The 57,671-nt window shown below is 72.3% G+C and carries 45 protein-coding genes, 1 other RNA gene and 1 pseudogene (1 of these 47 only partly in view); 11 read left to right on the forward strand and 36 right to left on the reverse strand.

Going from position 1 to position 57,671, the window contains the following annotated elements; genetic code table 11:
• Positions 1-6,287: the 3' portion of a hypothetical protein gene (locus ABD999_RS18330; RefSeq protein WP_345482805.1), read on the forward strand. It extends 172 nt beyond the left edge of the window; the window shows 6,287 of its 6,459 coding nt (coding positions 173-6,459); the start codon falls outside the window, past its left edge; it ends in the stop codon at positions 6,285-6,287.
• Between the two features lie 43 nt (positions 6,288-6,330).
• Here ABD999_RS18330 and ABD999_RS18335 read toward each other — a convergent pair whose 3' ends face one another.
• The 5 genes from ABD999_RS18335 to ABD999_RS18355 are packed head-to-tail and all read right to left on the reverse strand — an operon-like array spanning position 6,331 to position 12,539.
• The gene (locus tag ABD999_RS18335; RefSeq protein ID WP_148034146.1) at positions 6,331-7,917 is read right to left on the reverse strand and encodes an acyl-CoA synthetase; all 1,587 of its coding nucleotides are present in this window, start codon (positions 7,915-7,917) and stop codon (positions 6,331-6,333) included.
• Complete coding sequence (locus tag ABD999_RS18340; protein WP_271278243.1) at positions 7,917-9,065, reverse strand: thiolase domain-containing protein; 1,149 nt, start codon at positions 9,063-9,065, stop codon at positions 7,917-7,919. The genes ABD999_RS18335 and ABD999_RS18340 overlap by 1 nt, the downstream gene beginning before the upstream one ends.
• Positions 9,065-10,084, reverse strand: coding sequence for a thiolase domain-containing protein (locus tag ABD999_RS18345; RefSeq protein WP_271278242.1), 1,020 nt, complete (start codon positions 10,082-10,084; stop codon positions 9,065-9,067). Before ABD999_RS18345 ends, ABD999_RS18340 begins: the two co-directional genes overlap by 1 nt.
• A complete protein-coding gene (locus ABD999_RS18350) occupies positions 10,085-10,978 on the reverse strand; it encodes a Zn-ribbon domain-containing OB-fold protein (RefSeq protein ID WP_271278241.1) in 894 nt (297 codons plus the stop codon).
• Positions 10,979-10,994: 16 nt separating this feature from the next.
• Positions 10,995-12,539 (reverse strand): acyl-CoA synthetase, encoded by a 1,545-nt coding sequence (locus ABD999_RS18355; RefSeq protein WP_271278240.1) that lies wholly within the window; start codon positions 12,537-12,539, stop codon positions 10,995-10,997.
• Positions 12,540-12,663: 124 nt separating this feature from the next.
• Between ABD999_RS18355 and ABD999_RS18360 the strand changes: the two genes are divergently transcribed.
• Positions 12,664-13,473, forward strand: coding sequence for a crotonase/enoyl-CoA hydratase family protein (locus ABD999_RS18360; protein WP_271278239.1), 810 nt, complete (start codon positions 12,664-12,666; stop codon positions 13,471-13,473).
• Here ABD999_RS18360 and ABD999_RS18365 read toward each other — a convergent pair.
• Positions 13,470-14,576 (reverse strand): NAD(P)H-dependent flavin oxidoreductase, encoded by a 1,107-nt coding sequence (locus ABD999_RS18365; protein WP_219543520.1) that lies wholly within the window; start codon positions 14,574-14,576, stop codon positions 13,470-13,472. The two genes, ABD999_RS18360 and ABD999_RS18365, sit on opposite strands and share 4 nt — an antisense overlap.
• Positions 14,577-14,744: 168 nt before the next feature.
• Positions 14,745-15,659 (reverse strand): cell envelope lipid trafficking protein PgfA, encoded by a 915-nt coding sequence (gene pgfA / locus ABD999_RS18370; RefSeq protein WP_148034153.1) that lies wholly within the window; start codon positions 15,657-15,659, stop codon positions 14,745-14,747.
• 119 nt (positions 15,660-15,778) lie between these two features.
• Here pgfA and ABD999_RS18375 point away from each other — a divergent pair, with 119 nt between their 5' ends.
• Entirely contained in the window at positions 15,779-16,969 is a 1,191-nt protein-coding gene (locus ABD999_RS18375; protein WP_187281373.1) for an acyltransferase family protein, read from the forward strand.
• Here ABD999_RS18375 and ABD999_RS18380 read toward each other — a convergent pair.
• From ABD999_RS18380 to ABD999_RS18400, 5 genes are all read right to left on the reverse strand, one after another.
• Positions 16,890-20,954: an alpha-(1->3)-arabinofuranosyltransferase domain-containing protein gene (locus tag ABD999_RS18380; protein WP_271278238.1), complete on the reverse strand. Its 4,065-nt coding sequence runs from the start codon at positions 20,952-20,954 to the stop codon at positions 16,890-16,892. The genes ABD999_RS18375 and ABD999_RS18380 overlap by 80 nt on opposite strands.
• A complete protein-coding gene (locus tag ABD999_RS18385) occupies positions 20,951-22,072 on the reverse strand; it encodes a glycosyltransferase family 4 protein (protein WP_271278237.1) in 1,122 nt (373 codons plus the stop codon). The genes ABD999_RS18380 and ABD999_RS18385 overlap by 4 nt, the downstream gene beginning before the upstream one ends.
• A 7-nt stretch (positions 22,073-22,079) precedes the next feature.
• Complete coding sequence (locus ABD999_RS18390) at positions 22,080-22,874, reverse strand: glycosyltransferase (RefSeq protein WP_148034157.1); 795 nt, start codon at positions 22,872-22,874, stop codon at positions 22,080-22,082.
• 12 nt (positions 22,875-22,886) lie between these two features.
• The gene (locus tag ABD999_RS18395; RefSeq protein ID WP_261808826.1) at positions 22,887-23,021 is read right to left on the reverse strand and encodes a hypothetical protein; all 135 of its coding nucleotides are present in this window, start codon (positions 23,019-23,021) and stop codon (positions 22,887-22,889) included.
• Between the two features lie 113 nt (positions 23,022-23,134).
• Positions 23,135-24,754: an MmpA family trehalose lipid delivery protein gene (locus tag ABD999_RS18400; protein WP_271278236.1), complete on the reverse strand. Its 1,620-nt coding sequence runs from the start codon at positions 24,752-24,754 to the stop codon at positions 23,135-23,137.
• A 68-nt stretch (positions 24,755-24,822) separates the two neighbouring features.
• Here ABD999_RS18400 and ABD999_RS18405 point away from each other — a divergent pair, with 68 nt between their 5' ends.
• Complete coding sequence (locus tag ABD999_RS18405; RefSeq protein WP_271278235.1) at positions 24,823-26,679, forward strand: hypothetical protein; 1,857 nt, start codon at positions 24,823-24,825, stop codon at positions 26,677-26,679.
• A gap of 18 nt (positions 26,680-26,697) precedes the next feature.
• Here ABD999_RS18405 and ABD999_RS18410 read toward each other — a convergent pair whose 3' ends face one another.
• Positions 26,698-28,875, reverse strand: a complete 2,178-nt coding sequence (locus ABD999_RS18410; RefSeq protein WP_271278234.1) for an acyl-CoA dehydrogenase family protein — start codon at positions 28,873-28,875, stop codon at positions 26,698-26,700.
• A gap of 60 nt (positions 28,876-28,935) precedes the next feature.
• Positions 28,936-29,694 carry a hypothetical protein gene (locus ABD999_RS18415; RefSeq protein ID WP_271278233.1) on the reverse strand — a complete coding sequence of 253 codons (759 nt, stop codon included), beginning with the start codon at positions 29,692-29,694 and terminating at the stop codon, positions 28,936-28,938.
• A 919-nt stretch (positions 29,695-30,613) separates the two neighbouring features.
• Between ABD999_RS18415 and ABD999_RS18420 the strand changes: the two genes are divergently transcribed.
• Positions 30,614-31,690, forward strand: coding sequence for a S1C family serine protease (locus ABD999_RS18420; protein WP_271278232.1), 1,077 nt, complete (start codon positions 30,614-30,616; stop codon positions 31,688-31,690).
• Between the two features lie 17 nt (positions 31,691-31,707).
• Here ABD999_RS18420 and ABD999_RS18425 read toward each other — a convergent pair whose 3' ends face one another.
• From ABD999_RS18425 to ABD999_RS18440, 4 genes are all read right to left on the reverse strand, one after another.
• Positions 31,708-32,244, reverse strand: a complete 537-nt coding sequence (locus ABD999_RS18425; RefSeq protein ID WP_148034164.1) for an OmpA family protein — start codon at positions 32,242-32,244, stop codon at positions 31,708-31,710.
• A complete protein-coding gene (locus ABD999_RS18430; RefSeq protein ID WP_271278231.1) occupies positions 32,228-32,824 on the reverse strand; it encodes a lipoprotein in 597 nt (198 codons plus the stop codon). Before ABD999_RS18430 ends, ABD999_RS18425 begins: the two co-directional genes overlap by 17 nt.
• 79 nt (positions 32,825-32,903) lie before the next feature.
• Positions 32,904-35,783: an AfsR/SARP family transcriptional regulator gene (locus ABD999_RS18435; RefSeq protein ID WP_271278230.1), complete on the reverse strand. Its 2,880-nt coding sequence runs from the start codon at positions 35,781-35,783 to the stop codon at positions 32,904-32,906.
• A gap of 12 nt (positions 35,784-35,795) precedes the next feature.
• Entirely contained in the window at positions 35,796-38,156 is a 2,361-nt protein-coding gene (locus tag ABD999_RS18440) for a serine/threonine-protein kinase (protein ID WP_345482807.1), read from the reverse strand.
• A 137-nt stretch (positions 38,157-38,293) separates the two neighbouring features.
• Here ABD999_RS18440 and ABD999_RS18445 point away from each other — a divergent pair, with 137 nt between their 5' ends.
• Positions 38,294-38,704, forward strand: a complete 411-nt coding sequence (locus ABD999_RS18445; RefSeq protein ID WP_271279103.1) for a hypothetical protein — start codon at positions 38,294-38,296, stop codon at positions 38,702-38,704.
• Here the strand turns inward: ABD999_RS18445 and ABD999_RS18450 are convergent.
• The 3 genes and pseudogenes from ABD999_RS18450 to ABD999_RS43940 all read right to left on the reverse strand — a co-directional run.
• Positions 38,661-39,809: an ARPP-2 domain-containing protein gene (locus ABD999_RS18450; protein ID WP_271279102.1), complete on the reverse strand. Its 1,149-nt coding sequence runs from the start codon at positions 39,807-39,809 to the stop codon at positions 38,661-38,663. The genes ABD999_RS18445 and ABD999_RS18450 overlap by 44 nt on opposite strands.
• Positions 39,806-41,170: a hypothetical protein gene (locus ABD999_RS18455; protein ID WP_271279101.1), complete on the reverse strand. Its 1,365-nt coding sequence runs from the start codon at positions 41,168-41,170 to the stop codon at positions 39,806-39,808. The genes ABD999_RS18450 and ABD999_RS18455 overlap by 4 nt, the downstream gene beginning before the upstream one ends.
• Positions 41,171-41,395: 225 nt before the next feature.
• A pseudogene (locus ABD999_RS43940) lies at positions 41,396-41,509 on the reverse strand (hypothetical protein); the annotation flags it as partial.
• 86 nt (positions 41,510-41,595) lie between these two features.
• Between ABD999_RS43940 and ABD999_RS18460 the strand changes: the two are divergent.
• From ABD999_RS18460 to ABD999_RS18470, 3 genes are read left to right on the forward strand one after another with little or no spacing between them, the layout of a single operon-like run.
• Positions 41,596-42,015 carry a S8 family serine peptidase gene (locus ABD999_RS18460; RefSeq protein WP_271279100.1) on the forward strand — a complete coding sequence of 140 codons (420 nt, stop codon included), beginning with the start codon at positions 41,596-41,598 and terminating at the stop codon, positions 42,013-42,015.
• Positions 42,016-42,023: 8 nt separating this feature from the next.
• Positions 42,024-43,871: a RiPP maturation radical SAM C-methyltransferase gene (locus ABD999_RS18465; protein WP_271279099.1), complete on the forward strand. Its 1,848-nt coding sequence runs from the start codon at positions 42,024-42,026 to the stop codon at positions 43,869-43,871.
• A 53-nt stretch (positions 43,872-43,924) separates the two neighbouring features.
• Positions 43,925-45,499 carry a long-chain-fatty-acid--CoA ligase gene (locus ABD999_RS18470; protein WP_271279098.1) on the forward strand — a complete coding sequence of 525 codons (1,575 nt, stop codon included), beginning with the start codon at positions 43,925-43,927 and terminating at the stop codon, positions 45,497-45,499.
• Between the two features lie 52 nt (positions 45,500-45,551).
• Here ABD999_RS18470 and ssrA read toward each other — a convergent pair.
• From ssrA to ftsE, 5 genes are all read right to left on the reverse strand, one after another.
• Positions 45,552-45,935: a transfer-messenger RNA gene (gene ssrA / locus ABD999_RS18475) on the reverse strand.
• Positions 45,936-46,231: 296 nt separating this feature from the next.
• Positions 46,232-48,088 carry a penicillin-binding transpeptidase domain-containing protein gene (locus ABD999_RS18480; protein WP_148034180.1) on the reverse strand — a complete coding sequence of 619 codons (1,857 nt, stop codon included), beginning with the start codon at positions 48,086-48,088 and terminating at the stop codon, positions 46,232-46,234.
• On the reverse strand, positions 48,085-48,552 hold the full coding sequence (gene smpB / locus ABD999_RS18485; protein WP_148034181.1) for an SsrA-binding protein SmpB: 468 nt from the start codon (positions 48,550-48,552) through the stop codon (positions 48,085-48,087). Before smpB ends, ABD999_RS18480 begins: the two co-directional genes overlap by 4 nt.
• A gap of 23 nt (positions 48,553-48,575) precedes the next feature.
• A complete protein-coding gene (ftsX, locus tag ABD999_RS18490) occupies positions 48,576-49,484 on the reverse strand; it encodes a permease-like cell division protein FtsX (protein ID WP_148034182.1) in 909 nt (302 codons plus the stop codon).
• Between the two features lie 21 nt (positions 49,485-49,505).
• Positions 49,506-50,195 carry a cell division ATP-binding protein FtsE gene (gene ftsE, locus ABD999_RS18495; protein ID WP_091079803.1) on the reverse strand — a complete coding sequence of 230 codons (690 nt, stop codon included), beginning with the start codon at positions 50,193-50,195 and terminating at the stop codon, positions 49,506-49,508.
• A gap of 203 nt (positions 50,196-50,398) precedes the next feature.
• Between ftsE and ABD999_RS18500 the strand changes: the two genes are divergently transcribed.
• Entirely contained in the window at positions 50,399-50,590 is a 192-nt protein-coding gene (locus ABD999_RS18500) for a hypothetical protein (RefSeq protein ID WP_219543539.1), read from the forward strand.
• Here ABD999_RS18500 and prfB read toward each other — a convergent pair.
• A complete protein-coding gene (gene prfB, locus ABD999_RS18505) occupies positions 50,576-51,691 on the reverse strand; it encodes a peptide chain release factor 2 (protein ID WP_271279097.1) in 1,116 nt (371 codons plus the stop codon). The genes ABD999_RS18500 and prfB overlap by 15 nt on opposite strands.
• A 48-nt stretch (positions 51,692-51,739) precedes the next feature.
• Here prfB and ABD999_RS18510 point away from each other — a divergent pair, with 48 nt between their 5' ends.
• Positions 51,740-52,747 carry a DUF8094 domain-containing protein gene (locus ABD999_RS18510; RefSeq protein ID WP_271279096.1) on the forward strand — a complete coding sequence of 336 codons (1,008 nt, stop codon included), beginning with the start codon at positions 51,740-51,742 and terminating at the stop codon, positions 52,745-52,747.
• Between the two features lie 6 nt (positions 52,748-52,753).
• Here the strand turns inward: ABD999_RS18510 and ABD999_RS18515 are convergent, their stop codons facing one another.
• From ABD999_RS18515 to ABD999_RS18555, 9 genes are read right to left on the reverse strand one after another with little or no spacing between them, the layout of a single operon-like run.
• Positions 52,754-53,065, reverse strand: coding sequence for a gas vesicle protein K (locus tag ABD999_RS18515; protein WP_271279095.1), 312 nt, complete (start codon positions 53,063-53,065; stop codon positions 52,754-52,756).
• Positions 53,049-53,288: a gas vesicle protein GvpJ gene (gvpJ, locus tag ABD999_RS18520; RefSeq protein WP_148034187.1), complete on the reverse strand. Its 240-nt coding sequence runs from the start codon at positions 53,286-53,288 to the stop codon at positions 53,049-53,051. The genes ABD999_RS18515 and gvpJ (ABD999_RS18520) overlap by 17 nt, the downstream gene beginning before the upstream one ends.
• The gene (locus ABD999_RS18525) at positions 53,275-54,057 is read right to left on the reverse strand and encodes a GvpL/GvpF family gas vesicle protein (RefSeq protein ID WP_271279094.1); all 783 of its coding nucleotides are present in this window, start codon (positions 54,055-54,057) and stop codon (positions 53,275-53,277) included. The genes gvpJ (ABD999_RS18520) and ABD999_RS18525 overlap by 14 nt, the downstream gene beginning before the upstream one ends.
• Positions 54,047-54,427: a gas vesicle protein gene (locus ABD999_RS18530; RefSeq protein WP_378525242.1), complete on the reverse strand. Its 381-nt coding sequence runs from the start codon at positions 54,425-54,427 to the stop codon at positions 54,047-54,049. Before ABD999_RS18530 ends, ABD999_RS18525 begins: the two co-directional genes overlap by 11 nt.
• Entirely contained in the window at positions 54,424-54,786 is a 363-nt protein-coding gene (locus tag ABD999_RS18535; protein ID WP_271279093.1) for a gas vesicle protein GvpO, read from the reverse strand. Before ABD999_RS18535 ends, ABD999_RS18530 begins: the two co-directional genes overlap by 4 nt.
• A gap of 36 nt (positions 54,787-54,822) precedes the next feature.
• Positions 54,823-55,047 carry a gas vesicle protein GvpG gene (locus ABD999_RS18540; RefSeq protein ID WP_148034189.1) on the reverse strand — a complete coding sequence of 75 codons (225 nt, stop codon included), beginning with the start codon at positions 55,045-55,047 and terminating at the stop codon, positions 54,823-54,825.
• Between the two features lie 34 nt (positions 55,048-55,081).
• Positions 55,082-55,876, reverse strand: a complete 795-nt coding sequence (locus ABD999_RS18545) for a GvpL/GvpF family gas vesicle protein (RefSeq protein WP_271279092.1) — start codon at positions 55,874-55,876, stop codon at positions 55,082-55,084.
• Between the two features lies 1 nt (position 55,877).
• On the reverse strand, positions 55,878-56,261 hold the full coding sequence (gvpJ, locus tag ABD999_RS43945; protein WP_271279091.1) for a gas vesicle protein GvpJ: 384 nt from the start codon (positions 56,259-56,261) through the stop codon (positions 55,878-55,880).
• Positions 56,262-56,302: 41 nt separating this feature from the next.
• Positions 56,303-57,637 (reverse strand): SRPBCC family protein, encoded by a 1,335-nt coding sequence (locus ABD999_RS18555; protein WP_271279090.1) that lies wholly within the window; start codon positions 57,635-57,637, stop codon positions 56,303-56,305.
• Between the last annotated feature and the right edge of the window lie 34 nt (positions 57,638-57,671).

Consider the following 57,671-nt stretch of genomic DNA (forward strand, 5'->3'; position numbering starts at 1 on the left):
ACGACACCTTTCGCGCGTGGGTGGAAGGTGACGCCCTTCCCGCGTCGGGGCTGCTGGAGGACGTGTCCGGGGACGAGCGGGTCGTCCTGCTCCCCGACCTGCTGGAACCGGCCACGGGAGAGCCTCCGGAGAACTGCCCGGACTGGTCGTTGCCGGTGGCGCGGCACGCGGTGGTGCCGTTCGTCGGCAGGAAGGCGGAACTGACGGCGCTGCGGAACTGGGCCGCCGGGCCCGAGCCGCTGTCGGCCGCGCTGATCACCGGGCCGGGCGGGTCCGGGAAGAGCAGGCTGGCGGTGGAGCTGTGCGCGGAGCTGTCGGCGGCCGGGTGGGACGCCGGGCTCCTGCCGGCGACGGCACTCGTGGGACCGCTGTCGGATCCCGCCGTCCGGCTCGACGCGTCGCGGCCCACCCTGCTCGTGCTCGACTTCCCCGAGCCGTCGGCCGCCCTGGTGGCCGAGCTGGTGCGCGGCCTGGCCGCCCACCGGCACAACCCGCGTATCCGTCTCCTGCTGGTGGCCCGTACCTCCGTGGGCGCCGCCCCGCCTCCGGCCGCCTGGTGGCGTCGGCTGGACACCGCCGCCGGCGGCCGTCTCAAGCGCCTGATCCGCGCGACCGTCCGCCTGGAGGACCACCCCCTCACCCTTCCGGAGCGCGCCGGACACGCCGCCGCCGCCATCCGCGCCTTCGCCACGCGCCCCGGGGCAGGTGATGGACTCGACCGGATCCGCCCGTTTCCGCTCGACGACCCCTTGTACGCGGTTCCGCTGCGGGTCCATCTGGCGGCCCTCATGCGGGTACGCGGCCATGAGGCGGGGCCCGGCAACGAGCTGGTCCACCGCTTCCTGAACCGCGAACGCGAGCGGTGGTCGGCGTCGCCGGGAGCGCCGGACGACGGCGTGGCGGGCGCGGCGATGGCGGTGGCCCTGCTGTTCGCGCCGTCACCGAGGGAACTGCGGGCCCTGCTGTCCGTCGTACCCGGCCTGGAGGAGGACCGGAGGGCCGAGGTCGCGGCGTGGGTCGCGGGGCTGTTCCCGCCGGACTTACGGGGTGGGCGGCCCTCCGAACAGCGGGTTCCCGCCGTACAGGGCGGGTGGCCCCCCGAGCAACAGGCCTCCGCCGTACAGAACGAGCGGCGCTCCGAACAGCAGGTTCCCGCCGTACAGAGCGAGCGGCTCGCCCAGCAGCAGACCCCTGACGCGCAGGGCAGCCGGGTCCCCGACGTGCGGGGTGGGTGGTTCTCCAGCCGGCGGCTTGCCTCTGATGGGCAGGGGCTGTCCGGCGGGCTGGTGATCGATGTGCCTGACGTGGTGGTCGGGCAGGTGCTGGAGGAGACGGCGGGGCTGGAGTCGCTGGTGACCGCCGTACACGATCATCCGGGGCGGACGGCGGCGCACCTGGCGCGGATGCTCGATGTGCTGCGGGTCTGCGCGGATCACGGGCGGGTACGGGTCGCGCTGGGGTCGCTGGTCGTGCACCGGCTGGACAGGATGCTGTGCGAGGCCGCCATGGGGCCGGGCGAGCAGCTCGGCGACCGGCTCAACGCGGTGCTCCAACTGTTGCGGGATGAGCCGGAGGTGGCCGGGGCGGTGGCGGCGCTGCCGCCGTGGCAGGCGGGGCATCCCGGGGTGCGGGCGCTGAGGGTGACGCTGGCCGAGATGCTGGTGGAGCGGCTCAGGGGCGGGAAGCGGGCCGACGTCGCCACGGCGCTGTCCACGGCGTCGGCGTGGCTGGCGGCGGCGGGGAGGCTGCCTGAGGCGGTGGCCGCGGCGGGTGAGGCGGCCGAGATCTTCGCGGCGGCTCCCCCGTACGAGCAGGCGGAGGGGCAGGCGGAGGCGCTGTTCAACCAGACGGCGTGCCTGCTGCTATCGGGGGTGCCGGAGCTCGCGGTCAGGCCCGCGCGGGAGGCTGCGGCGCGGTTCAGGATCCTGGTGGAGGAGGATCCGCGGTACGCGGCGCACGCGGAGCGGGCCCAGTACAACCTGGCCTGCGCGCTGGCTGGGACGGGGCGGCTGCGGGAGGCGGTGTCGGCGTTCCTGGCCGCGGGCGGGGATGTGCTGCTGGCCGGGGACATGGAAGCGGTCCTCTCCGTGCTGCCCGACCCGGCCGGGGTCTCTCCCGGCCTTTCCTACGAAACCCCGTCGTACGGAGAAGCTGCGGGGGTGCATCAAGGCGTCCCATCGACCGGTCCCTCGCCATACGACAGAGCTCCTGGGGTGCGTGAGGGTGCCTCACCGAGTGGCCCTCCGCCGTACGGGAGGGCTGCGGGGGTGTATCTGGACGATGGCGCACCGTACGTGAGTGCTCGAAGGGCTGGTGTGCCGTTGGGTGTGGGGGATGATGCACGGCCCGTGGGTGGGGAGGGCTTGTCGGGTGGTTCCTCGCCGTATGGAGGGGTGCGTCCGGGGGGTGACGGGTCGTTGGGGGGTTCCGCGCCTGGCTCTCGTGAGGGGTGGGCGTTGGTGGGGGGTGGGGTTCTGGGGCCGCTGGATGAGTTGGACGAGGAGCGGCTGGTCGGGCTGGGGGCCGGGCTGGCGGTGGAGGTCGTCAAGGCCGTGCGGGAGGTGGCGGTCACCGATCTGGAGGTGTGCCGGCGGCTCGACCGGCTGGGGTCGCGGCTGGACCGGCAAGGGCGGGGAGAGGCGGCCGTGGTGGTCGCCGGTGAGGCGGTCGTGCGGCTGCGCGGGATCGCGGCGGAGGAGCCGGGGTTGCGTGCGGTGCTGGCCGGGGCGGCCGGGCTGGTGTCGCGGGTGCACGGGGAACGGGGGGATCTCCAGGCAGCGGTGCGGAGTGCCGGGGAGGCGGTGGAGAACCTGCGGGCGCTGGCCGTCCTGGAACCGGGGCGGCACGGGCGGGAGCTGGCCGAGCGGCTGCGGGACCTGGGCGAGGACCTGCTGCTCCGCCGGTTGCCTCAGGAGGCGCTGGACTCGCTGCGGGAGGCCGTGTGGGTGGCCGACGAGCTCGGTGACGGCCATGACCGGTTGTTGGCCGGATGCCGGCGGCTGCTCGGGATGTGCCTGGTGGAGCTGGATCGGCCCGCCGACGGGCTGGCGCAGTTCGAGTCGGCGGCCGGGTTGCTGCGGGAACTGGGCGACGAGGATCGCCTGCGGCGGGATGTGGCGGGATGGGTCCGCCGCTCGCGCGCGCTCCTGGGCCGTGCCCTGCCACCCGCCGAATCTGTGCTTCCGGACGAGGAATTCCCCACAGACTCCGTACGGACGCGTCACCGGGCGATCGCCGACGACGGGCAGGCATCGGCGGCGGACTCCTCGCAGGCACCGTACGGAGCAGCCGAGGACGGACGGGCGAGAAACAGGCCACCTGCGGAGGACTTCCGACAAGCACGACACGCGACACCTGCAGAGGACTTCGGGCCGACACTTCGCGGAACACCCGCCGAAAACCCCAAACCAATACCTCACGGGACACCCGCCGAAAACCTCAAACCAACACCCCGCGAGACACCCGCCGATAAACCCAGACCAACACCTCACGAGACACCCGCCCATAACCCCAAACCAACACCTCACGAGACACCCGCCGATAACTCCGAACCAACACCTCACGAGACGCCCGCTGAGGGCTTTGGATTTGCACTTCGCGGGGCCTATGACAGGCGCTTCGTGGAGGGGTTGTCGCTGGTTGGGGTGGCGGTGCGGGGTGGGGAGAGTGTGGAGCGGGCCGAGGAGGCGTTGGCGGTTCTCGTGGCGGGAGGGGGGACGGACGTCGGCGCGCTCGCCGAGGCTCAGGCGCATCTGGCGTGGGTGTGGGCGGGAGCCGGGCGGGCGCGGGACGCGGTGGTGCTCGCCTCGCGGGCTGCGGGGTTGCTGCTCGGGCACCGGGGGAACGGCGCCCGGCCGCAGGGTGACCGCGCGCGTCCGGGACAGCTGTGGGAGGAAGGCCTCCGCGCGCGAGGAGAGGACGAGGATCGCCGGCGGCGCGGGGATGACGTGCGGTTGTGGGGGAAGGTCGAGGCGGCTCTGGGGCGGGGGTTGCTGGGGGCGGGGCGGTTCGAGGAGGCATTGCCGCACCTGGTGGCGGCGGTGGACGCGGACGAGGGGGCGGCGGAGCGGGTGCTGCTGGTCGCCTGTGCGTGGACCGGGCTGGAGCGGTGGGAGGAGGCGGAGGAGGCGGCCGGGCGGGCGGCGGAGCTGGTGCGGGAGCCGCTGGGGCGCGCTGTCGCGTTGCGACTGCTGGCCGGGGCGCGGTTCGCGCGGGGGGACTTCGGCGGGGCGCTGGAGGCCGCCGGCGGGGCGGTCGAGGCGTTGCCGGAGGAGGCGACGGTGCCCAGGCGGTTGCTGGCCGGGACGTGCCTGCAGCTGCGGGGGCTGTGCCGGGTGCGGTTGGACGACGACGAGCGGGCGGGGCTGGACCTGGTGCGGGGTACCACGCTGATCGCCGGGCTGCTGGACGACCACGGGCCGCTCGCGCCGGAGCCGGCCGCCACGCACCTGCTCGCTCTGCTGGCGCTCGGTGAGCTGCAGCAGGATCCGGCGCCGTTCCTGGCGCGGGCGCTGGAGGTCAGGCCGTTGCCGCCCCCGGATGCGCTGCGGGTTCTGCTGGACGATCTCGCCGACCATCTGGACGGGGCGGGCGAGGTGGATCTGCTGGGGCCGATGACCGCGTTCACCGAGGCGTTCACGCGCGAGGTGCCGGTCCGCGCCCGCCCGGAGCTGCACGAGTCGCTCGGCGACTGCCTGGCACGGTACGCGGCGCTGACCGGCGAGGCGGCGGCGGCCGAGGCTGCGGTGCGGGTGTTCCAGGGGCTGGCGGCGGCCGATGCCCGCCACCGGGCGCGGCTGGGGGTCGCGCTCGCCGCGCTGGCCGGGATCGAGCACGAGCTGGCCCGCCCGGTGCTCGCCACCCTGGAGCAGGCCGCCCACCTGCTGGCCGGTACGCCGGAGAAGGCGGCGCTGGCCAGGACGCTGACGCTCTACGGTGACGCGCTGCTGGGCGCGCGCCGTCCGGTGGAGGCGCTGGCCCATCTGGAGCGGGCCGCCGACCTGTGCGACGAGCTGGACGAGCCCGGCGTCGCCGCCATGGCGTACTGCTGTCTGGGTGCGGCGCTGGCCGCGCTGGACCGGCCGCAGGCCGCGCTGGAGGCGGTCGCCTGGTCGGTGGCCGAGCAGGAGCGGCTGCCGGAGGGCCACCCGGCGGCGCGGGCCAGGGCGGACGAGGTGCGCGGGCTGGTGCTGCGCCGGATGGGCAGGAAGCGGGAGTCGCTCGCCCATCTCGTGGAGGCGGTCAACCAGTACCGGCGGCTGCCCCGTACCGCTGCCCGGCGGCTGGCGGAGGCCGAGGTGGCGGTGGTGATCGTGGACGACATGCTGGCGGACGGGCGGGCCGGCGAGGCGGTGGAGTACGCGGCGCTCGCCGTCGACGGGTACGCCGGATCCCCGGCCGCCAGGCTCAAGCAGGCGCTGGCCAAGCAGCGGCTGGTCCGCTGCCACCTGATGCGCGGCGCGCTGGGCGAGGCGGCTCCGCTGGTGGAGGAGCTGATCGTGGACGCCAGGCGGGCTCCTGGCGATCTCACGTACCGGGCGGTGCTCGCGGACTCGCTCGCGCAGAGCGCGGAGCTGCTCACCATGCTGCACCTGGACGACGGGCCGCGGGCGGAGGCCAGGGCTCGGGAGGCGATCAGGCTGTACGACGGGCTGATCGCGGCGGGGGTGGGCGCCGAGAGCGTGCACGCCGGGCGGGCGGGCGCCAACCTGTCGCTGGCGGCGGCGCTGTCGTCGCAGGAGCGGTACGAGGACGAGGTGGCGCCGTTGCGTGAGGCGGTGACGGCGCTGGAGCGGTACGCGCCGGGCAACCCTGTGCTGGGCGGCCATCTGGCCAGGGCGATGCTCATGCTGGGCGACGCGCTGCTGGCGGCGGGCCGGGCGCCGGAGGCGAGCGCGGTGCTGCACCGGGGGACGCGGGTGATCCGGGACGGCTACCTGAGCGCGGTCGCCTACTACCAGCTCGGCCTGTGCGAACTGCGGCTGGGGCGCGACGAGGCCGCCGACGCGGCACTGCGCTCCGCGGACGCGCGACTGCGCGAGCTGCTCGACGCCGAAGGCGACGGCGGTGACGGCGGTGACGGCGGCGACGGCGGCGACGGCGGCGACGACGACGACCGCGACGGTGGCTACAGGTACGGGGACGGCGGGTACGACGAGGAATTGGTCGAGATGCATCGGGACGTGCTGCGGGCGCGGCTGGGGTTGAACGAGCGGGCCGGGCGGGCCGGGGAGGTCGCGCTGGTGGAGCACGACCTCATCAGCCTTCGGTGGTTCCGGCCCCGCTGACCGGTGGTTGACCAGCACAGGGCCCGCGCCGGCCCTGCGCTGGTCAAGATTGCGCGGCCAGCACCGTGTCCCTGGCCCACCGGTAGTCGGCCTTGCCCGACGGCGAGCGCTCCATGCGCGGCACGAACGCGTACGAGCGCGGCACCTTGTAGCCCGATAACTGCTTCCGGCAGTGGGCGTCGAGCTCCTCGGCGGTGACGGCGGCGCCGGGACGCGGCTCGACCACGGCGGCCACCCGGTTGCCCCACCGCTCGTCCGGCACCCCGGTGACGACCGCGTCGAAGACGGCCGGGTGCCCCTTGAGCACGGCCTCCACCTCTTCGGGGAACACCTTCTCGCCGCCGGTGTTGACGCACTGCGAGCCGCGCCCGTACACGGTGATGGTGCCGTCCTCCTCGACGGTGGCCAGGTCGCCGGTGAGCAGCCAGCGGGTGCCGTCCTCGGTGGTGACGAAGGTGCGGGCGGTCTTGTCCGGGTCGTTGTAGTAGCCGAACGCGATGCGGCCGGCCTTGGCGACGGTGCCCAGGTCGCCGGAGCCGGGCCTGACGGGGTGCAGCCGGTCGTCGAGCACGACCAGCCTGGCATGCGGGTTGGGCCGGTAGCGCAGGCCCGTCTCGGGGGTGGCCCCGTCGATCCCGTCGGCGGTGTAGCCGGCCTCGGTGGAGCCGAAGTTGTCGCGGATCAGCACGTTGGGCAGGAGCTCCTGGAGCCGGTCGCGTACGGTGCCGCTCAGGATCGCGCCGGTCGAGCTGAGCACGAACAGCGACGACACGTCGTAGGAGCCCCGCTCCAGCGCCTCGGCGAGCGGCCTGGCCATGGCGTCGCCGGTGATGTTCATCGTGAGCACCTTCTCCCGCTCGACGGCCCGCCACACCTCGTCGGGGTCGAACGTGCGCACGTACACCATGGTCGCGCCCATCCAGAAGGCGATGAAGGTGCCCATCTGGGCGGCGCCGTGCATGAGCGGCGCGGCGGCCATCATCGCGATCGGGCTCGCCTTGACGGCCTCGTCGACCACCTCCTGCGGGGTGGCGCGCGGCTCGCCGGTCGGGTTGCCGCCGCCGAAGGCCATGAACAGGTCCTCGACGTGCCACATCGCGCCCTTGGGCATGCCGGTGGTGCCGCCGGTGTAGATGATGTAGACGTCCTGCCCGGACCGCGGCCCGAAGCCGCGCCCCGGGTCGCCGCTCCGCAGGGCTTCCTCGTACGAGATCGCGCCGGGGATGCCGGGCGGGCCGTTGACCGCGATGAGATGGCCCAGCCGGGGCGCCTGGCCGGCGACGGCGGCCACGCGGGGCTCGAACTCGACGTCGTACAGCAGGGCCCGGATGTCGGAGTCGCGGTAGAGGTAGAGCAGCTCGGCCTCGACGTACCGGTAGTTGACGTTGACCGGGACGGCGCGGAGCTTCAGGGTGGCCAGGAGGCCGGCCACGTACTCGATGTCGTTGCAGAGGTGGATCCCCACGTGGTCGCCGGGCCCGATGCCGCGGTCCTGGAGGTGGTGGGCGAGCCGGTTGGCCTCGGCGTCCAGCTCGGCGTAGGTGCGGCGGTCCGGCCCGCAGACCACCGCCGTGCGGTCCCCGATCGCGTCGGCCACCCCTTCGAACAAGTCAGCGTGGTTGAACTCCATCACGGCTTCTCCCGTCCGACGATCCACATGGCGAAGAACTGCGCTCCTCCCCCGTACGCGTGCCCGAGCGCCAGGCGTGCCCCGTCGACCTGGTGCTCTCCGGCCATGCCGCGCACCTGCAGCGCGGCCTCGGCGAACCTGATCAGCCCGGACGCCCCGATGGGGTTGCTGGACAGCACGCCGCCGGAGGGGTTCCACGGGATGTCCCCGTCGAGCGCGGTGGCGCCGGACTCGGTGACCTTCCAGCCCTCGCCCTCGGCGGCGAAGCCGAGGTTCTCCAGCCACATCGGCTCGTACCAGGAGAACGGCACGTACACCTCGGCCACGTCGATCTGGCGGCGCGGGTCGGTGACGCCGGCCTGCCGGTAGACGTCGGCGGCGCAGTCCTTGCCGGCCTGAGGGCTCACGGTGTCGCGGCCGGCCCTGGAGAGCGGCTCGGAGCGCATGGCGGTGCCGTGCACCCAGGCCGGGGTGCCGGTGGCGGCTTGTTCGGACGAGAGCACGATCGCGCAGGCGCCGTCGCTGGACGGGCACGACTCCAGGTAGCGGATCGGCTCCCACAGCATGGGCGTGGACTCGACCATCGCCCGGTCGATGCCGGGGATGCGCAGGTGGGCGTACGGGTTCTTGAGCGCGTTGAGCCGGTCCTTGACGGCCACGAGCGCGCCGACGTGGCCGGGGGCGCCGCTCCTGCGCATGTACTCCCTGATGTGCGGGGCGAAGTAGCCGCCCGCGCCGACCACCAGCGACGAGCTGAACGGCAGGTGGGTGGAGAGCGCCCAGGTGGCGTTGGACTCCGACTGCTTCTCGAAGCCGACGACCAGCACCCGTTCGTGCACGCCGGACTGGATCAGGCCCGCGCCGACGAGCGCGGTGGAGCCGCCGACGCTGCCCGCGGTGTGCACGCGCAGCATCGGCTTGCCCGCGGCGCCGAGCGCGTCGGCCAGGTACGACTCGGGCATCATGACGCCTTCGAACAGGTCGGGCGCCTTGCCGATGACGACGGCGTCGATGTCCTTGAACGTCAGCCCGGCGTCCTCCAGCGCCCGCAGCGCCGCCTCGCGCACCAGCCCGGCGATCGACACGTCCCTGCGCTTGGTCGTGTAGCGCGTCTGCCCGACGCCGATCACGGCGCAGCGCTCAGCCATCAGGCCTCCAGTACGGTGACGAGGTTGTGCTGCAGGCAGGGGCCGCTCGCCGCGTGGCCGACGGTGCGGCGGGCGGATCCGTCGTGGATGCGGCGGGCCGCCTCGCCGAGGCGGATCAGGCCGGCGGCCATGACGGGGTTCGCGGCCAGCGGGCCGCCGGACGGGTTGATCACGGTGTCGTCGGGCAGGTCGAGCGCCCGGCGCAGGATCGGTTCCTCGTGCGCGAACTGGGCGTGCAGCTCCGCCACGTCGACCGGTCCCTTGCCGACGCCCGCCGCGCGTCCCGCGTCGGCCGCCGAGGGCGACCGGCTGAGGTCGCGCAGGCCGAGGTAGTGCGGCTCGATGCGGTGCGCGATGCCGGTGATCCAGGCGGGGGTGGCGCACAGCTCGCGGGCCCGGTCCCCGGCGGCGAGCACCACGGCCGCCGCGCCGTCGGTGATCGGCGCGACGTCCGACGCCTTCAGCGGCTCGACCGCGTACCCGTCGGGCAGCTCTTCCGGCAGGTCCAGCGCGTACGGGTTGCGCCTGCCGTCGGCGCGGCTGCGGCGCGCGATCGCGTCCAGCTCGGCCCGTCCGGCGCCGAGCGCCGACGCCTGCAGCGCCGCGTACGAGAGCTGGTCCAGGCCGAGCGGCGCCAGGTAGTACGGGTCGAGCTGCAAGGTCATGATGGCCCGCAGGTCGCCCTGGCTGGACTTGCCGAACCCGTACACCAGGGCGGTGTCCACGTCGCCGTGCTGGAGCCGCACCCACGCCTCGTACAGGGCCCAGGCGCCGTCCATCTCCACGTGGCTCTCCGAGATGGGCGGCCAGGCGCCGACCGCGTCCAGCGCGGAGACGAACGAGAACGGCGCCCCGGCCAGGTAGTCGCAGCTCCCCGAGCAGGTGAAGCCGAACCGTTTCTGCCCGGTCAGCGCCTTGACCTCCTCGATCACGGGCAGGATCAGCTCGGGCTCGGACAGCCCGGTGTCGTGGGCGGTGTGCCGGGTCTGCGCGAAGGCGACGATCGCGACCTGTCTCATTCACAGCTCCACATCGGGTTCGCCGGTGGGCGCGAACCACCGGATGTTCGCCATGGACGCGGTCCGCTCGCTCTCGGGCACCCACTCGGCCTTGACCCGCATGCCCTGCCGCACCTCGTGCGCGGGGATGCCGCCGACGAGCGCGATCACGGGCACGTCGGACCGGTCGAGGAGCACGTACGCGGAGACGAAGGGCACCTCGGGGGCGCGCGGGTCGGGCAGGTTGTTGATCGCGAACGTGGTGACCGTGCCGGTGTCGGGCAGCTCGACCTGCTCGCCGATCGCGATCCCGCACTCGGGGCAGGACAGCCGGTAGGGCACGTACACCTTCCCGCAGCTCGCGCACCTCCCGCCGACGAAGACGCCGCGCCTGATCCCCTCCAGGAAGACGCGGAGCGCCCCGCCGGCCTGGAGCGTGTACGGGACGCGGACCGGCGAGACGATCCTGGTGACCTCGGGGGCGAAGCAGGCGAGATCGGTGATGTGGCCCGAGCGTTCGCCGCGCCACACCGGCCACACCCGGGTGCCGGGCGTGACCGCCTTCGGGTTGCCCGCGTCGACGGCGTGCACGAGCGCGGTGTCGGCGCCGTCCAGCTTGATCATGGCCCAGGCGAAGGGCCGGTCCAGCGGGTGCCCGGGGCGCGGCTCGGCCACCCAGGCCGACGCGGTGACGGTCCCGGCCGGGCCGACCTCGACGTACTCGCCGGTCACCGCGTCGCCGGTGGCGGGGTCGTACTCCAGCGCGGGGACGAGCACCCGTCCGTCGGCGGTGCGCACCCCGACGATCCGTCCGGCGCGCAGCTCGGTCAGGAACCGGCCGATCACCGGCCCCGTCGAGCGGGTGTAGCCGCCGGGGAACTCCAGCACGTGCTCCGCGGTCAGCGGATCGGACATGCACCCTCCCGGGTGGTCAGATGGCTCGGTCGCGGCCCTCCCAGTACGGGGCGCGCAGCTTGCGTTTGAGCAGCTTGCCGTTGGGCTCTCGGGGCATCTCGTCGATGAAGTCGACGGTTCTCGGCCACTTCATCCTGGCCAGGCGGCCCTCCAGCGAGGCGAGGATCTCCGCGGCCAGCTCCGGGCCCGGCGCCGCGCCGGGCGCGGGCTCGACGACGGCCTTGATCTGCTCGCCCCACTCCTCGTCGGGGATGCCGAACACCGCCACGTCGGCGACCTTCGGGTGGACCATGATCTCGTTCTCGATCTCGGCCGGGTAGATGTTCGCGCCGCCGGAGATGATCATGTCGGCCTTGCGGTCGCACAGGAACAGGAAGCCGTCCTCGTCCAGGTAGCCGATGTCGCCGACGGTGAAGAAGTCCTTGAGCCGGTTCGCCTCGGTCTTGGCCGGGTCGCCCTTGTACTCGAAGGAGGCGCCCATCATCTTCATGTAGATCGTGCCGGGGGTGCCGGCGGGCACCGGCTCGCCCGAGTCGTCGGCGATGAGCAGCTCGGTGATGGGCCAGGCGTTGCCGACCGTGCCGGGGTGCGCCTTCCAGTCGCCGGGCGTGGCCAGGGTGCCGCCGCCCTCGGTGGCCGCGTAGTACTCGTACACGACGTCGCCCCACCACCGGAGCATGTCCTGCTTCACCGGCACGGGACAGGGGGCGGCGGCGTGGATCATCCACTTCAGCGAGGACAGGTCGTACTTCCCCCGCACCTCTTCGGGGAGGGCGAGCAGGCGCTTGAAGTGGGTGGGCACCAGGTGGGAGCTGGTGACCCGGTGGCGCTCGCAGAGCCTGAGCATCTCCTCGGCGTCCCACCGGTCCATGTAGACGAGCGTGTGGCCCATGTGCAGGGCGGTGCCGCCGAACTGGCTGACAGCGGTGTGGTAGCTGGGCGAGGTGACCAGGTGGGCGTTGGGCCGCCCGGGGGTGACGCCGAACAGGGCGAGCAGGAACGTCATCAGCTCTGCCCCGTCGTCGGGGTCGAGGCCGGTCAGCGGGCGGCGCACGCCCTTGGGCCTGCCGGTGGTGCCGGAGGTGTAGTGCATGGTGGCGCCGGCCGTGCGGTCGGCGGGCATGGTGTCCGGCTGCCCCTCGGTCAGCTCGTCCAGCGGCCGGAACCCGGGCAGGTCCGCCACGGCGAAGCGCCGCTCGGGGGCGACGGCCTCCGCCGCCCGCGTCGCCTCGGCCGCGTACCGGGGGTGGGTGACGAACGCCTTGGCCTCGCTGTCGGCCAGGATGTACGCGATCTCCGGCCCGGTCAGGTGCCAGTTGATCGGCGTGTAGTACCAGCCTGCCTGGAGGGCCGCCAGGTAGAGCACGAGCCCGTCGGAGCCGTTGGGCACCAGCCCGCAGAGGCCGTCGCCGGCCCGCAGGCCGAGCGCGCGCAGCCCGTGGGTGAGGCGGTTCGCGCGGGCGAGGAGGTCACCGGCCCGGTGCTCGGTGCCGTCGGGGTCCACGGCCGCGATCCAGCCGGGGTCCGCCTGCGCCAGCCGCCAGAAACCGAGCGTGCCCATCGGTACTCCTCACCAGGTCGTACGAGGCCCCCGAACCGGCGAAATAAGAACAGGTTCTCATTTCTTTCGGGCAGCGTAACCCGCGGCTATGGTGTGAGCAAGCGCTTGATTTCAGGAGGAGTGAGTGGAGCTTCTGCCGATCAGCACCCCCCACTGCCGCGTGGAACGTGACCACCACGTGGTGATCGTCACCATGAACCGCCCCGAGGCCCGCAACGCGCTCTCCTCCGACATGCTCATCGGCATGGCGAGCGCCTGGGCCTACGTGTCGGCCGAGCCGGACGTCAGGGTGGCGATCCTGACGGGCGCGGAGGGCACGTTCTGCTCCGGCGCCGACCTCAAGGCGATGTCCGCTCCCCCGTCGGACCCCGAGGTCTTGGCGCGTGGCGAGAAGATCGCCAACTACCACTGGAAGGGCCTGCTCCGCGAGGACCTGCCCGCCAAGCCGGTCATCAGCGCCGTCGAGGGCTACGCGGTGGCGGGCGGCACCGAGCTGCTCGTCGGCACCGACCTGCGGGTGGTGGCGGAGTCGGCCACCCTCGGCCTGTTCGAGGCCAGGCGCGCGCTCTTCCCGATGGGCGGCAGCGCGGTCCGCCTGCCACGCCAGATCCCGTACTGCCACGCGATGGACCTCCTCCTCACGGGCCGTTCCGTCACCGCCGCCGAGGCGCTGGCGATGGGCCTGGTCAACCGGGTCGTCCCCGACGGCGAGGCGCTGGCCGCCGCCCGCGAGCTGGCCGCGAGCGTGGCGGCGGCCGGGCCGCTGGCCGTCCAGGCGATCCTGCGCACCTACCGCGACACCCAGGGCCTCGCGGAGGCGGAGGCGCTCAAGGTGTCGGACGAGCTGGGCTGGCCGGTGATCGGGTCGGAGGACGCCAAGGAGGGCACCCGCGCCTTCCGCGAGAAGCGCCCCCCGACCTACCGGGGCCGTTAGTCGCGGGTGATGCGGCCGAGGCGTTCGAGGGCTTCGGCGAACTCCTCGACCAGGGAGTAGACCACGTCCTTGGTCGAGCGGACCTGGTTGGTGATGCCGATGATCTGGCCCGCGGGGAAGGTCGCCAGCTCGGCGGCGTCGGAGCGGCCGATGCGCCGCAGCGCGTCCGAGACCAGCATGAACTGCAGCGGCATCGGCAGCGTGCCCGGCGACTCCTGCGCCTCCCAGGCGTCGGTCCACTCGTTCTTGAGCAGCCGGGCGGGCTTGCCCGTCCAGCTGCGGGAGCGGACCGTGTCGCGGGAGGTGGCGGCGAGGATGCGCTGCCTGGCCATCTCGGGGGTGTCGGCCTCCTCGACGGTCAGCCAGAGCGAGCCGGTCCAGACGCCCTCCGCGCCCAGCGCCATGCCCGCGGCCATCTGGCGGCCGTTGCCGATGCCGCCCGCCGCCAGCACCGGCACGTCCACGGCGTCCACGACCTGCGGGATGAGCACCATCGTGGAGATCTCGCCGGTGTGGCCGCCCGCCTCGGTGCCCTGCGCCACGACCACGTCCACGCCCACCTCGACCTGCTTGAGCGCGTGGCGCGGGGTGGAGGCGAGGGCGGCGACCTTGACGCCGTGGGCGTGCGCCTGCTCCACCACGTCGGCGGGCGGCGGGCCGAGGGCGTTGGCCAGCAGCGCGATCGGGTGCCTGAGCGCGACCTCCACCTGCGGCCGGGCGGTGGCGTCCGTCCAGCCGAGCAGCACCCGGCCGGCGTCGGCGTCCTGCGACAGCGGCGGCACGCCGTGGCTGGACAGCAGGTTCTCGACGAACTGCCGGTGCCCCTCGGGGATCATCCCCTGCAGGCGGCCGACGAGCTCCTCCGCCGGGAACTCGGCGCCCTCGTAGGAGGCCGGCATGACGACGTCCACCCCGTACGGCTTGCCGTCCACGTGGTCGTCGATCCAGGCGAGCTCCCGTTCGAGCTCTTCGGGGGTGAAGTAGAGGGCGCCGAGCACGCCCATTCCGCCTGCCTTGCTGACGGCGGCCACCACGTCGCGGCAGTGGCTGAACGCGAAGATCGGGAGGTCGATTCCGAACATGTCCGTCACACGGGTCCGCATGTCCCGACGATACGACCGGGAAGACCGAACTGCAACACGTTCTACTGCTAGATGTTTCGCTCGTACCGGCGAGTAACTTTTTATTGGAACACGTTTCAATTTCCGTTGTAACGGTCCCGGAAAAAGTAAAAGGGCCCGCACGCGGCGGGCCCCGGGGTCGGAAAAGGATCAGGCGGTGCGGCGGCGGCCGAGCACCACGCCGGCGAGGATCAGCGCGACGCCCACGACGAGCAGGACGAGGGGGATGGTGTTGCGCAGCAGGTTGATCTGGCTCTTGCCGTCCTGGGCGTTGCTCACCAGGCCGTTCACCGTCTCCTCGGTCATCTGGGCGGTGGCGACGAAGGCCGCGGCGCGCTCCACGCCGTCCTGCGTCTTCAGCACCTCGTGCCGCTGGACCTCCTGCTTGACCGGGGAGCCGGTGACGGGCTCGATCCAGTAGGTGGTCTTGCCGTCGTACCAGCGGTCGATCTGCACGTCACCGGTCACGTCGGTGATGCCGACGATGTTGGCGGGGATCGTCTGCGTGGAGGTCTTGGTGGCCGGCACCAGCTGCTCGAACACGTACGTGTCGAGGCCGTTGACCTTCTCCTCGCGCACGAACGTCGCGTCGAAGGCCTGCTTGGCGGTGGAGTTGAAGACCTTGTACGTCTTCTTCTCCACGTCGAACGGCCACTTGTAGATCTGGCCCTCCAGCGTGACCGGGGCCTTGGCGATGTTCACGCCGCAGCAGTTCACGGCCTCGCCGGTGTACTTGTTGAAGGCGCTGCGCCGGTCGGAGATGTCCACTGACCTGCGGTTGTTGGTCACGTCGTTGACCACCGTGGCCTCGTCCCAGACGACCCGGTCGCCGGTGGCGTCCTTCACGTCACCACGGGTGGTGACGATGATCTCGAGGTCGGCGTTCAGCACCTTGAGATCCTGGCGGGAGAAGTACTGGGCGCCCTTCGCCTCCAGGGTGGAGATGCCGAACTGGTTCGCCGGCGCGGAGATCAGCTGGTCCGCCGCCCAGAATTTCAGGAGCGGGGCGAGCGCGATGAAAAACGCGCCGAGCCCGATGAGGACGAGCGTTGAAATACGACCCATCGAGACCTCCGCAAAATTAGAACGTGTTGTCGTCGGGATTGTATGACCTGGATCAAAGTATGACAGTGCGTGATCGGCGTCACCCGCCGACCACGAGCCGCAACCAAATCGATAGAAACATGTTCTATCGTGGTTTCGCCGACGAGACCCCGGGGGTGAGAGCACTGAAGAGAGACGCCGCTCTCGACGGCATCCGCGCCCTGGCCGCACTCGGCGTGTGGCTGCTGCACGTGGCCAGCAACACCGGCGTGATGTACGGCGAGGGCATGTACGCCTGGCTGCTGTCCCGCCTCGGGATGGCCGTGCCGGTGTTCTTCCTGCTGTCGGGCCTGCTGCTCTACCGGCCGTGGGCCAAGGCCGCCATCGAGGGCGCACCGCGCCCCGCCGCCGGGCTCTACCTGTGGCGGCGGGCGCTGCGTGTGCTGCCGGTCTACTGGCTGGTCGCCTCGCTGGCGCTGTGGGCTTGGACGCCGCTCGACTGGACCGGCTGGGTGGTCTGGCTGCTCCTGCTGCAGAACTACGTCCCCGGCCTGCACAGCGCCGAGGGCCTCTACCAGATGTGGACGCTGCCCATCGAGATGGCCTTCTACCTGGTGCTGCCGCTGCTCGGCTGGGCGCTGCACCGGTGGGCGGCCCGGGGCGGCAACGTGCCGGCGCGGCTGCTCTGGGGCATCGCGGTGCTGCCGGTGGTCTCGGTGGCCACCGTGGTGGCCGCACGGGTCCTGGAGGTGCCGGATCTCGCGCTCTGGCTCCCGTACCACCTGGTGTTCTTCGCCTGCGGCATGGCGATGGCGGTGCTGTCGGTCTGGCTCGGCGGCAGCCGGGTGATCGGCTCGCTCGCCCCCCAGCTGCTGGTGCTCGCCTTCCTGCTGTACGCGGTGCTGTCGACGCCGCTGGCCGGGCCGCGCACGCTCACCCTGCCGACCCTCGGGGAGTCCATGGTCAGGATGACCCTGGAGGCGGCCGTGGCCGTTCTGCTGGTGGCGCCGTTCGCGCTCGCGCCCGACCCCGGCTCGCTGCGCCACCGGCTGCTCGGCAACCCGGTCGCCGCCTACCTGGGCCGCATCTCCTACAGCTTCTTCCTGTGGCACGCGCCGGTCATCACGCTGCACCGGCAGATCACCGGCGACCCGCCGTTCACCGGCGACTTCACCAGCCTGGCCGTGGTGTCGTTCATCGTGTCGCTGCTGCTCAGCATCGCGAGCTATCACCTGATCGAACATGTCGCCCTCACGCTCGGCCGGCGCCGGTCAGCACCTGCTCGGCCACCGGAAGCTCCGGCTCCGCAGCCGGTGGCTCCCGCCGCGTGACGAGCCGCCCGAACAGCGCGCCCATGGCCGCGCACGCGACGAGCTGCGGCACGTGGTCCATCAGCATCCCGGCCTCGATCCCGTACGAGCGCAGCGTGAGCGCGACGGCCTGGGCGCCCGCCGCCGCGCAGAACAGTCCGGCCGGCAGCCAGTACGCGCCCCGCGTGCGGCCGTCCAGCCACAGCGCCGGCGCCCCGGCGGCGACCAGGGCGAGCATGCCGGGCGTGCCCGCGATCCAGTAGCCGAACGCCAGCCCCGCCACCGCCGCGTACGGCGCCCGCCAGCTCGACAGCCGCGAGAGGGCGGCCGGCGCGGTCGCGCGCACGTGCTCGGGGCGCGGCCCGAGCGGTATCAGGGAGAGCAGCGCCAGCAGCGCGATCCCGCCCAGCCCGGCGGCGAGCGCGAACCAGTAGGGCCGGTCCGGCGTGTACTCCATCCGCACGACGCCCGACGTGCCGGCGGGCAGCTCCCAGGCCTGCTTCCAGCCGTCGATCCGGACCGGCCGGAGCGTCCGGTCGCCGATCTTGGCCCGCCAGCCGGCGTTGAAGTTCTCGCCGACCACCAGGAAGGCGTCGTCGGGCGCGCTCACGTGCACCTCGCGCGCGGACTGCGTCCAGGTGCCCGGCACCGCGGCGGCCTCCACCTGGCGCGGCGTCTCCGGCAGGGCGCCCACGACCAGGTTCTCCACCTGGAACGGCTCCCAACCGGCCACCTTGACCCGGTTGTCGCCCGCCAGCAGCTCCGCCTTCTCGCACCCGGTGATCCGCACCGGCCGCTGCTCCAGCAGGTCGCGGTGGCTGCCTGCGACGCGGGTTTCGACGACCTGGCCGTTCACCTCGATCCGCGGGCCGGTGCCGCAGTCGAGCCGGAGCGGGATGTCGCCGGGGGTGCTCGCCTTGGCCACCCCCGGGATGGCCAGCTCGGTGACCTGCACCCGCTGCGTGAGCGGGTAGAAGCGGATCTTGAGCTGGGTGGTGGTGATCGGGTCGAAGCTGACGTGGCCCCGCTCGTCCACCCGGCCGCCGCGGGAGACGCCGCCGTCGCCGGTGACCACCACGTCGAGCGACTGGGTGTCGCTGCCCGGCCTGCCGACCTGGATGCGGGAGATCTTCTTCTTGCCCTTCCAGGCGACGGTGAGCGCGGGCTCGCGGTCGCCGTCGGCCGGGACCCAGGTGGTGGTCAGGTCGCCGTCGAACGCCGACCGGGGCGAGACCACCGCGTCCTCGCTGAGCTGCGAGGTGCCCGACACCCGCGTCACGCCGCCGCTGACCCGGGTGAACCGGTCGACGAGCGCGCTGTCGCGCAGCACGGCCGACCCGCGCACGGTGACGGCCCGCTCCGCGTCCGCGGTGAACGTGCGGTCCAGGCCGGTGCTCTCCTCCCCGGTACGGGCGAGCCGCGCGGGATTGCACACCCACCGGTTCAAACTGCGCACGCACCCGGGCCGGGCGTCCAGGCCGCGGTCCATGACGAACACGTCGCCGCCGGAGCCGGGCAGCCTGATCGTCCTGCCGGGGGTCACCCCGGGCACGCTGAGCTCGACGATCCCGGCGCGCTGCCCGTAGGTCCAGTCACCGGGCCGGACGGACAGGATCGTGACCCGGATCCACGAGGTCGGCCCCTCGGGCAGGGTCAGCCACTGCGGGTCCGTGGTCTGCTCGACGTCCTGCTCCCGGCGGCCCGCCTCGGTCTCGACCGCCACCCGGTCCACCGTCTGGCCGAGCAGGAGCTCGGCGGCGAACATCGCCCGTACGCGGGAGACCTCCCGGCGCGCGGGCAGGTCGACCTGGAGCCACTCGCCCTCGGGCGTGCGCGCGCCGTCGGTCTCCCAGCCGGTGCGCACGTCGCCGTCCATCGCCGACCAGGGGCCGCGCGAGGGGTCGCTGGTCCCGGCGGGCGCGCCGGCGTCGGCGGCCGAGGAGGAGGCCGAGACGCCGGCGATGCCGTCGTACTCGGCGGTGGCGGTGTTCTCCAGCCAGCCCTTCTCCATCAGGTCCAGGGCCAGCACGCCGCTGAAGTCCGCCCGCCGGTCCTCGGTGAGTGTCGGGCTGATGTTGGAGCGCAGCTCGCCGAAGTGCCGCTCGCGCAGCCGCAGCGCGTCGCTCACCACGGCCGGCGCCTCGACCCCGGCCGCGTCGTCGTTCACCAGGACCGGCCCGTCGCCGAGCAGGCCGAGGTCACCCATGCTCAGCAGCGAGTCGGGGCCGCCGCGCACCCGCAGCGCGTCCGCCGCCGGGCGTACGGTGACCAGGTCCGACGGCTCCGACACCTCGTACAGGTCGAGCGCGGGGAAGGCGGCGTCGAGCGAGTCGACGGCGTCGTCGCCGAACACGTCGCCGACCGGCTCGCCGAAGGAACGCACCTTGGTGACGCCGGGCGACTCGCTCATCGCCTCGTGGATCCTGGCCGGCCAGGCGCCCGCGAGCTGCTCCCTGAGCAGGTCGTTCCTGGCGAGCACGTAACGGACGCCCATGCGGCGCAGCACCTCGGTCAGCCCGGCCGAGCCGTGGCCGGACGTCAGCCGCTGGTCGACGGCGTCCAGCAGCCTGCTCAGCCCCACCGAGCCCGGCGGGGTGATCTGACGTGCCGTCCACCGGACGCTGGACAGGGGCTGGAGCGGCTCGTCCATCGGCCGGCCCCACACGTACTCGCCGAACGAGGCGCCGGGCACGACCAGCACGCCCTCGTCACCGGCGTTCTCGTCGAGCCAGGCGGCGGCCTGCCGCCAGTGGTCCGGCACCTGCTGGAAGACCCCGGGGTACGCCAGGCCCTGGTTGAAGACCGGCAGGACCAGCGCGGCGAACGCGCCCGCCGCCACCGCCCGCAGCGGCAGCCTGGCCCGGCCGAGCACGCTCGCCAGCAGGTGGGCCAGCCCGAACGCGAGCGCGAGCCGGATGAGCGGGTCGAACTTGCGCAGGTTGCGCAGCGGCGCGAGCGGGCCGTCCAGCAGCCACCGGATCGGCTCGGCCACGGCGGGCTCCAGCGCGCTGATGTGCCCGGCCGTCACCGCCGCCGTCCCCACCAGGAAGAGCCCGATGAGGAAGCCCCTGGCGGGCAGGTCGCGGCGGGCCAGCCCGGCCAGGCCGAGCGCGGCGATGACGCCGGTGACCGCCACCATCGCGCCTGAGGTCGCGATCGCGTACCCGGGCGGCTGCTCGAACACGCCGCTGAGCGGCAGGAAGCGCACCCAGTCGGAGGCGCCGCGCAGCACGTTCGTCAGCGACGTGACCTGCGTGGTCGCCGCCGAGGTCTCGGTGTAGGGCAGGAACGAGAACGCGTACCGGCCCACCAGCAGCAGCGGCAGCGACCAGAAGAGGGTGGCCACCGCGACGGCGGCCGTCCACCAGCCGAGCATCCGCCAGCGCGGCACCGGGCGCGGCCGGGTGAGGATGTAGACGACGGGGGCGACCAGCACGGCCAGCACGGCGACGGCGTTCACCCCGCCGCACAGCGCCACGGCCAGTCCCGACCGGACCGCCGCCCTGGCCCGCTGCCCCGTCTCGGCGGCGGTGAGCAGCGGGATCAGGATCCACGGCAGCATCGCGGCGGGCAGCCACTCGATCGAGATCTCGCCGACGATCGACAGCGCGCGCGGGGCCAGCGCGTACGCCAGCGCGCCCGCGATCCTGGTGCCCGGCGTGCCGACGCCGAGCTTGGCGGCCAGCCGCTCGGCGCCCAGGAACGCGACGCAGAACAGCAGCGTCAGCCAGAGCCGCTGGGTGATCCACGGCTCGACGCCGGCCAGCTCGCCGAGGGCGAAGAAGGGGCCCATCGGGAACAGGTAGCCGGCCGCCTGGTTCTGGAGCTGGCCGAAGTGTTGCAGATCCCACAGGTGGGTGGCGCGCTCCAGCCAGCCGAGCGGGTTCAGCGCCAGGTCGAGCTTGGTGTCGGGGATGAGGTGGCCGGGCTTGGTGGTGAACGCCAGGATCGCGAAGCCGGCACAGCACAACACCAGCCAGAAGCGGTGCCGGGCCTTCTCGGTCACCGCTCCTCCACGTCCGCACCGGTGATCAACGCCATGAGGCGGTCGGCGCTGGCGTCCCAGGAGAACCGTCCAGCCCATTTCCGACATTTCATGTTATAGGTGTCCGGACCCCGGTCAGTCAGCTCGCCCGCGACCTCGTCCAGCGCCGCGCCGAGGCCTTTGGCCAGGTCAGCGGCCGGTGTGCCGCCCTCGGGCACCAGCCAGCCCGTCTCGCCGTCCCGTACCGCGTCCCGGAGCCCTTCCACGTCGAAGGCGACGGTCGGCACGCCGAGCGCGGCGGCCTCCACCACGCACAGCCCCCAGCCCTCGCCCTGCGAGGCGGTGACGTGCACCCAGGCGGCGGCGATCAGGCGCGCCTTCTCCTCCTCCGGCAGGTAGCCGTGGAGCGTGACGCCCCCGGGGAGCCGCGCGCGCAGCGCGGCCTCCTCCGGGCCGCGGCCGACGACGTCGACGACCAGGTCAGGCCGCTGCTCCCGCAGCTCCGCCACCGCGTCCAGCAGCAGGCCGACGCGCTTGTGCGCGACGAGCCTGCCGACGCAGACGACGCGCGGCACCGGGCTCTTGGGGACGTCGTTCTCGGGCGGGCCCGTGCTCACCCCGTTGTGCACCAGGTGGATCGGGCCGATCCAGCGCAGCCGCTCCCGCATGGCGCGCACGGTGGACGGCGACACGGCCACGCCGGTGTGCCGCCGGTAGGTCCAGCGCGACACCGGCCCCTCCAGGAACCGCCCCACCGCGGCCAGCCACCACGGCAGGTGCAGGCCGAACTGCCGGTCGTGCACGTGGTGCACGACGCACAGGATCCGGGTACGGCGCGGCAGCACCCACGGCGTGAAGAACGGGATGCCGTTCTGGCAGTCGAGCACCGCGTCGAACCTGGTGCGCCGGACCAGCAGCCAGAGCAGCACCAGCGGGTAGACGGTGAACACCCCGCCCATCCGGCGCACCCGTACGCCGTCGCGGGTCTCCGCCCGCGACTGGCCGGGCGCCCGCGCGGTGACGAACGAGACCGCGTGGCCCGCGCGGGCCATCCGGCACGCCAGCTCCCAGGCGTAGGTCTCGGCGCCGCCGGAGGCGGGGTGCCAAGGGTCGCGCCAGTTGACGACGGCGACGTTCATGGGTCGTTCACGGATATCCGACGGGGTCGAGCGGGGGTTCCCAGACGGGCGCGGGCGGTGTGGCGCGCAGCCTCAGCCAGATCCTGCCCAGCTCCAGCATGATGCCGAAGCTGTGCCGGGCCGGGGAGAACCTGGAGCCTGGCATGTCGTGCCAGCGGACCGGGATCTCCAGCACCCGCGAGCCGCGGCCGGCGCAGCGCGCCAGCAGCTCCACGTCGAACGCGAACCCGGGCGTGCGCAGCTCGGCGGCCACCTCGCGGGCGAGCGGGCCGTCGAAGAACTTGAACCCGCACTGGGTGTCGCTCACCCCGTGCACCAGCGCCCTGGCCAGCGCGCGGAAGCCGACGGCGCCGATCTCGCGGATCCGGCTGTGCCGGTTCTCGACACTCGAGTACGCGTGCGCCCGCGAGCCGATCACCACCCGCTCCCCGGACAGGAGCAGGCCGAAGGCGACGTCGACGGCGGCCAGGTCGGTGGCCATGTCGGCATCGCAGAAGCCCACGAAGGGGGCACGGGTCTCGATCAGCCCCGCACGGACCGCGGCTCCCTTGCCGGGCACCGGGCAGCTCACCAGCCGGACCGGGACCTCGCCCTCGGGCCAGGTGCGGACGATCTCGGCGGTGCCGTCCGTGCTGTTGTTGTCGACGACGATGACCGCGGTCGGGAACGGCATGCGGGCAAGCTTCGCGCACAGCTGCAGGAGCCCCCCGGGAAGCCGTCGTTCCTCGTTGTGCGCGGGAACGACGATCTCAAGCAGTGGTCGCCGGCTCGCCCCCGAGTTCCCTGAGGAGGAGGGCGGCATGGCGGCGCTCTGTTACCGCGTGCCGTAGTTGTAGAGCGGCTGGTTGACAGGCGTGGCGGTGGAACCGGTCAGGGAGACCGTGGTGATCGTCGTCACTAGTGCGGCCACGGCTACGCCGATGATCGCTGCTAACAGGATCTTGATCACGGGGGTTCCTCCTGGTGCGGCAGGGGTCCGGGGTATGTGGACAAACCTAGAACCAATTACTGCTACTCGCTAGTAGCTAGACCCAAATTTTACAAAACCCCTGATGAGGTACCTTATCGGGTCGTAAGCGGCGGCTCCAACCTGTACAGACGCAGCTCCGCAGAGTTGACCGGCACCTCGGCGTCACCGAGCCAGCCGGCGAACCGGTTCTTCTCCTCAACCGTCCCCGCATCAACAATCACGTACCGGAACCCCAGTCGGGCGAGGTCAGGTGAACCGCCTTCTAGTACGCGTTCTACCTCCGCGGCCCGGGGGTCCTCGCTTCCGACGACCAGCTCGCCCACCCGCACCACGTCGTTGGTCACCACCCGCCGCCCCGGCACCGCGAAGAACCGCTGCGCCGGATCCAGCACCGCCCTGTGCCCGTTCCAGTCGAATCTCCGGTACGACTCGAACGGCAGCACCAGCACGTCACCGGGAGCCGGGTCGTCACGCAGCGTGTCCCTCGCCTCGTACCACGACCGCGGATACGAGACGGCGTCCAGCGCCCCCAGAGCCCCCCACGCCATCGTCGGCAGCACGGCCACGGGCACCACGACCAGCACGCCGACCAGCCACCGTCCAGGCCGCCCACCCGCCGTCGCCGACTGTCCGCCCGGCGCCGCGGACCCGCTCGCCCCGGCCGGGCTCTCCCGTACGACGGCCGCCGCCAGCAGCCCGAGCCCCACGGCCGCCAGCAACGCGACCGGCGCCACGTACTGCTGCGCGTCCCGGAACACCGCGAACCCGCCCCACACCCCGACCAGCCACTTCAGCACGGACCGCCCGGCCTCGGTTACCCCCGCGGACGCGATGGCGAACCCGACGACGGCGGCCACCACGAGCCCGTTCCGGTACGGCAACCGGCGGCCCAGCCACCAGAACCCGGCGATCCCCGCGACCACGAGCACCAGCCGCGCCACCGCCCCGACGATCCCGTCGTACCCGGCGGGCACGGCGTTCGCGTTCCAGATCCCGCCGAGGGACAGCAGGCTCCCCACCGTCCCGAACGGCGTGTCGGCCCGCGAGGCGAACGCCTCCACCCCCACCGGGTCCCCTTCGAGACCGTCGGGCCGCAGCACCGCCGGCACCAGCCACGGCAGGCAGAAGGCGCCCAGCACCAGCCCCACCTGGAGCACCCTCCCCCACCGGCGGCCGGACGAGGCGGCCACGGGGAGGGCGGTGACGACGGTGACCAGCATCGCCGCGAAGCCGCCCGTCGCCGCCGGCAGGACGGAGACGGCCAGGCGGCGACCGCGGTCGAGCGCGTGGACCACCCAGGGCAGCCCCGCGTACCCCAGGAGGAGCGCCCACTGCCCGATCAGGAGACGCTCTGCCACGAACGGGTTCCAGACGTAGAAGGCCGCCGCCGCGAGGCGGGGGGCCAGTCCGGGGGAAGGGACGAGGACGGCGACGCCCGAGGCGCCCAGCACGAAGATCGACAGCAGGACGAGCTTCTGCACCAGCTCCCCCGGCAGGAGCTGGGACAGGAAGGTGACCACCGCGTCGCTGGGCACCACCCGGGGCGCGCCGCCCGCCAGGCCGAAGGTGAAGAGGGAGAACGCCGGGTCGGGGACGAACACCATGTCCTGCAGCAGCACGAACCCCCAGCCCAGAGCGGGACCGAGGGCGAGGGCTCCGAGGGTGAGGCCGAGGGCGGCGCCGGCCAGGGCGGCTCTGGCCTGGTGTGGCATCCAGCTATGACATCACACCTCTATGACTGCTTTTCCCAGCATGTCGCCAGTTGAGGGACGTTTCCGGCATGCTGTCGCGTGGGGGGATCGCGGGCAGGAAGGACGACGGGGTGGCGAGGGCCGGCCAGGCGGTGCGCGGCGATGTGGTGCTCGCCGCGGGCTTGCTGATGGTGGCCGCCCAGCTGGTGTGGAAGTTCGAGCTGGTCCGCCGCACGTACTTCCGCCAGGACGACTTCATGTTCATCGCCAGGGGCCTGGAACAGAGCCTGACCTGGGACTACCTGATGCGGGTGGACTACGGGCACATGGCTCCCGGCCCGTTCGCGATCCAGTGGCTGATGGGACGGCTCGGCGGCTACAACGACGCGCTGGCCCACGGCGTCACGATGTGCCTGCTGGCCGCGGCGGGGCTGGCGCTGCTGCGGCTGCTGACGGTGCTGTTCGGGTCGCGGCCGGCGATCCTGGTGCCGCTGGGGTTCTTCCTGCTGACCCCGATGACGATCCCCTCGCTGTCATGGTGGTCCGTGGTTCTGGGGGCGCTGCCCTTCCAGGTGGCGGTGCCCATGGCGCTCGCGTCACACGTCCTCTACACCCGCACGCGGCGCCGGCGGCACGCGGTGGCCGCCGTGGGCTGGACGCTGTTCGCGATGGCGTTCTACGTCAAGTCGCCGTTCATCCTGGTGATGGCCTTCGTGCTGACCCTGGGCTGGCTGGCGCGGGACCGGATGACGCGCGTGTGGCTGTTCTACGGCGGGGTGCTCGCGGCGTACTCGGTGGTCTTCTTCCACCAGATGTTCACCTCCGTGCAGCTCACGAACGACACGGTGCGGCCTTCCCTGCCGGACGCGGGGCTGGCCGTGGAGGCCACGTGGCGGATGTTCTCGGGCTCGCTCGTGCCCACCTCGCTGGGCGGCCCGTGGCGGTGGTGGCCGATCGGCGAGGACTACGCGCTCGCCGCCACCCCGGCGCCGCTGATCTGGGCCTCGCTCGTGGTGGGCGCGGCCGTGGTGATCGTGTCGCTGCGCTACCGGCGGCGGGCCTGGCTGGCCTGGCTGATGCTGCTCGGTTACTTCCTGCTGGCCGACGTCGTCCCGGTCATGCTGGGGCGGGTGGAGGCGCTGGGGGCCGACCTGGCCGGGTTCGAGCTGCGGTACATCGCGTCCACGTCGATGGTGGCCGCCATCGTGATCGGCCTGGCCTTCATCCCCGTGGCGGGCGAGGAGCGCCCGTGGCTGCGCCCGCCGCCGCGGTGGCGGTGGGCGTGGGCGCCGCTGGCCGCGGTGTGCGCGGCGGGCTCGGTCTGGTCGGTGACGGCCTTCACCGCGCTGCCACTCGGCCGCAACGTCGAGAGCTACGTGGTGACGGCCGAGCTCGCGCTGGCCCGCGTCCCCCAGGACTCGGTCGTGCTGGACACCTTCGTGCCGCTCAAGGTTGCCGACCCCGCCTTCTTCTTCCAGTACGCCCGCGTCTCCAAGGTCCTCGGCCCGCTCGCGCCCGGCCGGGTGAACTGGACGGAACGGCTGTCGGGGCCGGTGCGCGCCCCGCTCGTCTTCGACCCGCGGGGACGGCTCAACCCGGTGGACGTCAAGGGGGTCACCGTGCCGGGCGGCGCCTCCTGCACGCCCGTGGGCTCCGAGGAGGTCGTCTTCCCGCTGCCCGAGAGGCTGCCGGGCGGCGAGTGGACCGTGCTGGTCACGTACCTGAACTCGGCCGAGACCACGCTCGTCGTGCGGCTGGGCGGCGGGCAGGCCGAGGTCAGGGCGGGGCGCGACCTCGGCGCGACGTACGCGACCGTGCACGGCGAGGGCGGCGAGCTGGCCCTCAGGACGGTCGGCGCGCCCGCGTGCGTCGGCGAGATCAAGGCGGGGCAGCCGGTGCCGGCCGAGCACGGCACGCCGATCCCCGCACGGCCGGTGCTGCCGTGAGGGGATCGGGGGCGCGGGTCACTTGCCCGGTTCGGGGTCCCTGGGCAGGCCGAGCATGCGCTCGCCGATGATGTTGAGCTGCACCTCGGTGGTGCCGCCGTAGATGGTCATCGCCCGGGTCGCGAGCACGGCGCGGTTCCAGTAGCCGGGGTCGCCGAGCTTCATGTCGGCCGCCGCCGTGGCCTGCGCGCCGATCAGGCTCACCGCGGTCTCGGAGACGTGCTGGGCGTGCGAGGTCGACAGCAGCTTGCGCACCGAGGCGTCGGCGCCCGGCTCGTTGCCGGCGAGCTGCTTGAGCGTCACCCGCAGCGACAGCGCGTTGATCGAGTGGCCCTCGCAGATGACGTGCGCGAGAGCGTCCGCCTCGACCGGCGTGAGGTCCCGGCCGAGCCGCTTGACGAGCCCGAGCAGGTCGGGCACGGACGCGCCGGTGCCGCCGGAGCCGGAGGAGAGCGAGACGCGCTCGTTCGAGAGCGTGTTCCTGGCCACCTTCCAGCCGTCGCCGACCTCGCCGACCACCAGGTCGTCGGAGACGAACACATCGTCCAGGAAGACCTCGTTGAACAGGTTCTCGCCGGTCATCTCGGTGAGCGGGCGCACGGTGACGCCGGGCGACTTCATGTCGACGAGGAAGTACGTGATGCCCTCGTGCTTGGAGCCCTCGCTGGAGTTACGGGCGATGCAGATGCCCCACTCGGCGACGTGCGCGACGGATGTCCAGATCTTCTGGCCGTTGAGCCGCCAGCCGCCTTCGACCTTCTCCGCCTTCATCTGCAGCGAGGCCAGGTCGGAGCCGGCGCCGGGCTCGGAGAAGAGCTGGCACCACATCATCTCGCCGCTGAGCGTCTTGGGCAGGAACCGCTCCTGCTGCTCGGGCGTGCCGTAGACGGCGACGGACGGCACCACCCAGGCGCCGATGATCAGCGCGGGGAGCCTGACCTTGGCCGCCTTCAGCTCCTGGGCGATGAGCACCTGCTCCAGCGGGCTCGCGCCGCGCCCCCACGGCGCGGGCAGGTGCGGCATGACGAAGCCGCGCTCGGCCAGCGCCCGCTTCTGCTCCTTGCCCTCCAGCCGGGCGATCTCCGCGATCTCGGCGCGCAGGGCCTCGCGCAGCGGCTCGGCGTCCTCCGGCAGGTCGAGCTCCATCTCGCGGGTGACGCCGCGCAGGGCCAGCTCGGTGACGCGGGCGGCCCAGCCGGCGGAGCCGCCGAGCAGCGCGCGCAGGGTGAGCGCGCGCCGGTAGTAGAGGTGGGCGTCGTGCTCGAAGGTGTAGCCGATGCCGCCGAAGGTCTGGATGGCGTCCTTGGCGCACTGCACGGCCGCGTCGGGGGCCATGACGCCGGCGATCGCGGCCGCGTAGTCGAGCTCCTGGCCCGCGGCGCGGGTGGCGTCCCAGACGGTGGCGCGGGCCTGCTCCAGCGCGACCAGCATGCGCGACAGCTTGTGCTTGATGCCCTGGAACTGGCCGATCGGGCGGCCGAACTGCACGCGTACCTTCGCGTACTCGGCGGCGGCGGTGACGCACCAGGACGCGACGCCGGCGGCCTCGGCGCCGAGCAGGACGGCGGCGATGTTGCGCACGTCGGCGCTCTCCACCCCGTCGAGCACCCGGTCGGCGGGCACGGTGACGCCGTCCAGCTCGACCTTCGCCACGGACCTGGTGAGGTCGAGCGACTTGAGCGAGGTGACGGTGGCGGCGGTGGCGTCGACCGCCACCCACAGCTCGCCGTCGCCGGTGACCACGGGAAGCACCAGCACGTCGGCCATCGCACCGCCGAGCACCGGCTCCGCGGCGCCGGACACGGTCAGGGAGCCGTCGCCCGCCCGCGTGCCGGTCAGCGACCCGGTGAGGGCCAGTGCGCCGGTGCGGGTGCCGTCGGCCAGGCCGGGCAGCAGCTCGTGGTGCTTCGAGGCGTGGATCACCGCGCTGGCCAGCACGGTCGGCACGTAGGGGCCGGGCGCCATCCGCTCGGCCAGCGCCTCGACGGCGACAGCGGCCTCGAGCAGCCCGTAGCCGGAGCCGCCCGACTCCTCGGGCAGGTGGAGGCCGAGAAGGCCCTGCTCTGCCAGGCCCGGCCAGAAGGCGGGCCGCTCGTCGCCGGCAGAGCGGAGCGTGTCGGTGGGGATGCTGCGCTCCGCCCAGCCGCTCACCGACTCGTGGAGCGCCTCGTGCTCCTCGCTCAACCCGATCGCCATAGCTCATCCTCCAGGCGGTTCCGTAGATGCCAGAATCATATTCTAGAGCACGCTTCTGGCCTAGAGGGGGCGAACTTTCTCCGCGAGGGTGTTCAGATCTCTCCAGTACGCCCTGCCGCTCTCCGGGATCGAGGCCATGAGCATGGCGGGCTTGGTCTGGCCCACCTCCACGACGGACACCAGGGCATGGCCGGTGCGCTGCTTGCCGCCGTCGGTGTAGGTCACCCGGAAGGCCAGCGTCCAGCCCTTGCCCCCGGACACCTTCAGCGAGCCGGTCCAGGCGAGGGTGGCGCCCTCCGGATACTGGGAATTCAGCGTCCAGCGGGCCGCCCTGGCCGCGATGGCCCGGTAGTCGGCGTCCGACCTGGGCTTGGTCTCCGGGTTGTCGCCGGGCAGCATCGCCGACGCGATCACCGTCTGCGGCACCCCGGCCTTGCCCACCCGCTGCGCGTGCGCGAACGGCGAGAAGGACCTGGCCTGCCAGGGCTTGCCCAGCTTGGGGTAGCTGATGCCGGTCCTGCTGTCGGTCACGGTGCCGGTGGCGGCGGTGGCCCTGCCCGGCAGGTCGGCGAACGCCATCTTCGCGGGCACCGCCGGCAGCGGCGTCTCGGTGGGGGTCGGGGTCACCGAGGCCTCGGCCGACGTCGAGGGCACCGGGGCGACCTGGACGACGTCCTCGTTCTCCGGCTGGGTCGGCACGTCGCCGGAGAAGATCACGAACACCAGCAGGACGGCGGCCACCGTGGCGACGATGGCGCCGAGCAGATAGACGACCTTGATCGGGATGTCCCCGATCCGGCTGACCAGCCCACCCTTCAACGGAGGCGGCGCAGCCGTCGCCGGCAACGGCTCAGCCTGCCCGAACGACGCACCCCCAGGCCCCACCGGCCCCGCCCCCACCCGCACGGGCCCCACCCCAGCCCGCCGCGGCCCCACACCCTGCCCAGCCGGAGAGCCGGCCTGCCCAGCCGAACCACCGGCCGACCCGGCCACCCCAGCCTGCCCGAGCGAACCAACAGAAGCACCAGACTGACCAGCCGAACCAGCCGGAGAGCCAGCCTTCCCTGCCGACCCGGGCTGCCCGACCAACTCGGCCAGAGACCTGGCCTTCCGAGCCGGAGGACCAGCCTTTCCAGCCGCAGATCCGGCCTGCCCGGACGGCGCAGCCGAGCCGCTTGCGGGTCTGGCGGGACCGGCCGCAGGTCCGGCGGGGCCCGGCTGACCTGGACGACCGGCGGGACGCTCACCTCCCGGCCTCTGGGGGCCCGCGGACTGCGGAGCCCCTTTACCGGGTGCTCTCCCGGCCTGAGGGCCGGACGCCTCGATCGGATTCGGCCCGGACGGCGCGGAACCGCCGGAACTCCCAGGCTTGGAAGCACCGCCCGACTTCGCACCGGAAGGCCGGGAGGGGCCGCCCGATGCCGCCGGCTTGGGAGGCTCGGGGGTCACCTCCCCTTGGCCCGGGCTAGGTGAGGCTCCTGAGGGACGGTCCCGGCGGAAGGCGATGGTTTCCTCCGCAGGCGGGACGATCTTGCGAAAGGGAGCGGTGGGAGCATCGTTGCCGTTGTTCTGATCGCCGACGTCCGCCATGGCTTGAAGGCTACGTCACCTGGACGGGCGACATTTCCGCTATGCCCGCACCAGAACGAAGTCACGTACCGTATCCATCAGGAGACGTCGCGCAACCCACACCCCTGACCTGCGTATCTTTCCGTCCGAGCTGGGCAGAGTACCGGGCATGCGCAAGATCGCTGGAGGGCTGGCCGCCGCCGTCCTGGTCACCGGTTGCGCCGGCGCGCCCGGAGTCCGCGGCACGGCCTCGCCGACCGCCTCACCCACCGCCACCGCCACGGCGACCACCCCCTCGCCCAGCCCCACCGCCGAAGCGCTGCCGCTGGAGCAGACGTACGAGCGCGTGATCGCCCAGGTCCTGCCCTCGATCGTGCAGATCAACACGAAGGCCGGCCTCGGCTCCGGAGTCGTGTACGACGACAAGGGCCACATCGTCACCAACGCGCACGTCGTCGGCGAGGCCACCACCATGGAGGTCACGCTCGCCACCGGCGGCGGCTCCCGCAGCGCGAAGCTGGTCGAGTCCTTCCCCGCCGGCGACCTCGCGGTGATCAAGGTGGACGACGCGCGGGGCCTGCGCCCGGCCACGTTCGCCGACTCGTCCAAGCTCAGGGTCGGCCAGCTCGTGCTCGCCATGGGCAACCCGCTGGGCCTGTCGGGCAGCGTCACCAACGGCATCGTCTCCGCGACGGGACGCACGGTCAGCGAGCCGCAGGGCGAAGGCTCGCCAGGCGCCACGATCGCCAGCGCCGTCCAGACCTCGGCCGCGATCAACCCCGGCAACAGCGGCGGCGCCCTGGTCGACATGGCCGGCCACGTGATCGGCATCCCGACCCTCGCCGCCACCAACCCGTCGCTGGGCGGCGGCGCGGCCCCGGGCATCGGCTTCGCCATCCCCAGCAACACCGCCACGGACATCGCCGCCCAGATCGTCGAGCACGGCCGCGTGGTCAACAGCCACCGGGCGGCGCTGGGCATCACGGGCTCGACGGTGATCGGCGAAGACGGCCAGCCCGCCGGCGTCGGCGTCCGCTCGGTCCAGTCGAACGGCGGCGCCGCCAAGGCGGGCATCCGCGAGGGCGACATCATCGTCTCGGTCGCCGGCAAGCAGATCCCCACCATCGCCGACCTCACCGAGACCCTCACGGAGTACAAACCGGGCGACAAGGTCGAGATCGAGTTCGTACGAGACGGCGCCAGTCAGAAGGTCACCGTCACCCTGACCGAACTCCAGGCCGGGTGATCCGCAGACCGCCGCGTTCACTGCTTGATGGTGTAGACGATGTCGACGCGGCGGTTCTTGGCGCGGTTCTTCGGCAAGGGCTTGCCCTCGGCCGTGTTGGGCAGCTTGGGGCGGGTCTCGCCGAAGCCCTGGGCCTGGAGGGTCACGCCGGGGAGCGTCAGCAGGCCCGCCATGACCTGCTTGACGGCGTCCGCCCGGCGCTGGGAGAGGGTGTCGTTGTAGGCGTCGGCGCCCTGGTCGTCGGTGTGGCCCTCGACCCTGACCTGGCCGCCCGCGCCCTCGGTGTTGATCTGCTCGGCGACCTCCTTGAGCCGCTGCCTGGCCTTGGCGGTGAGCCGCCACTTGTCGAGCGCGAACAGCACGTCGCTGGTGAGCGCCACCGTCACCTGGTCGCCCCGCTGGGACTCGCTCTCGCTGCCGTCGAGCGACTCGACCTCGCCGATGATGTCCTCGACGGGCAGCACCAGGTCCTCCACCACGCCGATCGCCGACTCCGGCGGAGGGGTAGGGGAGGCCAGCGTCAGGGCGAGGGCGAGACTAAGAGATCGGAACATCGGTGAACACGCCGATCTGCGGCATCTCGATGTTGACCTTGGTGACGTCGGCCGGCGGCGCGGCGAAGACCGCGTACAGGCTGGCGCTCTCGTCCTTCTCCAGGAACTCGCCCTGGGTGCCCGAGCAGACGCACTCGGCCTTGTCGTCGGTGCCGTTGCGCGCCACGCGGTAGCGCTTGGCGTTGACCGGGTCGATCAGGCTGACGCCGGACACGGTGTAGTCGAAGACGCCGCCGCCCATGCCGTTGTGCACGTTGAAACTGCCTTCCAGACCGGTGATGGTCCAGTTGAGCGTCGCGGTCTTGCCCTGGCGCAGCAGCCCGGTGATCTCCACCCTGACCTTGGTCGGCCCGTCGGTGCCCTCGGCCTTGGTCTCGCGGCTGGCGATGACCTTGTCCCCCTGCGGCGGGGCGGTCTGCTGCTCGGCGGGGGGCGCGGTGGTCTCGGGCGGCGCGTTCTCCGTCTGCGCCGCCTGGGTCCCGCCCTGCTTCTCCTGGCCGCCGCCGCCTGTCGTGGAGGGCAGCATGCCGCAGCCGGTCAGCGCCACGACCGCGACCGCCAGCACCAACGTCTTGCGCATGGTCACTGATCACCTTTCGGGGGTTCCGAACTCAGGGCCCGAACGTTAGCGAGGCGACCTTCAGGATCCGCATAGCGGGCTAAACACCCCGCCTCCCCCGTGCCTCGCTCGCGAGCCGCTCGGCCGCCGCGCGGCCGTGCTCGTCACCGAGCCGGTCAAACTCTCCCATAGCACGCGTCAGCGCCTCAACCGCCTCATCGATCTTCTCCATGTCCAGGTACGACTCCGCCAGGACGAGCAGGGCCGCACCCGAACCGCGCCGGTCCCCGTACACCGTGAAGGTCTCCAGCGCCTGCCCGGCGGCGTCCGCGGCGGCGTCCGGCAGCCCCTCGGCGCGGGCGACGCGGGCGAGCACCAGCAGTCCGGACGCCTCGGGCAGCCGGTCGCCGAGCCGCCGGTTGATCGCGATCCGCCGCTCCGCGCAGGCGCGGGCCTCGGCGCCGCGGCCCGCCCCCAGGTGCAGCCTGGCCAGGTCGAGCAGCGCCTCGGCCTCGCCGCGCGGGTCGCCCAGCTCGCGGTAGACGGCCAGGCTCTCCTCCAGCGGCTCCCGGCCGGACAGCAGCGCGCCCAGCGCCCGCAGCGCGTCGGCCCTGCCGCGCTGGTCACCGGCCTGGCCGAAGACGTGCAGCGCCCGGCGCAGCACCCGCTCCGCCTCGGCCCTGCGAGGTTCGACCAACCCGAGCCGGAGCGTGATGCGGGCCAGCTCCAGCCCTTCCACCAGCGGCTGGGCGGCCCGGAGCGCCGCCGCCGCGGCGTCGTTCCTGCCCTCCGCCCGGTGCAGGTCGGCCAGGCCGCGCAGCAGCAGCGCCTCCCCCTGCCGGTGGCCCGCCGTCCTGGCCGCGTCCAGCCCGGTCGCGGTCGTGGCATGCCAGTCGTCGTGGTGGCCGGCCAGCTCGAACAGCGGCGTCAGGTAGAACGCCAGCCGCCACGCGGCCTCGTACAGGCCCGACCGGAAGAAGTCGCCGACCGCCGCGACCAGGAAGCGGCGCTCCGCGCTCAGCCAGCGCGCCTCCTGGCGCAGCCGGCCCGTCTCCAGGATCTGCTCTCCCGTACGGACGAGCGTCCGGCCGGAGCCGGGCTCCGCGGGCAGCAGGGTGACCCTGGCCCGCCTGGTCCGGTCGAGGATCTCCGCCGCCCTGGCCGCCAGCACCGGGCCGGGCCCGCCCTCCTCCGCCAGCCGCTCGGCCGCGTACAGCCTGGTCAGGTCGTGTCGGCCGAACCGCTCCTGGCCCGCCTCGTCCAGCCCGCGCGACTGCAGCAGCCCGGCCTCGGCCAGCGGCTCCAGGTCCTCGCCCAGCACCCACGGGGCGAAGTCGGGAGCCGTGAACGCGCCCAGCTCGCGCAGCAGCCGCCGCTCCGGCTCCGCCAGCCCGCGGTAACCGAGCGCCAGGCTGCCGCGCACGGCCAGGTCGCCCGCGCTCAGCTCGTCCAGCCTGCGCCGCTCGTCGCCCAGCCGCCCGGCCAGGTGGGCGACCGTCCAGCCGGACCGTCTGGCCAGCCGCGACCCGGCGATCCGCAGCGCCAGCGGCAGTCCGCCGCACAGCCGGACGATCTCGCGCGCCGCCTCCGGCTCGGCCGCCACCCGGTCGCGGCCGGCCACCCCGGCGAGCATCTCGAACGCCTCGTCCGGATCCAGCACGCCCAGCTCGTACGGCCTGGCCGCCTCCAGCCCGGCCAGCGGCGAGCGGCTGGTCACGATCGTCACACTGCCGGGGCCGGTCGGCAGCAGGGGACGCACCTGCGTCTCGCCGGCCGCGTCGTCGAGCACCACGACCAGCCGCCGGGCCGAGGTGAGCCGGCGGTAGAGCCGGACCCGCTCGTCCAGCGCCGGCGGCACCGCGCCGTCGGGCCGGCCGAGCGTCCGCAGCAGGTCCTCCAGCACGGCCCCCGGCGCCCGCTCGCCGAGCACCGCGTACAGCCTCCCGTGGCCGGGCTCCAGCAGGTTCGCCGCCCGCACGGCCACGGCCGACTTGCCGCACCCGGCGGGCCCGTGCACCACCAGACAAACCGGCGCCCGCGCCACCCCGCCGCCCGAGGCGAGACCACCGCCACCGCCTCCAGAGCCCGTGGTCGGACCACCACCTGAGAAACCCGTCGCAGGACCGCCAGTGCCGTCCGCGTTCCCTGTCGTGGTGTCGCGGGCCCACCGGGTGACCCAGGACAGGACGTCCCGCCTACCGGTGAAGTCCGAAATATCCGGCGGCAACTCGTCGAGCGGGGTCGTAGAGATCCGGGCCGGTGCCACCACCTCGCCCGCGAGCACCCGGTCGTGCGCCTCTCGCAGCTCAGGCCCCGGCTCCAGCCCCAGCTCGTCGACCAGCACCCGCCGCGCCTCCTGGTAGGCCGCCAGCGCCTCGGACCGCCGCCCCGCCTGGTGCAGGGCCGCCATCAGGTGCGCCCACCCCCGCTCACGCAACGGGTGGGAGTTCACCAGCGCCCGCAGCTCGCCGACCACCTCACCGCCGCGCCCCAGCCGCAGGTCCAGGTCCACGCGCTCCTCCAGCGCGGTCAGGCGCGACTCCTCAAGAGGTACGCCATGCGTACGGCGCAGTTCGGCACTGTCGACGCCCGCCAGCGCCTCCCCCCGCCACAGCGCCAGCGCCTCCCTGAACCGGGCGGCCGCCTCCACGTGCCCGCCCGCCTCCCGGATCCGCCTGGCCTCCCCCACGAGCCGCTCGAACCGGTGGCAGTCGATCTCGTCCCGGTCCACCGCCAGCAGGTAACCGCCCGGCACGGTGGTGATCCCCTCGACCAGCTTGCGCAGCGCGCTCACGTACACCCGCAGCACCGACTCGGCGGACGCGGGCGGCCGGTCGCCCCACAGCACGGTGATCAGCCGCTCGACCGGCACCGCCGTGCCCGCCGACAGCAGCAGCGCCGCGAGCAGCGTCCGGTGCTTGGCCGGGCCCGGCTCCCCGCCGTCCCCGACCCGGAGCGGGCCCAGCAGCCCGAACCACACGCCCACCGTCCCTCAGCCCCGCGCCGGTCGCAGCGCGAACGACTCGAACCGCACCCGCACCGTCTTCCCGGCCTCCGGCGCGGCGTGCACCCCCGCCATGCCGGGACCCAGCGGCGCCTCCGCGTCGGTGGCCTCGGCCACCAGGCGCTCGTTCAGCCACATCCGCAGCGTCACCTCGCCGTCGCCACCGGCGCACTCGGCGACGACCCGGTTCGTGCCCTCGGACGCCGCCTTCTCCGGTCCGTACAGAACCACGCCCTCCTGCCCCGTGCGGCGCTTGACGATCGCCACCCGGCCCGCGCCGCTGACCCCGAACTCGTACCGGCCACCCGAGCCGCCATGGCACCACACCCCGTACTCGCCCGCGCCCTCCCGCAACTCCGCCTTCGCGCTGACGACCACCCCGCCACCGGGCTCCCGCCGCGGCGCCGACTTCCACAACCGCCACCCGTCCTCGACGGCCAGCACATACCCGGAACCGTCTTTCTCAGCGGTCCCGGCCTCCGACGCCCCCACCTCCCACCCATCGGCGAACCCACTCTCGTACGGCCACGCCTCCCCCCTCAACAGGACCCCCGCAACGGCCCCACCCACAACCACCGCCACCAACCCGCCCACCCACCAACGCCACCGCGCCCCACCTCTCCCCTTCTTACGCGCACCGCCGCCTGCCCCCTGGGAGTCAGGACCACCCTGCGCACTCACAACAGATCCCCCGTACACCGCACCCCGGGAGGAGGGGGAAGCCTCCGGACCGTACGGAACCGCACCTTCACCCTGGGAGGCGAGGGCACCCTGCGCACTCACAACAAACCCGTCGTACGGGACCGCACCTTCACCCTGGGAGGCGGGGGCACCCTGCGCACTCACAGCAGACCTGCCGTACGGAACCGCGTCGCCACCCTGAGCGGCAGCACCCGACCGCCGAGGGTCACCCTCTCCACGCAGCGTGCCCGAACCGCCCGCCGCCCCAGAGACTCCCCCGTACGGAACCGCACCCTCACCCTGAGCAGCGGAAGCCGCCCGCCCAAGGCCACCCGCTCCGGCCTGGCCTCCATCTCCACGCACCGCGCCCGCGCCAGAGGCTCCTCCGTACGGAACCGCCCCCTGGGAGATGGGGGCACCCTGCGGACTCACGACAGATCCGCCGTACGGAACCGCACCCCCACCCTGAGCGGCAGCACCCGCCCGCCGTGGGTCCTGGTCGCTATCTCCACGCAGCGCGGGCGTACCGCCTGCCGCTCCGGAAACCACCCCACCCTGGGAGGCGGGGGCACCCTGCGGACTCACAGCAGACCCGCCGTGCGGAACCGCATCGCCGCTCTCAGCGGCAGCACCCGTCCGCTCAGGGTCGCCCCGCAGCGCGGGCGAGCCACCCACCGCCCTAGAGACTCTCCCGTATGGAACCGCGCCCTGGGAGGTGGGGGACGCCTCCGGACCGTACGGAACCGTACCCCGGGAGGTGGGGGCAGGCTGTGGGCTCGTGGGGGATCCGGTGGACGGGGGCGCTGGGGGGAGGTGGGGAGGGGACGGAGGGCGGGTGAGGGGGGTGGTCCAGGTGCGCTCGACGGCTTCGGTGGCCGAGGCGGGGCTGGTCGGGGGGCCGCCGAGGAGGTCGGCGAGGAGGCGGGACACCGGCGGGCGGGCCCGGGGGTCCTTGGCGAGGGCCTGCTCCACCAGCCCGCGGACGCCGCCGTCCAGCCCGTCCAGGTGGGGCCTCTCGTTGACGACGCGGTTGAGCACCTCGCCAGGGGAGCCGCCGCCGAACGGGGAGCGGCCGGTGCCGGCGAACGCGATGACCCCGCCCCAGGCGAACACGTCGGTGAACGGCCCGACGGTCTCGCCGCGCGCCTGCTCCGGCGCCATGAACGCGGGCGTGCCGAGGATCGCCTGACTGGTGTCGGACCCGACGAGCTGGGCGATGCCGAAGTCGATGACACGCGGCCCGAGCGGCGACAGCAGCACGTTCGACGGCTTGAGGTCGCGGTGGATCACCCCGGCGCCGTGGATGGCGCTCAGCGCGGTGGCGATGCCGACCGCCAGCGCCTCCAGGTTGCCCCCGGACAACGGCCCCTGGTCGCGCACGGCCCGCGCCAGGTCGGGGCCTTTGACGTACTCGGTGACGAGGTAGGCGACGTCGCCGTCGATGCCGGCGTCCAGGACGGGCGCGGTGCAGAACCGGGCGACCCGGCGCGCGGCCGCCACCTCGCGCTCGAACCTGCGGCGGAAGGCGGGGTCGCGGGCCAGCCTAGGGTGGATGACCTTGACGGCGGCCAGCCCGCCGGTGGGGGTGGCGGCCAGGTGCACCTCGCCCATGCCGCCGCGACCGAGGACGCGCCGCAGCGCGTACCCGCCGATGACCCGATCGCTCACCGCAGACACATTAGCCAGGTCCGGATCGTCCCGCTCGGAGCGCGTATCCGTGTCCGAAAGACGAGGATCCCAAGTTTCCAGACCAGCAGCCCGCCCTCCCCTCCCCGTCTGCCCCGTACGGCGTCACCGTCGAAGACATGTCAGAGACGACCGCACGCGCCACGGGCCGCAACTGGGGCCGATTCGCCCTGCACTACATCGAAATGATCATTGCGATGTTCGCCGGCATGTTCCTCCTGGACCTCGCCTGGTCCATGGCCGGCGTGCACGTCTCGTACGCGACCCACCCGGAGGCCGCGTACCTGCTCATGGCGCTCAACATGTCGATCGGCATGGCCGTGTGGATGCGCTTCCGCGGCCACGGCTGGGGGTCGACGCTGGAGATGTGCGCCGCCATGTTCGCACCGGCCGTTCCGCTCTTCCCGCTGCTGTGGCTGGGGCTCATCGACGGTCACGGGGTGATGATCGCGGCGCACGTGGCGATGTTCCCCGCCATGCTGGCCGTCATGCTCCGCCGGCTGGACGAGTTCGCCGGCTGTGCCCGTTGACCCTGCGGTACCGGTCCAGCACGTCCTGCCGCAGCAGGTGGCCGAACCCGGCCCGCTCCAGCCGCGTCCCGAGCTGGGCCGCGGTGCCGCCGAGAGCGGCGGCGGCGTCCTCCAGACGCCAGTCGTGCTCGTGCAGCACGCGCAGCAGGTGGCCGCGCCGCACCTGGGCCTGCGACAGCCTGAAGGTCTTCAGGTACGCGAGCCTCCCGTCCTCGGCGGTGATCGTCTCCCCGATGTGGTTCTCCGCCCGGCGGTCGAAGGCCGGCAGGAAACGCCGCAGCCGGAACCCGCCGAGCCGGTACACCTCCTCCACCCGGTCCGGCGAGCCCAGCAGGCCCGCCGCCATGACCGAGTCGTGGAAGCCGGCCCACTCCCGCTCCTGCCGCGCCGCCTCGGCCCGCAGGTCCGCCAGGGAGGAGACCCGGCTCTCGTCGATCACCGCGGGGAAGTCGCGGGCCGGGTAGAACGTCGCGTACTCGTGGACGAGCTCCCCGTACAGGTCGCGTACCAGGGTCGGGTGCAGCGCCCGGTAGTCGTCAGGATGCGGCACCACGAACGCGCTCGCCAGCGTGTCACCCGCGTACAGCAGCAGCCCGCACTGGCCGGGGTGGATCTCGAAGACGCGCAGCGCGTCCTCCAGCCCGCGCACCTCCGCCCCGGTGCGGGCGTCCTCGGCGCGCGGCGACAGCCCCCGCGCGACCGCCTGGCGTGACCACTCCGCCCAGGCGATCACGGGCCCGCGGAAGTGCAGCGCCAGGTAGCCCTCCAGGGCGAGGTGCAGGGGCAGGAAGCGCAGCCGGTTCTTGTCCACGCGCCTGGCCATCCGCCGGCGGAACCTGACGTCCATGCGGTCGAGCGGCTCCCCGAGCTGGGTGCCGTACGCGGCGGCCGGGCTCCCGTCGCCGGTCCACGACGCCACGAACGCGTGCGGGACGTACGCCACGTACACCGACTTGTCCGGCAGGCTGACAACACTCAGCTCGTCCCCGTACACCCGGGCGTGCAGCCGCAGGTCGAGGATCGGCTCCGGCCGGACCAGCGGCACCAGCCGCACCGCTCCCCAGGTCTGGGCGGGCCGGGTCTCCAGCCCGGCGAGGTCGATCATCGCGCCGCCGCCCTCTCCTCCAGGTACGCGCGCAGCTCGGCAGGCCCGGTGCGGCCCTGCGCGAACCCGGCCAGCTCGACCAGCGCCGGCAGGTCCTCGGCGTCGCGGATCCCGGCCGTCGGAACCAGCGGCGACAGCCTGCGCACCTCGAACCGCTCCGCGTCGTACACAGGGTTCAGGTGCACGATGCGTACCCCGCCCGCCGGGTCGAGCCGGCGCCGCCAGACCCGCAGGACCTCGGCGGCCAGCCCGGGAGGCGCGTTGTCCCACCCGTCGGAGACGATGACCAGCCGGTCGGGCCGCGGGTCGAGCGCGTCGAGCACCCGCTGTCCCAGCGGCGTCGGCCCGTCCGGCCGCGCCATCACCGGGTCGGCGAGCCCTGACACCCACAGCCCTCGGTAGGACCCGGCCAGCGCCTCCAGCAGGTAGTGGCAGGCCAGCGCGACCGCCAGCGGCCTGCGCCGCTTCACCGGCGAGCCGAACGACGAGAAGCTGTCGTCCAGCACCGCCGCGACACTCCCCCACGTCCCCCGCCGCGGCCCCGCCGCCCGCGCCGCCGCCGCGCGCAGTGCCGCCACGTGCTGACGCCGCTCGCCGTACGGCAGCGACAGCACGTACGAGGCCGCGCGCACCAGCGGCATGGCCGCCAGATCGGCCCTGTCCCGGATCCCCGCACGCTCATGGGCGCCGGCCAGCCGCAGCCGCTCCGAACGGGTCAGGCGGGGCGCGATCCGCTCCAGGAAGACCGCCCTGGGGATGCCGTGCCGGGCCGCGAAGCCCTCCGCCACCGTGTACGGCAGCTCGTACAGCGCCTGCCTCTCGTGGTGGGCACGGCGCCAGGCCTCCAGCACCGGGGTGTCGAAGCGGGCGCGCCGGTGCGGCGCGAACAGGAAGTCGCCCAGCTCGCCCGGCGGCCGCAGGTGCGCGTGACGCACCGCCGCCTTCATCGCGGAGCGGTACTTGACCGCGTCGAAGGCCAGGTCGGGCCGGGCCAGCAGCCAGTCGCGGATGATCGCCCTGGTGCGCCGGTTGTTCACGCCGTCCCGCCGCAGCTCGCCGAACAGCCGGTAGACGCGTGGCGGGCTCATCCTGGCCAGCCGCCAGGAGATGAGCGGGCCGTCGCCGCGGGCCTTCAGCACGTTGTGGATGATCATCGCGGCGTTGTGGTCGTTGACGTCCAGCGCCAGCGTGGCCGCGTACAGATCGGGATAGTTGCCGTGGATGTAGCGGTGCAGGAAGTCCAGCGACAGCCGCTGCTCGCCCGCCGTGGCGCGGAACTCCCGCTGCCCGGTCGAGGTGATGGCCGCGTTCGCGAACAGCAGCACGTCCTCGCACTCGATCAGGTCGGCGTAGGTGTCCATGGCTCCCCGGGATGACGGCGCCGGCCGGGGAATGGGGGCACGAACTGCGAAGCATCGCTTCATAGGCGGGTTCCGGAAGTCGCGCCTGAGTCCCGCGACCGGCTGCTCCCGGACCTTACCGGGCGGCAGCCGGACGAGCGACGAAATATCCGCATTCTGCCGTCGGCCGGCCCAGCCGCCTCCCGCCCGCCGGTTCCCCGGGGGCGGGAGATGAGCCGGCGTTCACTAGGGCTCGCAGCCGGCCTCGGTGTCGGTGCCGAGCCCGCCGTTGCAGTCGTCGGTGCCCGGTCCTCCGTTGAGGCCGTCGTTCCCGTTGTTGCCGTTGAGCTCGTCGTTGCCGGCGCGCCCATCTGGACGCCGGCGGCAATCTGCGGGCGTCCGACTACGCCAGCGGCTTCACCAGCGACATCTTCCCCGGCAGGCGGGTGCCCGACGTCGTGGGCCTCGTCGGCCTGCAGCCGAACGCCTCGTACATCATGCTGCCCACCCAGCCGGGCTCGTTCGTCGACGAGACCTTCGCCGACAGCGCGGACGACACCAAGTCCGACGACGGCTGGGCGGTCTTCAGCGGCACCTCGGCGGCGGCAGCCCAGGCGGCGGGCGTGTGCGCCCTCGTCAAGGGCTCCTGGCCGGGGATCTCGCCCACCCGGATGAAGCAGCTCCTCAGGGCCACGGCGAGGGACGTGACGACCGGCAATTGCTTCAACGGCCCGGGCATGAACCACCAGGCGACGGCCGGGCCGGACCGCGCGACCGGCAGCGGGCTCATCGACGCCTACGCGGCCCAGAGCTCGGCCCAGACCACCTACATCGAATGTTCCATCCGCGGGCTGAACTGCGACTAGGCCCGGCCGTGTCCACCTACCGCGTCCTGCTGGTCAGCATGCCCTGGCACGGGCTCGACCGCCCCTCGCTCGGGCTGAGCCTGCTCCAGGCCGCGCTCCGGCGCGACGGCGTGGCCTGCGACGTCCGCTATCTCGGCTTCGACCTCGCCGATCTCATCGGCCTGCCGGACTACCAGTGGGTGCAGGGCGGGCTGCCGCACACCGCCTTCGCCGGCGAGTGGCTGTTCGCCGCCGCGCTCCACGGCGAACGACCGGCGGCCGACGCCGCGTACGACGAGACCGTCCTGCGCGGCGTCCACCGGCAGCCCCAGGAGACGATCGCCAGGCTGCGGAGGCTGCGCGGCTCCTGCGCCCGCTTCCTCGACCGCTGCCTGGCCTCGATCGCCTGGACGGACTACGACCTCGTCGGGTTCACCTCCACCTTCGAGCAGAACCTCGCCTCGCTCGCGCTCGCCCGGCGGGTCAAGGAACGCCATCCCGGCGTCGTCACCGTCTTCGGCGGCGCCAACTGGGAAGGCGACATGGGCCACGAGCTGCACGCGCGCTTCCCGTTCGTGGACGTCGTCTGCGGCGGCGAGGCCGACGTGTCGTTCCCCGCCCTCGTCCAGCGGATGCGCGCCGGCGCGGCGGTGGACGAGGTGCCGGGCCTGATCGTGCGCAGGGACGGCGCGAGCGTCCGCACCCCGCCCGCCGCGCCGATCACCGACCTCGACGCCCTGCCAGTCCCCTGCTTCGACGCCTACTTCGACGCCCTCCGCGACAGCGCCGAGGGCGCCGCCGTCCGCCCCCGCCTGCTGCTGGAGACCTCGCGCGGCTGCTGGTGGGGGGCCAGGCACCACTGCACGTTCTGCGGGCTGAACGGCCAGGCGATGACCTTCCGCAGCAAGTCGCCCGAGCGCGTGCTGGACGAGATCGAGCACCTGACCCGGCGCCACGGCCTCACCAGGGCGGGCGTCGTCGACAACATCCTCGACATGCGGTACTTCACCACGCTGCTGCCCGCGCTCGCCGCCGCCGGAGCGCCTGCCGACCTGTTCTACGAGGTCAAGGCCAACCTCAGCGCCGCCCAGGTGAAGCTGCTCGCCGACGCCGGGGTCCGCGAGATCCAGCCTGGCCTGGAGAGCCTCAGCGACCACGTGCTGGCGCTGATGCGCAAGGGGACCACGGCCCTGCGCAACATCCAGCTCCTCAAGTGGTGCGCGGAGTTCGGCGTCACCGCGCGCTGGAACCTGCTCTTCGGCTTCCCCGGGGAGACCGCCGAGGACTACGCGTCGATGCTGCCCCTGCTGGACGCGTGCGACTTCCTCCAGCCGCCGGACGGCATGGACGCCATCCGGCTCGACCGGTTCAGCCCTTTCCACCAGGATCCGGAGCGGTTCGGGATGACCGGCGTGCGGCCCATGGAGGTGTACCGGTGCCTCTACCCCTTCCCGGACGAGGCCCTGCGGCGCATCGCGTACTACTTCGACTTCGACTACGCCGACGGCATGCGCCCCCTGGACCACGCCGGGCCGGTCATGAAGCGGGTGCGGCGGTGGATCGAGCGCGGCGGCAACGGCACGCTCGCGCTGCTGGCGCACCCCGACGGCGGGCTGGTCCTGGTCGACACCCGCGACGAACGGACGGTGTCGTTCCGGCTGACCGGCTGGCGGGCGGCGGTGTACGCCCGGTGCGACAGGGGCACGGCGGAGCGCGCGGCCGTCGCCGCCAGCACGGCCGCGGGGGCGACGGCCGAGGAGGTGCTCGCATTCCTCGCGGACTGCCTGCGGCGACGGCTCATGGTCCGGACGGACGATCAGTGGCTGGCGCTGGGGATCCGCGTGCCGGCCAGGACGTCCGCCGACTCTCGACCTTGACGGGCACCCGGCTGTAAGTTCTCACTTACAGCCGAGGGACGGGAAGGAAGAACATGAGCACGGTCCACAGTGCCCACCCCCACCAGCGACTCACCTGGGTCCACCAGGTGACCAAACACGCCGGCGCACAGCCAGGACGGCCCGCCATACGGTTCAAGGGCGAGACGACGACCTGGGCCGAGCTGGACGAGCGCAGCCGCCGCCTGTCCGCCGCGCTCGAAGCCCGCGGCGTGGGCGAGGGCGACCGGGTCCTGGTGCTCCTGACCAACCGTCCCGAGTTCGTCGAGACACTGGTGGCGATCAACAGGCTCGGCGCCATCGCCGTCCCGGTCAACTTCCGGCTGGTCGCGGCCGAGGTCTCGTACCTCGCCGAGGACTCGGGCTCGTGCGCGATCGTGGTGGAGCAGCCGCTGGCCCCGGTGGTCGCCGCGGTGCGGGCGGGCAAGGAGGCCGAGCTGCCCTGCCTGGTCGTCGGCGACGCCCCGGACGCCGCCGGCGCGGGCGCGGAACGCTACGAGGAAGCCGTCGCGGGCGCGACGCCGAGCGGGGCGAGCGGCCCCGCCGACCTCGGCGCGGTCGCCCTGATCATGTACACGTCGGGGACGACGGGCCTGCCCAAGGGCGCCATGCTCACGTACGAGAACCTCCTCGGCCAGACGATCACCCTGCTGCAGACGTTGCGTCCGGGCGCCGACGAGATCTGCGTCGTCACCTCACCGATGTTCCACATCGCCGCGGTCGGCGTGATCGTGCCGAACCTCATCTTCGGCTACACCACCGTCATCACGCCGACCGGCGCTTTCGACCCCGAGGCGTTCCTCGACCTGGTCGAGTCGGAGCGGGTCACCAACGCCTTCCTCGTGCCGACCCAGTGGCAGGCCGTCTGCGCCAGCCCCACGCTACCCCAGCGCGACATCCCGCTGCGCACCATCTCGTGGGGGGCCGCGCCCGCGACCCCGGCGATCCTGCGGGCGATGGAGGCGGCCTTCCCCGGCGTGCCCAACGTGTCGGTGTTCGGGCAGACGGAGATGTCGCCCATCACCACGTCCCTGCCCGGCGAGGACGCCATCCGCAAGATCGGCTCGGTCGGCAAGCCCGTCCCCCTGGTCGAGGTGCGCGTGGTGGACCAGGACATGAACGACGTGCCCCAGGGCGAGATCGGGGAGATCGTCTACCGGGGCCCGCAGACCATGACGGGCTACTGGAACAACCCGGGGGCGACCGAGGAGGCGTTCCGGGGCGGCTGGTTCCACTCCGGAGACCTGGTCCGGGTGGACGAGGAAGGGTTCTTCTACGTCGTCGACCGCCTCAAGGACATGATCATCTCCGGCGGCGAGAACATCTACAGCGCCGAGGTCGAGGCCGTGCTCGCCGACCACCCCAAGGTCCGCGAGATCGCCCTGGTGGGCAGCCCGCACGAGAAGTGGGGCGAGACGCCCGTCGCCGTGGTCGTCCCGCGCGACGAGGCCGACCCGCCCACGGTGGCGGAACTGTCCGAGTTCTGCCTGACCCGGCTCGCCTCGTACAAGAAGCCGACCAAGGCCGTCGTGGTGAGCGAACTGCCGCGCAACGCCTCGGGCAAGATCCTCAAGAACCGCCTGCGCGACATGGTCAAGCAGGACTCCTGACGGAACGCGAAAAGCCCGGCCGGATGATCCGGCCGGGCTTTCCGCGTCTTCGAAGTGGAGGTGGCGGGAATCGAACCCGCGTCCTTCAACCCCAAGACAGGGCTTCTCCGGGCGCAGCCTGCTGTGCTTTTCTCAGCCCCGGCGATCACGCAGGCGAGTCGCCGACGGGCTCAGCCACTGTTTGGTTTCCCGATCACCCCCGTGGCCGGGTCGATCGGTTGAGCCTTCTGACGATGCCAGATCCCGAGCCGAAGGCACTCTCGGGCTGACAGAGGTTTCGCTACTTAGGCAGCGAGAGCCAGGGAACCCTGGCTGACCTCAGTGCGCTTAGAATTGGCACTTGTTGTTTGCGGTCACAGGATTAACGAGGTTATGTCCGCAGTCCTCGGCCCGCTTCTCCTGACTTGCAAGGTCAAAGTCGAAGCCAGTCACCCCCTGTGGAGTTGTCAACACGATCCCGGAGGATCGAGCATGACGACGATACCTCTGACAACACCCCAGATGCCAACTTGATTCCCGGCGAACGCCGTGGAGCCCCCGGAAGCGCAGCACAGCAGCATCACGCTCCCGGGGGCGACCGGCAGGGTCGAGCCGGTCAATGACGGCAGGACTTCCCCCGAGATGAAGTCCTGATCTCATCACGACGACTGGTCCCGCAACCCCCCGAGCGGGACCGGTCACTCATTAAGACGCAACCGGCCTGTCCGATGGTTGCTTCTTGTCACGAAAAAATCACGGAGTGTCGCCGAGGGCCGCGAAGAAGCTGCCGGCCACGGCGGCGGGGTTGTAGTTCCTGGTGAACACGGCGATGGCCAGGTCGCCCTGCCAGCCGACGAACCAGGCGTCGTTCTCCTTGCCGGTGGCGGCGGACGTCACGCCGTGGACGCGACCGCTGCCCGCCTGGGCGGGGGTGCCCTGGGCGCCCGCCCTCATCATGGCCGTCAGCGCCTCGCGGACCTGCGGGTCGAGCTGCCGGGGCGGGGGCTGCGGCGCGGGCGTCACCTCGTCGGCGGCGTCGGGGGTGTCGGGCGCGGTGACCAGCACCGGCGGCCGCCAGGTGCCGGACGCCACCGCTCCCGCGACCAGGGCCATGCTGAGCGGGCTCACCTCGACGTTCTGGCCCGCGATGGCCTTGGCCTTGGCCGCGTCGCCGTCGAAGGCCGGCCGCGAGCCGCTGAACGACTTGAGCGGCAGCTGCCACGGCAGGCCGATGCCGAAGTTCTCGGCGCTCCGGGCCAGGTCGTCGCCGGTCACCCGGCGGGCGAGCGAGGCCAGCGCGGTGACGCAGCCCGCGGCGAAGTTCTGCTGGAAGGTCGGCGAGGAGCCGGTGACCTGGGCCGCGCTGACGAACCGGGCACCGCCGACCGTGCGCTCGGCCGGGCACGGGAGCTTCTGCTTGGTCTGCACCCCGGCCTTGAGTATGGCGTCGGCCGCCACGATGGAGAACGCGGTGCCGGCCGGGAAGCGGCCCGCCAGCGCGTCGTTCTGCTGGTGCAGGCCGCGGGTGGAGACCGCCCTGATCTCGCCGGTCGAGCTGTCGACCGCCACCAGGGCGCTGGCGCGGGTGCTGGAGACGGCGCGTTCGGCGGCGACCTGCACGCCGCTGTCGATCGTGGTCTGCACCGACCTGTTCTGACGGCCGGGCCACTGCTGCAGCGACGCCACCTCCTCGCCGGTGTTGAGGTCGAGGATGATCACCTGGGTCTCGGTGGAGCCTGTCAGGTAGCCCTGGTAGGCCTGCTGGAGCCCGCTCTGGCCGATCGAGTCGCCGGCCCGCTGGGGGCCGCCGAGCTTCTGCTCGGTCTCCGGGGTGAGCGCGCTGACCCGGCCGACGATCTGCTTGGGGCTCGCGGGGTCGACGGGCTGCTTCTCCGTGACAGTCTTGACCTCGGGGATGGCGTCGAGCTTCTGTCTCACCGACTGGTAGCGGGTGCGGCCGAAGGTGATCAGCGGCACGGTCTCGTTGGGCGGCGCGGACCGGATCCGGCTGAGCAGCCGGTCCTCCGCGTATCCGGTGATCTGGGACAGCTGCTTGACGACCTCCTCGGCGCGGTCGCCGAGCTGGGCGGGCACCACTCCGGCCACGTACAGGAACATGTCCTGCTGCAGCGGGTCGCCGCCGCGGTCGAGGACCGGCTGGCGCGGCTTCGGCTTGGCCTTGACCGCGAACCGCTGCCCCTCCTTGAGCTGGGGGTGCAGCACCGCCGGCGACCACTTCACCTTCCACATGCCGTCGTCGAGACGGAGCGGGAGCACGCTGTCGTACGTCCACAAGGGGTTGTTGTCGCCCAGGTCGACCTCGACGCCGAACTCGGCCTGCGACTCGTCGCCGGTCACCCGCACGCTCTTGATGCGGAACCGGAACGAGGCCGCGTCGAGCTGCAGCTTGGCGTCCGACAGCGCCTTGCGCACGACGGCGGGGTCACCGTCGGCGCGGGAGGCGGCCAGCTCGTAGTCGTTGGACTGCCAGCCGACGAGGAAGTCGCGCACCGCGTCGTGCGGCGACGCCTCCTCGAAGCAGCCGGTCAAGGTCATGCTCGCGATCGCCAGCGTGACGGTCGCGGCCAGCGTGCGGCGGACTCGGTTCATCGGTTGCGGTGACGCAGCGCCCGGGCCATCTCGCGCTTGGCCTGCTTCTCGGCCAGCGACTGCCGCTTGTCCCAGTCCTTCTTGCCTCTCGCGACGCCGATCTCGATCTTGGCCTTGCCGTCCTTGAAGTAGAGCTGGAGCGGCACGATCGTGAGCCCGCCCTCCTTGACCCGGGTGGCGAGCTTGTCGATCTCCTTGCGGTGGAGCAGGAGCTTGCGCTTGCGGCGGGCTGCGTGGTTGGTCCAGGTGCCCTGCGCGTATTCGGGGATGTGGACGTTGAACAGCCACGCTTCGCCGCCTTCGACGCTGGCGTAGCCGTCGACCAGTGAGGCGCGGCCCTCCCGCAACGACTTCACCTCCGTGCCCTGCAGGACCAGCCCCGCCTCGAAGGTGTCTTCGATGTGGTAGTCGTGCCGGGCACGCTTGTTCTGGGCGATGACCTTTCGCCCGGTCTCACGTGGCATGCTTCGACCTTACCGGCGTTTCGTCAGACCCTGAGGTATCGGCGGAGAGTGACGAACGATGCCAGGACACAGATCACCACACCGATGATCATAGTCAGGGTGATCACCGACGCCACGTCGTCCCAGCCGATCTGCGCCCCGCCGGACGACAGATACTGGGCGACCTCGTCGAACATGAAGACCTTGGTCACGATCAGCATGACCGCGGCGAACACGCCGCCGATCAGGCCCGCGATCATGCCTTCCATGACGAAGGGCAGCTGGATGTAGAGGTTGGAGGCCCCGACCAGCCGCATGATGCCCGTCTCCCGGCGGCGGTTGAACGCCGACAACCGCACCGTGTTGCCGATCAGCAGCGCGGCGGCGAGCACCAGGATGACGGCCACGATCAGGGCGGCCCAGCGCACCTTGTCGAGCATGGTGAAGAACTGGCTGATCAGGTCTCTCTGGTTGACCACCTGCGAGACGCCCGGCTGTCCCTGCAACGCCTGGATCACCGGCTGGTAGTTGTCCGGGTTGGCCAGCTTGACCCGGAACGAGGTCGGCATGTCCTCGACCTTGGTGGCGTCGCGCATGGGCTGGTTGGCGCTGAAGGCCTCCTGGAAGTTCTTGAAGGCCGTCGCCTGGTCCTCGTAGAAGACCTGCTCGACTCCGGGAAGCCCTTCGATCTGCTTCTGCAGCGCCTGGGTCTGCGCCTGGGTGACGGCCTTGCCCTTGCAGGCGGGCATGTCACTGTTCTTGGTGCAGAGGAAGACGGATACTTCGACCTTGTCGTACCAGTAGGTCGTCATCATGCCGACCTGGGCGTTGATCATCAAGCCGACGCCCAGCATCGCCATGCCGACCGCGACGGTGATGATGACCGCGATCGTCATGGTCAGGTTGCGACGGAGGCCGATCCAGACCTCGGAGAAGATGAAGTTCGCCCGCATGATTGTGTCTACTGCTCCCTGTCAGTACGCCTGGCCGTACACGCCACGCGACTGGTCGCGGACGATCTTGCCGTCCTCCAGCTCCACGACACGCTTGCGCATGGAGTCGACGATGGCCGCGTCGTGCGTGGCCATGACGACCGTGGTGCCGGTCCTGTTGATCCGGTCGAGCACCTTCATGATGCCGATGCTCGTCGCGGGGTCGATGTTGCCCGTCGGCTCGTCGGCCAGCAGGATCATGGGCCGGTTGACGAACGCCCGGGCCATGGCGACGCGCTGCTGCTCGCCGCCGGACAGCTCGTCGGGCATGCGGTGGGCCTTGCCTTCCAGGCCGACCAGCTCGATGACCTCCGGCACCACCTTGCGGATGAACCGCCGCGGCTTGCCGATGACCTCGAGCGCGAACGCCACGTTCTCGTAGACGTTCTTGTTCGGGAGCAGCCTGAAGTCCTGGAACACGCAGCCGATGCGGCGGCGCAGGTGAGGCACCTTGAAGTTGGAGAGGCGGGCCAGGTCCTTGCCGGCGACGTGGATCGCGCCGGAGTTGGGCCGCTCCTCCTTGAGAATCAGACGGAGGAAGGTGGACTTGCCTGATCCCGAAGGACCGACGAGGAACACGAACTCACCCTTGTCCACGTCGACAGAGACGTGGTCCAGGGCGGGCCTGTTCTGGTTCGCGTAGACCTTGGTGACATTATCGAAATGGATCACGAGAGCATCACGGCATGCCAGTCTAGGGGTCAGGACGGAAGCGAGGGTGGCACATGCCCACTTCCCGCCACGCACCGATCGGGGACGCCCAGCTTTACCATTGATCGACGTTCCGATTGGCTGGAGCACAGTCTAGAGGGAAGACTGGCATGGAACGTCCATAACGGAAACAAAACGATTGTGCGGCTAGACTTGGGGCTGACATGAGTTGCCAACACCTCGTATGCGCGCAGTGCGCGCACCCCGTCATCGAAGGCCGCTGCGCCCTCTGCCGAGCCAACCGCGAGCGGCTGCACGGTCATGGCTTCGCCGGCCTGTCACCCGCCCTGATCGCGGTCGTCCTCCTCGTGGCGCTCTTCGCGACCCTGGTGCTCGAACACCTACTGGGCGTCTGACTCCTGGCGGCGCATCCAGCGGATCTCCGACTCGATGAACTGGTCGAGATCGCCGTCGAGCACCGCGCTCGGGTTGCCCGCCTCCGTGGCCGTCCGCAGGTCCTTCACGATCTGGTACGGGTGAAGGACGTAGTTGCGGATCTGCGTGCCCCATGACGTGGTCGTCGCCCCGCGCAGCTCCGACATCTTCTCCGCCTCCTCCTGCCGCTTGCGCTCGAGCAGCTTGGCCTGGAGGACGTTCATGGCGGTCGCGCGGTTCTGCAGCTGGGAGCGCTCGTTCTGGCAGGAGACGACGATGCCGGACGGCAGGTGGGTGATGCGCACGGCCGAGTCGGTCGTGTTGACGCCCTGGCCGCCGGGGCCCGACGAGCGGTAGACGTCGACGCGGATCTCGTCTTCGTTGATGTCGATGTGGTCGGTCTGCTCGACGACCGGCACCACGTCCACGCCCGCGAACGAGGTCTGGCGGCGCCCCTGGTTGTCGAACGGGCTGATGCGCACCAGCCGGTGGGTGCCGTGCTCGCCCCTGAGCGTGCCGTAGGCGTAGGGCGCCTTGATCGCGAAGGTGGCCGACTTGATGCCCGCCTCTTCCGCGTACGAGGTCTCGTAGACCTCCGTGGGGTAGCCCTTGCGCTCGGCCCAGCGGAGGTACATCCGCAGCAGCATCTCCGCCCAGTCGGCCGCGTCGACGCCGCCCGCCTGGGAGTTGATGGTCATCAGGGCCTCGCGCGAGTCGTACTCGCCCGACAGGAGGGTGCGGACCTCCAGCGCGCCGATGTCGGAGCGCAGCGAGACCAGCTCCTTGTCGGCCTCGGCGCGGGTGTCGTCGTCGGCCTCCTCGGCCGCGAGCTCGTACAGGACCGAGAGGTCGTCGAGGCGGCGGCTCAGGCCGTCGACGCGGTTGAGCTCGCCCTGGAGGTGGGAGAGCTTGCTGGTGACCTTCTGCGCCTTGTCCGGCTCGTCCCACAAATCGGGGGCGGCGACCTGCGTCTCCAGCTCCTCGATCTGCTTGCGCATGGAGTCGAGGTCGAGCACGTCCTGGATGCTGCGGAGCGTGCCGGCGAGCTCGTTGATTGCGTCTGCCGGATCGATGTCTGCCACGCCTCCTTAGAGTACGCGACCGGCGGGGGTGCCGAATAACATGGCCAGGTGCGTGTACACGGTCGGCGTAAGGCGCTGGCGCTCGCCGCCGTCCTGCTGGCGGGGGCGTCCGGCTGCTCGGGTTCCGCCGCGGATCCTTCGCGCACCCCCACGGCCGCCTCGCCGAGCCCGTCCGCCGACCCGACGCCCGCCGAGCCCGAGGTGACGCTCGCCGAGGCGGGCGAGGTGTTCACCACCTTCGTTGCCACCGACAGCGTCCTGCGCGCCTCCGGCGACCTGCGGCTCGCCATGGAGTACGTACGCGACTCGGAGGCCCGGCTGACCGCCGTCGCCTACCTGTCCAGCGGCGGCCGGCCGCCCCGTCACGAGTGGGGCTCCCCCACCCTGTACGTGCCGCGCTTCGCCGAGGGCGCCCAGGCGGTGTGGTTCTCGGTGCTGGCCGACCGCGACGGCGAGCCGACCATGCTGACCTTCGCCAGAAACGGCGACTGGCGGCTCAGCGCCGCCTCCCGGCTGCTCGACCCCGCGCACCGGCCCGACGTCGCCCTCGACGACCAGGGGTACGCCACCGCGATCGCCGGCGACGACCGGAGCGTCACCATCCGCCCCCAGCTCATCGGCCCTCTGCACGCCACCGTGGCCGAGACGGGCACCGACGGCGTCGCGGCCGGCCTCATCGCCGACGGCCCCTACACCACCGACGTCGCCAGCCAGATCACCGAGGCCAGGCAGAAGGCCAAGAAGGCCGGCTTCAGCTACGACTCCATCTTCCAGGCCGGCGACCACCCCGTGTACGCCCTGCGCACCGGCGACGGAGGCGCGATCATCCAATACTCGCTCTCCCGCACCACCACGACCACGACCAAGACGGCCGAGGACGACTACATCCCGGTGCCCGACTCGGCGCGCTGGTCGATCTCGGCGCCGGTGGTGCGGCGCAACCTCCGGCTCACCGAGATCCACACGTACGTGACCGCGGTCCCCCCGGCGACGGCCCCGGCCGCGGCGGAGGTCGTCGGCCACGAAGGGGCGCTGACGAAGGCGACCGGGCAGTGAACGGGGTCAGTCCTCCGGGAGCAGGGTGCCGAGCGGCCCGAGATCGAGGTTGAGGTCGGCAGGCGTCAGGCCGAACCGCTCGCACAGCTCGGTCATGGCCTCCTCCAGCCTCATCAGGGTCAGCCCCACCGCCTCCAGCTGCTCCCCGGACAGCTCGCCGCGGTCCATCCGCCGCACACACTGACGCTCCACGAGCTGACGGATCAGCTCGATCAGCGTCAGCACCAGGCGGCTCAGGTCACGATGCACCGAGTCGGCGTCGGTCTCCAGCCGCCACTCCCCCGGTTTCACCGCCTGCCGGTCAGTCCGCTCTGTCATGCCGCATCCCTCCGTCTACCGCGTCGCCCTCCCGTACCGACACCAGCAACGCCCGCAGGGAGATCCGTACGAGGTCGATGCCGGAAATGGACAGCACCACGTCGCCCGTCACCACCACCCCGCCCGCCAGCAGGCGGTCCAGCAGGTCGACGAGCGCCACCCGCTGCTCGGGCAGGCGTCCCTCGGCGGCGAGCCGGCCCCCTCTCGGCTCAGGAGGCGTCACCGTACGCCGTCTCACCGTCGTGGCCGAGCGCGGCGAAGGAGTAGGGCGCCCAGGGGCCCACGAGCTCCAGGGTGACGCCCCGTTCGGCGGGGTCCTCGACCACCCGGGCGAACTCGGCGGCGCGTGCCTCGTCCACCAGGTAGGCGCCGTTGAGCACCATCTGCTCCCGCCGCCCTGACAGCTGCGGGTCCTGGGCCCGGTGCCGGGTGCCGGCCACGGCGATGCCCATCAGCGCCTCGTGCACGGCCTGGGCGTGCTCGGCGGCCCGGCGCCAGCCGTCCTCACGTCCGCGCAGGGCCGCCCGGCGGCGGTTCAGGTAGGCGGCTCCCGGCGGCGCGTCCTGGGTTTCCGCCACCGGCTCGGCGGGGCTCGCGACGGCGTAGGCCTTCACGCCCCACTCCCACCGGCCCGACACCCGGCGCAGCACCTCCTCGAACTGGGCGTGCCGCTCGTCGAGGAGCTCCCGGACCTGCGCCTCACCCGTGTAGACGGTGACCAGCCGCACGGGGGCCGTGGGGCCCCGGCGGGCGACGGCCTCCACGACCCGGTGATGGGCGCGCGCGATCTCCTCCAGCCAGGCGAGGTCCTCCATCGAGCGCCGCAGCGACTCCTCGCCGAACTCCTGGAGCGACACCGTGCTGATGAAGGCGGCCAGGCCCCGGTGCGCCAGACGGCGCACGGGGGCACCGGCGACGCCTGCCGGGCCGTCGGGCTCGCCGCCCTCGTCACGGGTCACCGCGTACAGGTAGACGCCCTGCTCAGCGTCCACGCTCGACCGCCTCCGGCTCGTGGGCGGCTTCCGCCCGCGTGGCGACGATCTCCTCCAGCGCCGCGAGGCGGCGGCGCAGCTTGCGGTTCTGCTTGGCCAGCTCGTGGGCGTCGCCGGTCAGCCACGGGTCGTGCTCCCACCAGTCGATGCCCATCTCCCTGGCCGTGTCGACCGAGGCGATGAGCAGGCGGAGCTTGATCGTCAGCAGCTCGATGTCGAGCAGGTTCACCTGGATGTCGCCGGCGATCACCACGCCCCGGTCGAGCACCCGTTCCAGGATGTCCCCCAGGTTGGCCGACTCGCGGCCGCTGTAACCCTGCTGCTGCATCGAGGACCCGGGAACGTACGGGCCCGACCTCACGGCGCTCACCGCGGGCTCTCGGCGGGGTCGCCGCTGCCCCGCTTGTAGCGGCGCACCCGGCGGTAGGACAGCAGTTCGCCCTCCATGTCGAGGTCGATCTCGTAGAGAGCCAGGGTGTCGCCGGACGACGGGATCCGGCGGTCCTCCACGATCTCCACTCCCACCAGCCACCCGTCGTCCGACGGCTCGACCCGTGTGACGCTCTCGGTGTCCTTGCCGGTCAGCTCGCTCATCATGCGCAGCCCCATGTCGGCCGCCGCGGCGGCCGGGATGTCCGCGGAACGCGTGCGAGGCGGCTCCTCGCCGCCGTCGTCCGCTCCCTTTCCGCCTGACGCGTGCTTGCGCTCGGTCCCCTGCCTGGCAGGCACGAAATCACCCCCGTATCCGCTGGTGCGGCCCCCACCTCACCAGCCGGTCATCCCCTGCAGGATCTCCTCGACCGCCCGGGCCTCCTCCTCCTCGGAGATCCGACCGGCGGCCCTGGCCTGCTCCACCTCTTCCAGGCGGCGCCGGACCACGGCCGGATCGCGCAGCTCCCGCTCGACCTCGTCTCTCAGGAGCTCGCCGAGCTTGACGACCGAGTAGATCGGCAGCAGCGGCCAGCCAAAGAGCAGCGTCCCCAGTCCCAACGATGTTCACTCCTCCACGACGTCGTGTCCGTGGTCAGGCCGTACCCACGAAGTCGTACGGAGCCATCGGCCCGAGCAGGCGAACCTCGACGCGGCCCGACCACCGGCGGGCCAGTTCGTCCACGGCCTGTTCGAACTCGGCCTGTCTGTCCCGCTCCACCAGCGCGGCCACGTGCGCGGCCTCGCGCTCGTGGCCGACGTCGCGTACGACCAGTTGTTCGCACACGTCGGAGAGGGCTTCCAGCACCGTCGCCGTGTCCGTCTCCCGTTTGCCGGCGATCGCGTGCTCGATGATCTCTCCCAGGCGCATGCGCTCGTTGCGCGTCGCGTCCTCGGGCAGGCCGGCGATCCGATCCCTGAGCGTCGCGGCCTCCTCGTTCTCCTCCAGCACCTCCCTCAGGATCGTCCGCTCGTCGTACCGGGCGTTGACCACGTACTGCGTCCGGCCCTCCACCTCGCGCAGGGCGTCGACGAACGCGTCGTGGTACGGCTTCAGCAGCTCCTCCAGGACGGCGTCGGAGCCGGTCAGCACCGCCCCGAACCGGAACGGCAGCACCGGCACCTCCGCCGCGGTCTGGTCGAGCAGCGTCTGGTGCGCCCGCAGGTCCCGCGGCCGGCCCAGCGGCCGGTCGGCCCGGACGTCGCTCACCAGCGCCGCGATCTCGCCGAAGGTCACCAGTCCCACCTGGCCGCCGGGTTCTCCGACCCCCTCGGTCCCGGGCTCCACTTCGACATCCACGGGTACGATCCCGTACACGTAGGACGCGGTGCCGTTCACGTCCGCCGATGAGGTGTCCGCGGGCCGGGCGGCCTCTCCGCGTGGTGACATCTCAGTCATCCTCTCTGAGGCGTGCCTCGCGGGGCTGTTCCTCGGGCACGTCCTCGACCTCGTCGGCGGCGGCTTCGAGCGCGGGCTCCTCGCCCTGGTCGACGGACTTGGCCTGCGTCACGCCCTGGACGACCTCGGGCAGGTCCTTCTGCGTGGTCGACAGGTCGAGGCGGTTGACCGCCTCCGCGAAGCGCAGGTAGGTGTCGACGCTGGCCACGACGATCCGGGCGTCCACGGTCAGCACCTCGATGCCGACCAGTGAGACGCGGACGAAGGCGTCGATGACCAGGCCCTTGTCGAGAATGGTGTCGATGACGTCCGCGAGGTTCGTCCCCGAGCCGCCGCCGCCGGCAGGCGAGCCGCGACCGGCAGGTTGCACGGTCATGTCATACCCCCTGGTAGTGGCCGACCGGCCCTGACGGGTGACTACTCGGATCTGGCCCGACGGCGGCGCACCGGCCGCTCGGGCTCGGGAGCCGGGCGTCTGGACGTCGTGCCACGACGCCGCGCGGTGGCGGGCCGTCTGGGCGGCTCCTCCTCCTCGGGCTCCCCTTCCTCGGGCTCCTCTTCCTCGGGTTCCTCTTCCTCTTCCTCTTCGGGTTCCTCTTCCTCTTCCTCGGGCTCCTCCTCTTCCTCTTCTTCCTCCTCCTCAGGCTCCTCCTCGGGTTCCTCCTCTTCGGGTTCCTCTTCCTCCTCGCCTTCGGGCTCTTCGGCTTCCGCCCGCTCGCCCTCTTCAGGCTCCTCGGGCTCCTCTTCCTCCTCGCCCTGCTCGCCCTGCTCGGCCTGCTCCTCCTGGACCGCGGTCTCGTGATCCTTGACGACCTCGCTGTCGCGGATCTCGCCGCGCCAGCCCTCAAGCTCGTCGGGGTTCTGCAGGAGGTGCGCCATCACGTGCCGCCGGAAGTGCTTGAGCTCCAGCCGCACCCGACGTCCCTGCGCGCGCCACAGGTTGCCGGTCCGCTCGAACAGGCCCTGCGGGTGGTACTCCAGCACCACCAGGACCCGGGTGAGGTCGGGAGTGATCTCGTGGAAGGTCACCGCCCCGTCGACGCGGCCCTTCTCCCCTTCCGAGCGCCAGATGATCCGCTGGTCCGGGATCTGCTCGATGATGGTCGCCTTCCAGCTCCGGTGCGACATGAAGACCTGGGCTTTCCAGGTGAGCTCCTCGTCGGAGTCCTGCTTGACGGTCTCGACCTTCTTCATGAAGGTCGGGAAGTCCTGGAACTGGGTCCACTGGTCGTACACCAGACGGCGGGGCGCGCCGACGTCGAGCGCCTCCACGATGTTGGTGACCTTCTCGTGGCCTCGTCCGCCACCGCCACCACCGCCGGTGATCTTCTGCATCACGCCCTTGAGCCCGCCCTTGAGCCCGCCCTTAAGAGCCCCGCCCAGGAAGCCGCCCGGTTTGTCCGAGCCCGTCACCGCGCTCATCAAACTCTTGCCCCCGTGTTCCACGTAGTCGGTGAGCCGGCCTGTCAGGCCTTCGATCTTGTCCCCCGCGGAGGACAGCACTCGCGTCCCCGCGGCCTGCAGGAGACCCTGAGCCGACTCCACCAGCCGGCTCATCGGCAGGCCGCCGGCGACTCCCTCGCCGGCCTCGGCCGCCTTGCCGGCGACCCCCTGGCCGGTCTCAGCCGCCTTCCCCGCGACTCCCTGGCCGGTCTCGGCCGCCTTGCCCGCGGTGTCCTTGACCTGGTCCCCGGCCGTTTCCGTCGCGGTTTCGCCGGCCTTGCGTGCCGTTCTCCCCGCCTTGCCTGCCACTCCCCGGACGGCACCGGTCGCCGCCTTCCTCAAT

It is taken from the genome of Nonomuraea ferruginea, assembly GCF_039540635.1.
Classification (GTDB): domain Bacteria; phylum Actinomycetota; class Actinomycetes; order Streptosporangiales; family Streptosporangiaceae; genus Nonomuraea; species Nonomuraea ferruginea.

What these genes read in the sequence shown, in the direction of transcription:
- ABD999_RS18385 (WP_271278237.1), bottom strand. Translation starts at nt 22,072, where the DNA reads ATGAACGTCGCCGTCGTCAACTGGCGCGACCCTTGGCACCCCGCCTCC.
- ABD999_RS18410 (WP_271278234.1), bottom strand. Translation starts at nt 28,875, where the DNA reads ATGGCGATCGGGTTGAGCGAGGAGCACGAGGCGCTCCACGAGTCGGTG.
- ABD999_RS18420 (WP_271278232.1), top strand. Translation starts at nt 30,614, where the DNA reads ATGCGCAAGATCGCTGGAGGGCTGGCCGCCGCCGTCCTGGTCACCGGT.
- ABD999_RS18365 (WP_219543520.1), bottom strand. Translation starts at nt 14,576, where the DNA reads ATGCGGACCCGTGTGACGGACATGTTCGGAATCGACCTCCCGATCTTC.
- pgfA (WP_148034153.1), bottom strand. Translation starts at nt 15,659, where the DNA reads ATGGGTCGTATTTCAACGCTCGTCCTCATCGGGCTCGGCGCGTTTTTC.
- gvpJ (WP_271279091.1), bottom strand. Translation starts at nt 56,261, where the DNA reads ATGACCGTGCAACCTGCCGGTCGCGGCTCGCCTGCCGGCGGCGGCGGC.
- ABD999_RS18450 (WP_271279102.1), bottom strand. Translation starts at nt 39,809, where the DNA reads ATGATCGACCTCGCCGGGCTGGAGACCCGGCCCGCCCAGACCTGGGGA.
- smpB (WP_148034181.1), bottom strand. Translation starts at nt 48,552, where the DNA reads ATGCCACGTGAGACCGGGCGAAAGGTCATCGCCCAGAACAAGCGTGCC.
- ABD999_RS18480 (WP_148034180.1), bottom strand. Translation starts at nt 48,088, where the DNA reads ATGAACCGAGTCCGCCGCACGCTGGCCGCGACCGTCACGCTGGCGATC.
- ABD999_RS18355 (WP_271278240.1), bottom strand. Translation starts at nt 12,539, where the DNA reads ATGGGCACGCTCGGTTTCTGGCGGCTGGCGCAGGCGGACCCCGGCTGG.
- ABD999_RS18405 (WP_271278235.1), top strand. Translation starts at nt 24,823, where the DNA reads ATGCTGTCGCGTGGGGGGATCGCGGGCAGGAAGGACGACGGGGTGGCG.
- ABD999_RS18350 (WP_271278241.1), bottom strand. Translation starts at nt 10,978, where the DNA reads ATGTCCGATCCGCTGACCGCGGAGCACGTGCTGGAGTTCCCCGGCGGC.
- ABD999_RS18545 (WP_271279092.1), bottom strand. Translation starts at nt 55,876, where the DNA reads ATGTCACCACGCGGAGAGGCCGCCCGGCCCGCGGACACCTCATCGGCG.
- ABD999_RS18515 (WP_271279095.1), bottom strand. Translation starts at nt 53,065, where the DNA reads ATGACAGAGCGGACTGACCGGCAGGCGGTGAAACCGGGGGAGTGGCGG.
- ABD999_RS18335 (WP_148034146.1), bottom strand. Translation starts at nt 7,917, where the DNA reads ATGGAGTTCAACCACGCTGACTTGTTCGAAGGGGTGGCCGACGCGATC.
- ftsX (WP_148034182.1), bottom strand. Translation starts at nt 49,484, where the DNA reads ATGCGGGCGAACTTCATCTTCTCCGAGGTCTGGATCGGCCTCCGTCGC.
- ABD999_RS18345 (WP_271278242.1), bottom strand. Translation starts at nt 10,084, where the DNA reads ATGAGACAGGTCGCGATCGTCGCCTTCGCGCAGACCCGGCACACCGCC.
- ABD999_RS18430 (WP_271278231.1), bottom strand. Translation starts at nt 32,824, where the DNA reads ATGCGCAAGACGTTGGTGCTGGCGGTCGCGGTCGTGGCGCTGACCGGC.
- ABD999_RS18445 (WP_271279103.1), top strand. Translation starts at nt 38,294, where the DNA reads ATGTCAGAGACGACCGCACGCGCCACGGGCCGCAACTGGGGCCGATTC.
- ABD999_RS18340 (WP_271278243.1), bottom strand. Translation starts at nt 9,065, where the DNA reads ATGGCTGAGCGCTGCGCCGTGATCGGCGTCGGGCAGACGCGCTACACG.
- ABD999_RS18390 (WP_148034157.1), bottom strand. Translation starts at nt 22,874, where the DNA reads ATGCCGCCCTCCTCCTCAGGGAACTCGGGGGCGAGCCGGCGACCACTG.
- ABD999_RS18425 (WP_148034164.1), bottom strand. Translation starts at nt 32,244, where the DNA reads ATGTTCCGATCTCTTAGTCTCGCCCTCGCCCTGACGCTGGCCTCCCCT.
- ABD999_RS18470 (WP_271279098.1), top strand. Translation starts at nt 43,925, where the DNA reads ATGAGCACGGTCCACAGTGCCCACCCCCACCAGCGACTCACCTGGGTC.
- ABD999_RS18455 (WP_271279101.1), bottom strand. Translation starts at nt 41,170, where the DNA reads ATGGACACCTACGCCGACCTGATCGAGTGCGAGGACGTGCTGCTGTTC.
- ABD999_RS18400 (WP_271278236.1), bottom strand. Translation starts at nt 24,754, where the DNA reads ATGCCACACCAGGCCAGAGCCGCCCTGGCCGGCGCCGCCCTCGGCCTC.
- ABD999_RS18500 (WP_219543539.1), top strand. Translation starts at nt 50,399, where the DNA reads ATGAGTTGCCAACACCTCGTATGCGCGCAGTGCGCGCACCCCGTCATC.
- ABD999_RS18375 (WP_187281373.1), top strand. Translation starts at nt 15,779, where the DNA reads ATGTTCTATCGTGGTTTCGCCGACGAGACCCCGGGGGTGAGAGCACTG.